The sequence below is a fragment of the Gulosibacter sp. GYB002 genome (assembly GCF_036577665.1).
Classification (GTDB): Bacteria; Actinomycetota; Actinomycetes; order Actinomycetales; family Microbacteriaceae; genus Gulosibacter; species Gulosibacter hominis.
Genome location: NZ_JARBDD010000009.1, coordinates 55,893 through 111,877, shown reverse-complemented (window position 1 = coordinate 111,877; position 55,985 = coordinate 55,893). Strand labels below are relative to the sequence as shown.

55 protein-coding genes, 1 tRNA gene, 1 pseudogene and 1 riboswitch (2 of these 58 cut by a window edge) are annotated in these 55,985 nt (G+C 62.1%); of the genes and pseudogenes, 25 read left to right on the top strand and 32 right to left on the bottom strand.

Annotated elements, in window-relative coordinates; all coding sequences use genetic code 11:
* On the bottom strand, positions 1-672 hold the 5' end (the start) of the coding sequence (locus tag PV375_RS06200; protein WP_332106588.1) for a non-ribosomal peptide synthetase. 3,897 nt of this gene lie to the left of the window's left edge; only the first 672 of its 4,569 coding nucleotides appear in the window; the start codon lies at positions 670-672; its stop codon lies off the left edge, out of view.
* Positions 673-1,160: 488 nt separating this feature from the next.
* Here PV375_RS06200 and PV375_RS06195 point away from each other — a divergent pair, with 488 nt between their 5' ends.
* On the top strand, positions 1,161-3,401 hold the full coding sequence (locus PV375_RS06195) for an AMP-binding protein (protein ID WP_201612931.1): 2,241 nt from the start codon (positions 1,161-1,163) through the stop codon (positions 3,399-3,401).
* A 100-nt stretch (positions 3,402-3,501) separates the two neighbouring features.
* Here the strand turns inward: PV375_RS06195 and PV375_RS06190 are convergent, their stop codons facing one another.
* Positions 3,502-4,056: a GNAT family N-acetyltransferase gene (locus tag PV375_RS06190; protein ID WP_201612929.1), complete on the bottom strand. Its 555-nt coding sequence runs from the start codon at positions 4,054-4,056 to the stop codon at positions 3,502-3,504.
* A gap of 77 nt (positions 4,057-4,133) precedes the next feature.
* Positions 4,134-4,367, bottom strand: coding sequence for a phosphopantetheine-binding protein (locus PV375_RS06185; RefSeq protein ID WP_201612927.1), 234 nt, complete (start codon positions 4,365-4,367; stop codon positions 4,134-4,136).
* Between the two features lie 310 nt (positions 4,368-4,677).
* On the opposite strand from PV375_RS06185, the gene PV375_RS06180 reads away from it, so the two are divergent.
* The gene (locus tag PV375_RS06180; protein WP_201612926.1) at positions 4,678-5,814 is read left to right on the top strand and encodes an enterochelin esterase domain-containing protein; all 1,137 of its coding nucleotides are present in this window, start codon (positions 4,678-4,680) and stop codon (positions 5,812-5,814) included.
* Positions 5,815-5,817: 3 nt separating this feature from the next.
* On the opposite strand, the gene PV375_RS06175 is transcribed toward PV375_RS06180, so the two are convergent.
* The 4 genes from PV375_RS06175 to nrdH form a co-directional block, all read right to left on the bottom strand.
* Positions 5,818-6,609, bottom strand: a complete 792-nt coding sequence (locus PV375_RS06175; RefSeq protein WP_332106587.1) for a siderophore-interacting protein — start codon at positions 6,607-6,609, stop codon at positions 5,818-5,820.
* A 123-nt stretch (positions 6,610-6,732) separates the two neighbouring features.
* Positions 6,733-8,865 (bottom strand): class 1b ribonucleoside-diphosphate reductase subunit alpha, encoded by a 2,133-nt coding sequence (nrdE, locus tag PV375_RS06170; protein WP_332106586.1) that lies wholly within the window; start codon positions 8,863-8,865, stop codon positions 6,733-6,735.
* Entirely contained in the window at positions 8,865-9,278 is a 414-nt protein-coding gene (gene nrdI, locus PV375_RS06165; RefSeq protein WP_201517935.1) for a class Ib ribonucleoside-diphosphate reductase assembly flavoprotein NrdI, read from the bottom strand. The genes nrdE and nrdI overlap by 1 nt, the downstream gene beginning before the upstream one ends.
* 8 nt (positions 9,279-9,286) lie before the next feature.
* Entirely contained in the window at positions 9,287-9,523 is a 237-nt protein-coding gene (gene nrdH / locus PV375_RS06160; protein ID WP_201517934.1) for a glutaredoxin-like protein NrdH, read from the bottom strand.
* A gap of 404 nt (positions 9,524-9,927) precedes the next feature.
* On the opposite strand from nrdH, the gene PV375_RS06155 reads away from it, so the two are divergent.
* The 3 genes from PV375_RS06155 (at position 9,928) to PV375_RS06145 (ending at position 13,697) form a co-directional block, all read left to right on the top strand.
* On the top strand, positions 9,928-11,484 hold the full coding sequence (locus tag PV375_RS06155) for a Mur ligase family protein (protein WP_332106585.1): 1,557 nt from the start codon (positions 9,928-9,930) through the stop codon (positions 11,482-11,484).
* Positions 11,485-11,579: 95 nt separating this feature from the next.
* A complete protein-coding gene (locus PV375_RS06150) occupies positions 11,580-12,800 on the top strand; it encodes an MFS transporter (RefSeq protein ID WP_332106584.1) in 1,221 nt (406 codons plus the stop codon).
* Between the two features lie 72 nt (positions 12,801-12,872).
* Entirely contained in the window at positions 12,873-13,697 is an 825-nt protein-coding gene (locus PV375_RS06145) for an aldo/keto reductase (protein ID WP_332106583.1), read from the top strand.
* 79 nt (positions 13,698-13,776) lie between these two features.
* On the opposite strand, the gene PV375_RS06140 is transcribed toward PV375_RS06145, so the two are convergent.
* From PV375_RS06140 to PV375_RS06125, 4 genes are all read right to left on the bottom strand, one after another.
* Positions 13,777-15,417 (bottom strand): ABC transporter ATP-binding protein, encoded by a 1,641-nt coding sequence (locus PV375_RS06140; RefSeq protein WP_332106582.1) that lies wholly within the window; start codon positions 15,415-15,417, stop codon positions 13,777-13,779.
* Positions 15,414-16,406 carry an ABC transporter permease gene (locus PV375_RS06135; protein WP_332106581.1) on the bottom strand — a complete coding sequence of 331 codons (993 nt, stop codon included), beginning with the start codon at positions 16,404-16,406 and terminating at the stop codon, positions 15,414-15,416. The genes PV375_RS06140 and PV375_RS06135 overlap by 4 nt, the downstream gene beginning before the upstream one ends.
* 2 nt (positions 16,407-16,408) lie before the next feature.
* Positions 16,409-17,500 carry an ABC transporter permease gene (locus PV375_RS06130; RefSeq protein WP_332106580.1) on the bottom strand — a complete coding sequence of 364 codons (1,092 nt, stop codon included), beginning with the start codon at positions 17,498-17,500 and terminating at the stop codon, positions 16,409-16,411.
* Between the two features lie 74 nt (positions 17,501-17,574).
* Entirely contained in the window at positions 17,575-19,221 is a 1,647-nt protein-coding gene (locus PV375_RS06125; RefSeq protein ID WP_332106579.1) for an ABC transporter substrate-binding protein, read from the bottom strand.
* Between the two features lie 228 nt (positions 19,222-19,449).
* Here PV375_RS06125 and PV375_RS06120 point away from each other — a divergent pair, with 228 nt between their 5' ends.
* The 3 genes from PV375_RS06120 to trxA all read left to right on the top strand — a co-directional run bounded on the left by PV375_RS06120 (position 19,450) and on the right by trxA (position 21,985).
* Positions 19,450-20,487, top strand: coding sequence for a DUF4349 domain-containing protein (locus PV375_RS06120; protein WP_332106578.1), 1,038 nt, complete (start codon positions 19,450-19,452; stop codon positions 20,485-20,487).
* Positions 20,488-20,564: 77 nt separating this feature from the next.
* Complete coding sequence (locus PV375_RS06115) at positions 20,565-21,515, top strand: PRC-barrel domain-containing protein (RefSeq protein ID WP_332106577.1); 951 nt, start codon at positions 20,565-20,567, stop codon at positions 21,513-21,515.
* Positions 21,516-21,598: 83 nt separating this feature from the next.
* Positions 21,599-21,985 carry a thioredoxin gene (trxA, locus tag PV375_RS06110; RefSeq protein WP_201517924.1) on the top strand — a complete coding sequence of 129 codons (387 nt, stop codon included), beginning with the start codon at positions 21,599-21,601 and terminating at the stop codon, positions 21,983-21,985.
* 84 nt (positions 21,986-22,069) lie between these two features.
* Here the strand turns inward: trxA and PV375_RS06105 are convergent, their stop codons facing one another.
* The 5 genes from PV375_RS06105 to PV375_RS06085 all read right to left on the bottom strand — a co-directional run bounded on the left by PV375_RS06105 (position 22,070) and on the right by PV375_RS06085 (position 27,970).
* Positions 22,070-22,363 (bottom strand): hypothetical protein, encoded by a 294-nt coding sequence (locus PV375_RS06105; RefSeq protein WP_201517923.1) that lies wholly within the window; start codon positions 22,361-22,363, stop codon positions 22,070-22,072.
* Between the two features lie 75 nt (positions 22,364-22,438).
* Positions 22,439-22,756 (bottom strand): ArsR/SmtB family transcription factor, encoded by a 318-nt coding sequence (locus tag PV375_RS06100; RefSeq protein ID WP_332106576.1) that lies wholly within the window; start codon positions 22,754-22,756, stop codon positions 22,439-22,441.
* Positions 22,757-22,860: 104 nt separating this feature from the next.
* Complete coding sequence (locus tag PV375_RS06095) at positions 22,861-25,731, bottom strand: FAD-binding and (Fe-S)-binding domain-containing protein (RefSeq protein WP_332106600.1); 2,871 nt, start codon at positions 25,729-25,731, stop codon at positions 22,861-22,863.
* 66 nt (positions 25,732-25,797) lie between these two features.
* Positions 25,798-26,610, bottom strand: a complete 813-nt coding sequence (locus PV375_RS06090) for an oxygenase MpaB family protein (RefSeq protein ID WP_332106575.1) — start codon at positions 26,608-26,610, stop codon at positions 25,798-25,800.
* Positions 26,603-27,970, bottom strand: coding sequence for a site-specific DNA-methyltransferase (locus tag PV375_RS06085; RefSeq protein ID WP_332106574.1), 1,368 nt, complete (start codon positions 27,968-27,970; stop codon positions 26,603-26,605). The genes PV375_RS06090 and PV375_RS06085 overlap by 8 nt, the downstream gene beginning before the upstream one ends.
* Before the next feature lie 71 nt (positions 27,971-28,041).
* On the opposite strand from PV375_RS06085, the gene PV375_RS06080 reads away from it, so the two are divergent.
* Both PV375_RS06080 and PV375_RS06075 read left to right on the top strand, forming a co-directional pair.
* On the top strand, positions 28,042-28,551 hold the full coding sequence (locus PV375_RS06080; protein ID WP_332106573.1) for a methylated-DNA--[protein]-cysteine S-methyltransferase: 510 nt from the start codon (positions 28,042-28,044) through the stop codon (positions 28,549-28,551).
* Between the two features lie 272 nt (positions 28,552-28,823).
* A complete protein-coding gene (locus tag PV375_RS06075) occupies positions 28,824-29,207 on the top strand; it encodes a hypothetical protein (RefSeq protein WP_201517918.1) in 384 nt (127 codons plus the stop codon).
* Positions 29,208-29,585: 378 nt separating this feature from the next.
* Here the strand turns inward: PV375_RS06075 and PV375_RS06070 are convergent, their stop codons facing one another.
* The 3 genes from PV375_RS06070 to PV375_RS06060 form a co-directional block, all read right to left on the bottom strand.
* Positions 29,586-30,431, bottom strand: coding sequence for a MetQ/NlpA family ABC transporter substrate-binding protein (locus PV375_RS06070; protein WP_332106572.1), 846 nt, complete (start codon positions 30,429-30,431; stop codon positions 29,586-29,588).
* Between the two features lie 89 nt (positions 30,432-30,520).
* Positions 30,521-31,258 carry a methionine ABC transporter permease gene (locus PV375_RS06065; protein ID WP_332106571.1) on the bottom strand — a complete coding sequence of 246 codons (738 nt, stop codon included), beginning with the start codon at positions 31,256-31,258 and terminating at the stop codon, positions 30,521-30,523.
* Positions 31,255-32,244, bottom strand: a complete 990-nt coding sequence (locus PV375_RS06060) for a methionine ABC transporter ATP-binding protein (protein WP_332106570.1) — start codon at positions 32,242-32,244, stop codon at positions 31,255-31,257. The genes PV375_RS06065 and PV375_RS06060 overlap by 4 nt, the downstream gene beginning before the upstream one ends.
* Before the next feature lie 7 nt (positions 32,245-32,251).
* Positions 32,252-32,338: riboswitch (SAM riboswitch) on the bottom strand.
* A gap of 175 nt (positions 32,339-32,513) precedes the next feature.
* Here PV375_RS06060 and PV375_RS06055 point away from each other — a divergent pair.
* The gene (locus PV375_RS06055) at positions 32,514-33,551 is read left to right on the top strand and encodes a serine hydrolase domain-containing protein (RefSeq protein WP_332106569.1); all 1,038 of its coding nucleotides are present in this window, start codon (positions 32,514-32,516) and stop codon (positions 33,549-33,551) included.
* 110 nt (positions 33,552-33,661) lie between these two features.
* On the top strand, positions 33,662-34,057 hold the full coding sequence (locus PV375_RS06050; protein WP_201518201.1) for a glyoxalase: 396 nt from the start codon (positions 33,662-33,664) through the stop codon (positions 34,055-34,057).
* 31 nt (positions 34,058-34,088) lie between these two features.
* On the opposite strand, the gene PV375_RS06045 is transcribed toward PV375_RS06050, so the two are convergent.
* The 4 genes from PV375_RS06045 to PV375_RS06030 all read right to left on the bottom strand — a co-directional run bounded on the left by PV375_RS06045 (position 34,089) and on the right by PV375_RS06030 (position 37,680).
* Positions 34,089-35,339 (bottom strand): alpha/beta fold hydrolase, encoded by a 1,251-nt coding sequence (locus PV375_RS06045; RefSeq protein WP_332106568.1) that lies wholly within the window; start codon positions 35,337-35,339, stop codon positions 34,089-34,091.
* Between the two features lie 49 nt (positions 35,340-35,388).
* Complete coding sequence (locus PV375_RS06040) at positions 35,389-36,330, bottom strand: cation diffusion facilitator family transporter (RefSeq protein ID WP_201518199.1); 942 nt, start codon at positions 36,328-36,330, stop codon at positions 35,389-35,391.
* 109 nt (positions 36,331-36,439) lie between these two features.
* Positions 36,440-36,970, bottom strand: a complete 531-nt coding sequence (locus PV375_RS06035; protein ID WP_332106567.1) for a GNAT family N-acetyltransferase — start codon at positions 36,968-36,970, stop codon at positions 36,440-36,442.
* A gap of 107 nt (positions 36,971-37,077) precedes the next feature.
* On the bottom strand, positions 37,078-37,680 hold the full coding sequence (locus PV375_RS06030) for a TetR/AcrR family transcriptional regulator (RefSeq protein WP_332106566.1): 603 nt from the start codon (positions 37,678-37,680) through the stop codon (positions 37,078-37,080).
* Positions 37,681-37,790: 110 nt separating this feature from the next.
* Between PV375_RS06030 and PV375_RS06025 the strand changes: the two genes are divergently transcribed.
* The 5 genes from PV375_RS06025 to PV375_RS06005 all read left to right on the top strand — a co-directional run bounded on the left by PV375_RS06025 (position 37,791) and on the right by PV375_RS06005 (position 40,731).
* On the top strand, positions 37,791-38,486 hold the full coding sequence (locus PV375_RS06025) for a GAP family protein (protein WP_332106565.1): 696 nt from the start codon (positions 37,791-37,793) through the stop codon (positions 38,484-38,486).
* Complete coding sequence (locus PV375_RS06020) at positions 38,467-38,685, top strand: hypothetical protein (RefSeq protein WP_332106564.1); 219 nt, start codon at positions 38,467-38,469, stop codon at positions 38,683-38,685. Before PV375_RS06025 ends, PV375_RS06020 begins: the two co-directional genes overlap by 20 nt.
* A gap of 147 nt (positions 38,686-38,832) precedes the next feature.
* Positions 38,833-38,961, top strand: coding sequence for a hypothetical protein (locus tag PV375_RS06015; RefSeq protein WP_332106563.1), 129 nt, complete (start codon positions 38,833-38,835; stop codon positions 38,959-38,961).
* Between the two features lie 150 nt (positions 38,962-39,111).
* Entirely contained in the window at positions 39,112-40,134 is a 1,023-nt protein-coding gene (locus PV375_RS06010) for a nitronate monooxygenase (RefSeq protein WP_332106562.1), read from the top strand.
* A 153-nt stretch (positions 40,135-40,287) separates the two neighbouring features.
* Entirely contained in the window at positions 40,288-40,731 is a 444-nt protein-coding gene (locus tag PV375_RS06005; RefSeq protein WP_332106561.1) for a hypothetical protein, read from the top strand.
* Positions 40,732-41,246: 515 nt separating this feature from the next.
* On the opposite strand, the gene PV375_RS06000 is transcribed toward PV375_RS06005, so the two are convergent.
* Genes PV375_RS06000 through PV375_RS05985 form a run of 4 tightly spaced genes read right to left on the bottom strand, consistent with a single transcriptional unit; the run spans position 41,247 to position 43,916 of the window.
* Positions 41,247-41,651 carry an arsenate reductase ArsC gene (locus tag PV375_RS06000; protein ID WP_332106560.1) on the bottom strand — a complete coding sequence of 135 codons (405 nt, stop codon included), beginning with the start codon at positions 41,649-41,651 and terminating at the stop codon, positions 41,247-41,249.
* 20 nt (positions 41,652-41,671) lie between these two features.
* Complete coding sequence (locus tag PV375_RS05995; protein ID WP_332106559.1) at positions 41,672-42,673, bottom strand: metalloregulator ArsR/SmtB family transcription factor; 1,002 nt, start codon at positions 42,671-42,673, stop codon at positions 41,672-41,674.
* Positions 42,670-43,773: an ACR3 family arsenite efflux transporter gene (arsB, locus tag PV375_RS05990; RefSeq protein WP_332106558.1), complete on the bottom strand. Its 1,104-nt coding sequence runs from the start codon at positions 43,771-43,773 to the stop codon at positions 42,670-42,672. The genes PV375_RS05995 and arsB overlap by 4 nt, the downstream gene beginning before the upstream one ends.
* Positions 43,770-43,916 carry a thioredoxin family protein gene (locus PV375_RS05985; RefSeq protein ID WP_442903937.1) on the bottom strand — a complete coding sequence of 49 codons (147 nt, stop codon included), beginning with the start codon at positions 43,914-43,916 and terminating at the stop codon, positions 43,770-43,772. The genes arsB and PV375_RS05985 overlap by 4 nt, the downstream gene beginning before the upstream one ends.
* A gap of 793 nt (positions 43,917-44,709) precedes the next feature.
* Here PV375_RS05985 and PV375_RS05980 point away from each other — a divergent pair.
* The 5 genes from PV375_RS05980 (at position 44,710) to PV375_RS05960 (ending at position 49,421) form a co-directional block, all read left to right on the top strand.
* Positions 44,710-45,867 carry an ImmA/IrrE family metallo-endopeptidase gene (locus tag PV375_RS05980; RefSeq protein ID WP_332106557.1) on the top strand — a complete coding sequence of 386 codons (1,158 nt, stop codon included), beginning with the start codon at positions 44,710-44,712 and terminating at the stop codon, positions 45,865-45,867.
* Positions 45,867-46,370 (top strand): DUF4411 family protein, encoded by a 504-nt coding sequence (locus PV375_RS05975; RefSeq protein WP_332106556.1) that lies wholly within the window; start codon positions 45,867-45,869, stop codon positions 46,368-46,370. The genes PV375_RS05980 and PV375_RS05975 overlap by 1 nt, the downstream gene beginning before the upstream one ends.
* Positions 46,371-46,422: 52 nt before the next feature.
* A complete protein-coding gene (locus PV375_RS05970; RefSeq protein ID WP_332106555.1) occupies positions 46,423-47,661 on the top strand; it encodes a hypothetical protein in 1,239 nt (412 codons plus the stop codon).
* 456 nt (positions 47,662-48,117) lie between these two features.
* Positions 48,118-48,945 (top strand): 23S ribosomal RNA methyltransferase Erm, encoded by an 828-nt coding sequence (gene erm / locus PV375_RS05965; protein WP_332106554.1) that lies wholly within the window; start codon positions 48,118-48,120, stop codon positions 48,943-48,945.
* The gene (locus PV375_RS05960) at positions 48,855-49,421 is read left to right on the top strand and encodes a helix-turn-helix domain-containing protein (RefSeq protein ID WP_332106553.1); all 567 of its coding nucleotides are present in this window, start codon (positions 48,855-48,857) and stop codon (positions 49,419-49,421) included. The genes erm and PV375_RS05960 overlap by 91 nt, the downstream gene beginning before the upstream one ends.
* On the opposite strand, the gene PV375_RS05955 is transcribed toward PV375_RS05960, so the two are convergent.
* Complete coding sequence (locus PV375_RS05955; protein WP_332106552.1) at positions 49,402-49,998, bottom strand: TetR/AcrR family transcriptional regulator; 597 nt, start codon at positions 49,996-49,998, stop codon at positions 49,402-49,404. The two genes, PV375_RS05960 and PV375_RS05955, sit on opposite strands and share 20 nt — an antisense overlap.
* Positions 49,999-50,057: 59 nt before the next feature.
* Between PV375_RS05955 and PV375_RS05950 the strand changes: the two genes are divergently transcribed.
* From PV375_RS05950 to PV375_RS05945, 3 genes and pseudogenes are all read left to right on the top strand, one after another.
* A complete protein-coding gene (locus PV375_RS05950) occupies positions 50,058-51,137 on the top strand; it encodes a GNAT family N-acetyltransferase (protein WP_332106551.1) in 1,080 nt (359 codons plus the stop codon).
* 496 nt (positions 51,138-51,633) lie between these two features.
* Positions 51,634-52,104 carry a helix-turn-helix domain-containing protein gene (locus PV375_RS10550; protein WP_442903936.1) on the top strand — a complete coding sequence of 157 codons (471 nt, stop codon included), beginning with the start codon at positions 51,634-51,636 and terminating at the stop codon, positions 52,102-52,104.
* Positions 52,105-52,905: 801 nt separating this feature from the next.
* Positions 52,906-53,206, top strand: a pseudogene (locus PV375_RS05945) (DUF2637 domain-containing protein); the annotation flags it as partial.
* Positions 53,207-53,282: 76 nt separating this feature from the next.
* Here PV375_RS05945 and PV375_RS05940 read toward each other — a convergent pair.
* The 4 genes from PV375_RS05940 to PV375_RS05925 form a co-directional block, all read right to left on the bottom strand.
* Positions 53,283-53,355, bottom strand: a tRNA-Ala gene (locus PV375_RS05940).
* Between the two features lie 43 nt (positions 53,356-53,398).
* Complete coding sequence (locus PV375_RS05935) at positions 53,399-54,334, bottom strand: hypothetical protein (protein ID WP_332106550.1); 936 nt, start codon at positions 54,332-54,334, stop codon at positions 53,399-53,401.
* Between the two features lie 136 nt (positions 54,335-54,470).
* The gene (locus tag PV375_RS05930) at positions 54,471-55,793 is read right to left on the bottom strand and encodes a hypothetical protein (RefSeq protein WP_332106549.1); all 1,323 of its coding nucleotides are present in this window, start codon (positions 55,791-55,793) and stop codon (positions 54,471-54,473) included.
* 97 nt (positions 55,794-55,890) lie between these two features.
* A protein-coding gene (locus PV375_RS05925) for a GNAT family N-acetyltransferase (protein WP_332106548.1) crosses the window boundary here: on the bottom strand, positions 55,891-55,985 show its end. Its footprint extends 541 nt past the window's final position; 95 of the gene's 636 nt are visible here — the last part of the coding sequence; the start codon falls outside the window, past its right edge — the gene reads right to left on this strand; the stop codon is at positions 55,891-55,893.

The following is a 55,985-nucleotide window of genomic DNA, read 5'->3' as shown; positions in this document are numbered from 1 at the left end:
CAAAACCCAACGAACCGGAATCTGGTAGGCGGCATGCCCATCGACGCGTGCTGCCAACAGAATGCGTTGTTGTGCTGGGCTCAGTTGATGAGCTGAGTGTCGGTCCTGTGCTTTGGCAGACTCGAGATCTTGAGCATTGTTTTTTGCGGGTTTCTCTCGGATGAGTCGCGCAAGCTCGACGGGAGTTGGAGCAGCGAAGAGGTCACGCAGTGAGAGGACAACGTCGAAGCGTTCGGCTAGGTCGGTCATGAGCTGCAGCGCACTCAGCGAGTGGCCTCCCCGCTCAAAGAAACTCTGGTCTTCGGCAATCGGAGCAGCGAGGATCTTTCGCATGTGGTTGCGGACCAGGCTCACCACTTCGCTGTCTTCGACACCACTGGAGTGACTAGCGTCCTCATCGACAAGCTGCTGAACAGCCAAGTCACGCAAGGCTCGAAAATCGATCTTCCCCACAGGGGTGCGAGGCAACGCCGCGGTGCGGAGGATGAATGAGGGAATGAAGTAGTCAGGCAGTTGCCGCGCAAGGGCAGCAGTGAGTTCAGCGTCGCTCGGTGCGCCGCGAGAAACCGCGGAAACAAGTCGCGACGTATCGCCGACATGCACCGCGAAGGAAGCGGCTTCGGCCACCCCGGGAATGGCTTCCAGGGCCTTGGTGAGTTCAGCGGGTTCCACACGGAAGCCGCGGATCTTTACCTGGTCATCACTCCGACCGCGGTGGGTAAGACGCCCATTTTCCCACGCACACAGGTCACCGGTTCGATACATTCGCGATCCGGGTTGCCCATAAGGATCGGCGACAAATCGCTCCGCAGTCAGCCCTGGCCTGCCGAGATATCCTCGAGCAAGCATGGGACCAGCAAGATAGAGTTCGCCAACTTCTCCTTCGGCGCAGGGCACAAGTTGATCATTCAGGACTCGCACGCTGCTTCCGCGAATTGGTTTCCCGATTGAGCAGTCGATGCTGCTGTTCCGACGCTGCGATGTGGAAACCGGCCGTGCCGTCGCCATAGACACTCTTTCTGCTGATGCTGCTTGGAGACGACTCAACACGCGACTCCAATCTTAGGTAAGGCATACCTAATATAGCGTTGAGTTCTGCGAGATCTTCAACTCCTGGTACCCGGCGCACCAGGACGCCTCACCCCAAACAAGAAAGAGTCATGGACACAGCAATTCGTAAGGCCACGCCCGCTGAACAAGAACTCTGGTTCGCCGCTCTCCTCGCAAGCGACCTGTCGGCGTTCAGTACCGTGCATGCCTTTGATTACGACACGCACCTACCCCGCGAGGCAGTGCGAAATGCGTGGCAACAGCTTTCAAAGCACATCCCCCTGCTCGGAAGCCGCTTTGCGCTCATGACCGATGGACCGCTGGCGGAGCGCTTCCCGGGTGTGTTCAGCTCCGGCCAGGAGCCACCCTTCACCTCGAAATGTGTCGGATCGGCAGTCGAATTTGACCGCGTCGTGCGCGACATCACCGAGACAGGCTTCGCACCAGAAACGGGCCCTTTAGCTTCCGCCACACTGATTTCGCGCACCGACACCGCGAGCGACACCCTGATCCTTGCAGTTTCACATCTTGCGGTCGATGGATATGGCTGGTCACTGCTACTGAATCATCTAGCGCGACTCATCGACTGCGAACTCACGGGTTCCAAACCGCCGCAGCGCCCCGCCGAACCTAGCGAGGCCGTTACGTCGCCGCCAGCTGATGACGACCTGCGCTGGTGGCGCGACAACCTCACTTCCGCACCCCTCCCCCTCACCCCGCAACTCGAGGCACGCCAGGGCCAACCACGCGCAATTCGGCACCTTCGAAACGAGGGCCTCCGCAACCCTGCGTTGGCGTTGGCTGCCGCCGCACTGGCTGCATCCGCGATGCAACAGTCACACGGGCTCGGTGGGGGTCTCCCGACGCCCGAACCACTCCACCGCGTTCACCTCGCCGTGCCGTTCTTGAGCCGTCGTCCGTTCGAACTCCGAACTCCCATGACTGCGATGAACCTTGTACCCGTCGTGGTTGATGTCGCACCTGTTGACACGCTAGTGGAACGGTGCCAAGTGATACTCAACGAGGCAAGGGAGCACCAGTTCCTCAGGGCCGAAACAGCCCGCCGTCAGGTGCTGTCACACAATGATTCACGACACCCACACCTGGTAATCAACATCATTCCGTTCACCTTAGAACTGCGCGTCGGCAACCTCACCGCTGCTGCACGCATCCTCGCAACTGGACCAGCCACCGCACCTGCCATTGCAATCCGCTCAATGCCTGGCGGGGATGTGAGCATCGAGACAGATCACCCCGACACCCCGCTATTCGACGCGGCCGCCCAGAGCAGCGAACTCCTCAACCAGTTTGTGCGCGCGCTGCAAACTCTGACCGATCCCAACTCGCGTGAATCAGTTGTAGCGCAAACCTCTCCGCGGGTCGAGGACCTGATCGCACGGTTTGGTGACGTGGTGAACAGGCACCCCCACCAAGTGGCCTTTGATGAACCCACGAGGACAGTCTCCTACGTTCAACTCTGGAATTCGGCATGCGCTCTTGCCCATGAGTTACACAGCGCTGGAGTGGGGCGCGAACACCGCGTAGGAGTATGCATTGACCGCGGATCACAGGGGGCCGTTAGCATTCTTGCCACCCTTATGGCCGGGGCAGCCTTTGTCCCCATGCCGGCGGGCGAGCAGGAAGCTAGTCAGCGCGCACGCACAGCTGAAGCCGTTTCGCTTGATGCGCTCATTGCGCCCACACATTCCTGCCTAGATGTCAGCGCGGCTGCACGCTTCTCGCCTCCAGAAGTAACAGACATCATCAGCAGCGACAGCCCTGCGACTCCCCCATTCCCCCTTGACGACCCCAAACTCGCCTCGTCGCTCGCTTACGTCATCACAACATCCGGATCAACCGGTAAGCCGAAACCCGTCGGGATCGAGCGCGGATCACTCTCGACCTGGCTCGTCGGTGCGCACGAGTATATGCAAACACGACGCGGCGATCGCGTTGCACAGTTCGCGCCGGTGCATTTTGACACCAGTATTGAAGAATTGTTTTGCTCTCTCACCGAAGGTGCGACGCTTATTCCACGTAGCACGATGGCGCTTGAGAACATCCCCGATTGGCTTCGCGCGTGCGAGGCCGATGGCATCACAGTACTTGACCTTCCTACCGGATACTGGCACGAGCTAGTGCGAGCGATGCGCGCCGGGATTGCCCGACTTCCCAGCACGCTACGCCTGGTCGTCATTGGCGGCGAAGGGGTTTCACCAGCGCGGGTTGCTGAATGGCACGAGTGTGCCCCCAGTTCAGTTGAGCTGATCAATACCTATGGCCCCACAGAAGCCACCGTCGTTGCAAGCTGGGCGCGTCTGAGCCCAGCAGTTGAAGAGCGGCACAGTTGAGCTTGAATCGCGCTATTTGACAGGTGCAGAGAACGTGTACCGTCTGGGAGGAGTTCACTTGCCACCTCCCAGACGGTAGGGCTCGGCTGCAATCAGCTATCTAGTTGATTCGCCCAAAACGGAAGAGCACCGCACGTTTATGCGGCAGCTCGACCTCGCCTAAGTTCTCTCCACCCACACGGTCTGCGACTACCTGGTCGAGGCGGACTGCTACTGGATGCGACGCAGCAGGGTCGGTGATGATCGACTCACACTCGGGCTCCGCGGCAAAGATGGCTGGAATAACGTCCAGCCAGAAAAGAAACGCAAGGTTCTTCCCCACCAACTCCCGAGCACCAATGGCGCCATGTAGCCCGATGTCGTACCTGTCAGCTCGGTAATGGTCAGCCACACAATCTCGTGCAGCGCGATACAACTCGATGTAGGCACCTGGTCGACCATTAACGTCAACGATGTAGGGACGTTCGTAAGTGTGGGCGTACATCTGCTCCAAGTGCCGCTGCCAGCGACTCATCGTCCACGCTTGTTCCCAATAGGGTGCAACGTGATCAGCGTTCATCCACTCGTAGATATTGCGCAGGTCTTCCCCGTATGGTTCTGCACGGCGCATCGTCATCTGTCTCAACGTGAGCTCGGGTAGCGGTGGTTCAGGCACAGCAAGCACCTCCGCTGACACACGCGAGTCGATGTTGCGTGGATGCTTCCCGGCCTGGATTGGCTGGCTACCGAGGATCACTGCAGTCCCTCCACCGCTGCCACAATCGCCTCAACGGTTGGGGTCTCGGCAACGTCAGCAAACTCGACGCCCGGAGCATTGACACGAAGTCGATCGACCAGTGCCATCATGCGCACCGAATCAAGCCCCCAATCAACCAGATTGTCACCAACTGGAATCTTGTCCGCATCACGCTCGAGTAGCTCGCTGAGGTGCATAACAAGCTGCTGCTGAACACTGGTTTCTGGCATGTATCCTCCTGGTTTTCAACTCGGGTGCAACAACCACACCCAGACCTAAGTAAGCTTAGGCTTACCTAAGTTTATGCCCTGTTGTTGGCCGCATCCCTCACCCCGGAACTACCAAATGACTTCACCACCTGCTTCAGCCTCGACAGCTGACCCGAGCAGCGACAGCCCATCACACACCTCGCTAACTCTGCAGCGCGCAACACCACCCCATACGGCCCGACCATGGGCACTGCCCCGGACAACCACTCAGCGTGTTGAGCAAATAGCCGAGTTGCTGGAAGCGACACCGTGTCGGCAGCGCCGGGAAGTCATGGCGGAACAAATTGCTGGCGAACTCACCGCATCGGGCACACCACTCGTCGAAGATTGCGATGAAGGCGATTGCCTCATTACGTTTGTTTGGTACGGCGTGGCACCAAACGGCGTGTGCGTCATGCTCAACAAGGTGAGCGATCCATTCGCGCCCACCGACACGCTGATGGATTCAGTGTCAGAAACGAATTTGCACACGCTGACCTTACGCATGCCTGCAGATTGGATCGGCACCTACCTGTTCGCGCTACTCCCTGAACGCTTGCCCGAACCAACCGCCCCACACCATGCACCGCGAGCCGCACTTCGTGCCCTCATCCAAGCGGCGTTCACCGACCCGACGGCACGGGAACATGCACCAAACAAGCTGTCCCCCACCCCATTCGCCATTGCCGCTGGAACGAATGCTCCGAAGCGCCGCCTCCACACGCATCCACCCGTTGAAACAGCAACGCTGTCGCCGGTACGCAGCCCGGTTAATGATGCTGCTTTGCCTCTGCACCGCTGGTCGCACCCGCACGCGAAGCATGATTCACCCACCCTGCTGTTTTGCGACGGCGAAGTGTGGCGCGAACAGTATCCGATCGTGCCCGATCTCAACACGAAAATTGAGTCCGAGCGCCTCCCACCAGTCCACGCTCTGTTTCTCGAGTCTGGGGGCAGTCAGCAGCGGCAACTCGACTACACCACGACCGGCGACACGCTCGGCGAGCTACTGAAACAGGTTCGCGACGCAGCCTCACTTTCAGCCGACACCCAACTTATCGCCGTCGGACAAAGCCTCGGCGGCCTGTTCACCGCGATGGCAACGACCTATCACCCATGCCTTGTCACTGCGGGGATCGCACAGTCACCGTCACTGTGGTGGCCAAACGAAGGCGGGTTTTGGGAGCGCACTGGCGATTGGTTTTGGACCCGCGCAGTTACACCAATGTCGAGCCCGCTGCTCCTTCACGTTGGAGCAACTGAATGGGATCTCCAGCGTGATGTTCGCCATGCCGCGGCTCTTCTTAAGGCACAGGGCACGCTCATTGATTACACAATGGTTGCCGGCGGACACGATGCCGTGTGGTGGCAGGCGGTGCTTCCCGATGCCATCGAACACACGGTAAAGACCATCAGCCCCGCCGTGTGATGATCAGTGTGTAGCCGGTTGCGGCAGCTCGGCGTGGTGGTCAAACTCAGCGATACCCCGCTGCCAGTACCCGTTGAATGCCCCGAACAGACCGCTACGCACCCGCTGACGTAAGGCAGCACGTAGCTCCGAAACCCCTCGCGCTTCTCCCGCTCCCCACACGAGTACAGCGCCGGTGGGTGGAATGTCATCAAGTACACCGGGAATCACTTCCCGCCACTCCACGTCGTACGGCGTTGCCGTGACCGCCACGTTATTAGGAAGTTCGAGCTCGTCAACTCCCTCACCAATCAGATGCAGTTTGCCCGGAATCCCAAGCTCCGTGAACCGACGCTCAGCCGCTGGCAACGCTGTGAGGTCGACCACGGCAATGAGCTCGTCGAGCGGCTCAACAATGGTCTTCGTGCCCCGCGGGCCGTGAAATGCGCATCGATCACCGACCGATGCGTGCTCGAGCCAGGACCCGATAACTCCTCCACTGTGGCGCACGATATCGATTGCAACGCGTCCACCTTCCACTTTGCGCGGTGTCATGTCGCGCAGCCCGAGTTCGGCTCGATTCGCGGGACGCCCCGTTTCGGGATCAATTCGCGGAGCAACCAGGTTACCGTCACCATTGGGCACCTGTAGTTTCACATGGTCGCCCGAATTCGGTGAGACGAAGTCTTCGAGGTCGCCGCTAAACCAGCAACGTACGAGTTGCGGACCGCGGTGTTCAATTGAATCAAGCGTGACAGACCGGCGCCGCATTTCAAATCGCTGCTTGTCAGTTTTTGGTGTCGGAAGTTGAATCATGGACCTCATCCTAAGTTAGGTTCACCTAACTTGTCCCGAGTGCCGCCGACTGCACACAAAAGGAACGTGGGCGAAGAGAACCCAAGTTGCGATTCTCTCCGCCCACGTATCAGCGCGTCGACGCTAGAGCATGCAGCTCACGCACTGGTCAACTTCGGTTCCCTCCAGCGCCATCTGACGCAGGCGGATGTAGTAGATCGTCTTAATGCCCTTGGTCCAGGCGTAGATCTGCGCGCGGTTAATATCGCGCGTGGTCGCCGTGTCTTTGAAGAACAGCGTCAGCGACAGTCCCTGGTCGACGTGCTGGGTGGCCGCCGCGTAGGTGTCGATGATCTTTTCGTAGCCGATCTCGTATGCATCCTCGAAATACTCGAGGTTGTCGTTGGTGAGGAATGGTGCCGGGTAGTACACGCGCCCGAGCTTGCCTTCCTTACGGATCTCGATCTTCGAGGCGATCGGGTGAATCGACGAGGTCGAGTTGTTGATGTACGAGATCGACCCGGTGGGCGGCACCGCCTGCAGGTTGCGGTTGTACATGCCGTACTGCTGCACATCGGCCTTGAGCTGACGCCAGTCGTCCTGCGTGGGAATATCGTGCCCCTCAAACAGTTCACGCACGCGCTCAGTGGCGGGAGCCCACTCCTGGTCGATGTATTTGTCAAAAAACTCACCGGTGGCGTACTTCGACTCTTCAAACCCGTCGAAGCGCTCGCCGCGCTCACGGGCGATGGTCATCGACGCGCGAATTGCGTGGAACAGCACGGCGTAGAAGTAGATGTTCGTGAAATCGAGACCCTCTTCCGAACCGTAGTGCACGCGCTCACGACCGAGGTAGCCGTGCAGGTTCATCTGGCCGAGGCCGATGGCGTGCGACTTCGCGTTACCGTCACGGATCGACGGCACCGAGTCGATCGAGCTCATGTCACTCACCGCGGTGAGGCCGCGAATCGCCACTTCAACCGTTTCGCCGAGGTTTTTGCTGTCCATTGCCATGGCAATGTTCATCGAGCCAAGGTTGCACGAAATATCGTCACCGATGTGCTCGTAGCTGAGGTCGGCGTTGTAGGTGGAGGGCGAGTTCACCTGCAGAATCTCACTGCAGAGGTTCGACATGTTGATCCGGCCGGCAATCGGGTTGGCCCGGTTGGCGGTGTCTTCGAACAGGATGTAGGGGTAACCCGATTCGAACTGAATCTCGGCAACGGTCTGGAAGAACTGACGGGCATCGATGCGGGTTTTGCGGATGCGGTCGTCATCAACCATGTCGTAGTAGTGCTCGGTGATCGAAATGTCACCGAACGGCTTGCCGTACACGCGCTCGACATCGTAGGGCGAGAACAGGTACATCGGCTCGTTCTTCTTCGCCAGGTGGAAGGTGATGTCGGGGATGACGATGCCGAGTGAGAGGGTCTTGATGCGGATCTTCTCGTCGGCGTTTTCACGCTTGGTGTCGAGGAAGCTGAGGATGTCGGGGTGGTGTGCCGAAAGGTAAACGGCACCGGCACCCTGACGAGCACCGAGCTGGTTCGCATACGAGAACGAGTCTTCGAGCAGCTTCATAACCGGGATGATGCCCGACGACTGGTTTTCGATCTGCTTAATCGGAGCGCCCGCCTCGCGGATATTTGAGAGGTTAAAGGCAACACCGCCGCCACGCTTCGAAAGCTGCAGCGCCGAGTTAATCGAGCGACCGATCGACTCCATGTTGTCTTCGATGCGCAGCAGGAAGCAGCTGACGAACTCGCCGCGCTGCCGCTTACCAACGTTGAGGAAGGTGGGGGTTGCCGGCTGGAAACGTCCCGAGAGCATCTCATCAACGAGCTTGCGAGCAAGTTTTTCATCGCCCCGTGCGAGCCCGAGCGCAACCATCAGCACGCGGTCTTCGAAGCGTTCGAGGTAGCGGCCACCGTCGAAGGTTTTCAGCGCGTACGAGGTGTAGAACTTGAACGCACCCAGGAAGGTGGGGAAACGGAACTTCTGTTTGAAGGCGTGGTCGCGCAGTTCAGCGATAAATTCGCGCGAGTACTGGTCGATAACCTCGGCCTCGTAATACTCGTTGTCGATGAGGTAGCGCAGCCGCTCGTCGAGGTCGTGGAAAAACACGGTGTTCTGGTTAACGTGCTGCAGGAAGTACGCGCGTGCGGCCTCGCGGTCTTTATCGAACTGAATCTGGCCGTTCGCATCGTAAAGGTTGAGCATCGCGTTGAGCGCGTGAAAATCGAGCTCGCTGTGAGTGTTCTGATCGGTACTGGTCATTACGCCACTGCCTCCATTTGTTGCCAAAACTGGTCGAGCCCCCGGTTCACTTTTTCGGCATCTTCCGGGGTGCCAAAGAGTTCGAATCGATAGAGCACCGGCACATTGCACTTGCGGGCGATGATGTCGCCCGCAAGGCAGTAGCCGACGCCGAAGTTAGTGTTGCCGCCAACGATCACCCCGCGCAGGAGTGCCCGATTGTCTGGCACGTTGAGAAACTTGATCACCTGCTTGGGGACGGCGCCCTTGGTGGTGCCGCCACCGTAGGTGGGCACGATGAGCACGAAGGGCTCATCGGCGAGAATCGTGTCGTCGCTCGTGCGCAGCGGGATGCGACGAGCTTCGCGACCAAGTTTCTCTACGAATCGTTGCGTATTTCCAGACACGCTCGAAAAGTAGATCAGCCTGGCCATTGCGACTCCTAGGCCGAGAGCAGGTTTTTGAGCTCGTTGATCTTGTCGGGGCGGAATCCCGACCACGAGTCGTCGCCGGCAACAACCACCGGAGCCTGCAGGTAGCCGAGCTCCTTCACCGTCTGCAGCGCTTTCTCGTCTTCCGACAGGTCGAACACTTCGTACTCGATGCCCTGCTTATCGAGGGCACGGTAGGTGGCAGTGCACTGGACGCAGGAGGGCTTGCTGTACACAGAAATAGTCATTTGAGGGGCCTCGATTTAGTGATTTGATCTGGAAATTACCGGCGGGATGCGGAGCTAATACTGGATCGGCTCGTGCCCGTTAGCGAATGGGTTGCGACCGCCGCTACAACTCTCGTCAGCCACAACATCTTGTGCCTGATGAGGCTAACACCACTAGATGCTGTATTACAAGCGTGTAGTTCTCCACATGAAATTCCACAGCAAATCGGCGTGTCGGCGAGCTTTTCCACCAACTATCAACAAGCAATTCACACCTCCCATCAGTTGCTGTGCACAACTCCATCACCAGCCACCGACATTTCCGCCGCTTCGCCCGCATCCGGCCCGCCGCATCCTCACCCGCCGACGAATGCGAGACAATAAACCGTCACCGCACTGCACCCCTGCCAGATTGAGGACCAACCATGACCGAACCCGCCGAAACCCGCGGCCGCACCTTGCAAGAACTCGTTGAGCTACTGCCCGGTGCCCAACTCGTTTCGGCCGCAAGCGGACAGCTGCGCGTAACCGGAGTCTCAAGCTCAACTAACTCGGTCAGCGCCGGTGATCTTTTTGTTGGCGTTCCCGGAGCCCGTCGCCACGGCGCCGAGTTCTCAGCCGCCGCACAACGCGCCGGCGCTCTCGCCGTGCTCACCGACGCGGCAGGTGTCGAATATGCGCGGCCCACCGGGCTGCCAATCATCGTGGTGGATGCGCCACGCGAACTCCTCGGCAAAACTGCGGCGCTGGTCTACGGCACCGAGGCAGGAAACCCCACGCTGATCGGTGTCACCGGCACCGATGGCAAAACCACCACCTGCTACCTGCTGCTCGCACTGCTTGATGCGCTGCACGTCCGCAGCGGCCTGTCGAGCACCGTAGAGCAGCGCATCGGCGAGCGGATCGTGTCCACCGAACGCAGCGGTGGACTCACCACCCCCGAAAGCGACTACCTGCACGCACTCGTCGCCGAGATGCGTGCCGAGCAGGTTGCAGTGGCCGCTCTTGAGGTGTCTGCCCACGCCCTCACCCGCCACCGCGTCGACGGGTTCGTGTTCGACTCGGCAATTTTCACGAACCTCTCACAGGACCACCTCGACGACTACGCCGATATGCGCGAATATTTCGCCGCTAAGGCCGAACTCTTCACTCCTGAGCGCGCCCACCGCGGCGTGATCTCCATTGATGATGACTGGGGCTGCGAACTCGCCTCGATCGCCTCGGTGCCGGTAGAAACGGTCACCACCCGCACCGAGTGCGATGCCGATTGGTATTTCACCGCCGAACAGGTCTCGCTCACCCGCACCGACTTCACGCTCACCCACCGCGACGGCCACACCCTCAATAGCAGCGTCAGCCAGCCCGGCTGGTTCGTCGCCTTCGATGCCGCGCTCGCAATTGTGGCGCTCACCCAAACCGGCACCCCGCTCGAACAGATCGCCGCGGCACTCGAAGCCACCGGTGGACTGCAAGTCACTCTGCCGGGCCGACTCGACGTGGTCAACCCCGACGGCCCCGGCCCGCGCATCTACACCGACTACGGCCACACCCCCGGCTCGATGCGCACCGTGCTGTCGAGCCTGCGCCAACTCACCCGCGGCAAGCTTTTCGCCGTGTTTGGCGCCGACGGCGACCGCGACACCACCAAGCGCCCCGATATGGCCCGCGCCGCAGCCATCGCCGATGTGGTGGTCATCACCGACTACAACCCTCGATTTGAAGACCCCGCCGCCATTCGCGCGGCCCTGCTCGACACTCTCCACAAAGAGTTCCCCGAACACGAGGTGTACGAGGTTGCCGACCCGGCCGCAGGCATCGCCAAAGCGGTATCAATCGCCACCGAAAACGACGTCATCTTCATCGGCGGTAACGGCCACGAACTCGCCCGCGAAGTGCGCGGCGAACACATCCCCTACTCGGTGAAAGACGCCGCGCGCGCCGCGCTGCGTGAAGCGGGTTGGCAGGTGTCCGACCCCCGCTAGTATTTCCTGACATCGAACTCGCCGGGCACGCATCCAATTGCAGCCCCTGGCGGGTTCAGTCATCCGCAGCCGCATCGACCAATGAGAGGAGCCCCGTGCGCATTTATCTCGAAGCCCTCCGCATCCGTCACGTCGCGCGGCTGCTGTTCTCGCAGCTGCTGGCGCGCTTTCCCGCCGGGATGCTGTCGGTGGCGCTACTCATCCACATCGAGCAGACCTACGGCGACTTCACCGCCGCCGGGTTTACGATCGCCGCATTCGCAATCGGGCAGGGAATCGCCGGACCCCTTGGCGGCCGGCTGCTCTCACGATTCGGGATGCGCACCGTGCTCGTGCCCACCATCGCGCTGAGCTCGCTCACACTCGCCATCCTGGGGCTCACCACTCCCCCGATCCAGCTGCTATTCCCGCTCGTGTTCATCACCGGCCTCACTATCCCGCCAATTCCGCCGGCGGTGCGCACTGTCTACCCCAAGATCACCGATAGCTCGCGCATCAACACCGTGTTCGCTATCGACGCGACACTGCAAGAGATCATCTGGATTCTCGGGCCGCTGCTCACCACCATCATCGCGGCGACGCTCAGTCCGCGCACCGGGATTTTGCTGTGCTCGGCAGTGCTGCTTGTCGGTGGCACCTGGTTCGTGACTTCCAAGCCAATCGGGCAGGTGCGCATCCCCAACTCGCCACGAAAAATGGGGGCCGTGCTGCGCGAGCCGGTCGTGCTGATCATGACCGTCGTCTTCATGTTTGGAATCGGCACCTGGGGCGCACTGGATGCGGCAGCGATCGCCCACTTCGGTCACGAGGACCCGTTCGTGGGGGTCGTGCTCGGTCTTTCGGCGGTGGGATCGCTCATTGGCGGGCTCGGCGCCGGGCTATTGGCGATGCCCCGCTGGTCGCTGGCCGCGCGCGTTGGTCTGGGCGTTATCGGCACCACGCTGGCGCTGTTTTCGCTCGGCAGCCCGTTGATGTTCATCCTCGCGTTTTTCGTTACCGGGATGTCGTCGTCACCGATGATCGCGCTCGCGAACTCGGCCGTCAGCGCCACCGTGCGGTTCAGCGACACTGCCGAAGCGTTCGGGTGGCTTGGCACCGCGCAGCTGGTTGGTGTGGCAATCGCCAGTGCCTTCGCCGGCATTGCCATCGACGCGATGGGTGCGCTGGGTGGCCTGCTTATCGGCGCGGGATTTTCGGTGGCGGCGCTTATCGTGTCGCTCGTGGCAATTCCCTGGTTGCCCGATCTGAGCGACGGCACCGCGCTTCCCCGCGCCGATACCGCCCCGATTGTGCTTCCCGACACCGACCAGGCCTAGTCGTCTCACGATTTCAACAAACCTATCCCCGCGGGATGCGCCAAGTGCCGCCAGCGACTACGGTGGCAGTCTGTGACCAACTCACTCGATATTCGGCTTAACGACGGACACACGATCCCGCAACTCGGGCTCGGCACCTACAAGATGGATCCGGCCGCCACGGCAGAACTTGTGGCGCAGGCGATCGACATCGGCTACCGCCACATCGACACCGCCACGCTCTACAACAACGAAACCGGAGTCGGTGAGGGCCTGCGTCGTTCTGGTATCGACCGCGACGAGGTGTTCATCACCACCAAGGTGTGGCAAGACATGCAGGGCTACGACGCCACGCTGCGCGCCTTCGACGAGTCGCTCGAACGGCTCGGGCTTGAAGAAGTTGACCTCTACCTCATTCACTGGCCGGCCCCCGCACTCGACCGCTATCTCGAAACCTGGGATGCACTCGAGCGGCTTCACGACGAGGGCCGGGCGCGCTCGATCGGTGTCGCCAATTTCAAAACGCACCACCTCGAGCGACTGATCAAAGAGGCTGATGTGGTGCCCGCAGTGAACCAGGTGGAGCTGCACCCGGCATTCCAGCAGCCCGAACTGCGGCACTTTCACATGCAGCACGGTATCGCCACCGAAGCGTGGGCGCCGCTGCGGCGGGGGGATGCGCTTGCCAAGCCGCTCGTACAAGAGCTCGCCGAAAAATACGGCCGCACCCCGGCCCAGATCGTGCTGCGCTGGCACCTCGAAATCGGCAATATCGCGATCCCGAAGTCGTCGCATCCCGAGCGGATGCGCGAAAACCTCGGCGCCGCCGAATTCGCGCTCGACGCTGACGATCTGGCACGGCTCGCCCAGCTCGATACCGACACTCGCACCGGCAAAGACCCGGACGACTTCAACTAGGCAGCTACGCAGCTGGGTCGGGCACCCCTTCAAGGGGTGCCCGACCCACTCACCACGCTGGCGCTAAAGCTGCGAGCTATTAGACGCGAGCTAGCCGACGTTCGGCCTGCTGCTCAGGGTCGGGCACTGGCAGCGATGCGAGCAACCGCTTCGTGTAGTCATGCTGTGGGCGATCAAGCACCGACTCGGTGTCGCCGATCTCGACTATTTCGCCCCGGTAAAGCACCGCCACTCGATGTGAAACGGCACGCACCACCGCGAGGTCGTGCGAAATAAACAGGCAGGCGAACCCGAACTGCTCTTGCAATTCAGCGAATAGTTCCAGCACGCGCGCCTGCACCGACACATCGAGCGCCGACGTGGGTTCGTCGGCAATGAGCAGTTTCGGGCCGAGCGCCAGAGCACGGGCGAGAGATGCGCGCTGACGCTGACCGCCCGACAATTCATGCGGATAGCGACGGACAAAATCTCCCGGGAGTTGCACGGCCTCGAGCAGCTCACGCACCCGCCCCTCGGCGGCCTTCGCTGAACGTGCCTCGCCGTGCACCACGATGGGTTCGGCAATGCACTCCCCGATGGTCAATAGCGGATTAAAACTCGTGGCCGGGTCTTGAAACACGAACCCCAGTTCGCGTCGATTTGCCCGCACATCGAGAATTCCACCGGTGACCTTCACCAGCCCGGCGATAGCCCGGCCAATCGTCGACTTGCCCGACCCCGACTCCCCCACGAGTCCCAACACCTCACCGGGTGCCAGGTCAAAATCAACTCCCTGCACGGCACGGAAGGGTGCTTTGCCGAGTCGTCCCGGGTAGGTGATCTCAAGCCCCTTGGCGCAAACCACGGGTGGCGCAGCTACCGCATTCGGTTGCGGTGGTGCATCCTCGGTATCGATCCGCGGCACCGACTCGAGGAGTTTTTTCGTGTAGTCATGCTGTGGCGACGCGAACAGGTCTCGCACACCAGCCTGCTCAACCACTTCGCCGCGGTACATCACAGCGACACGGTCAGCCAGGTCGGCCACGACCCCCATATTGTGAGTGATCACGATGATGGCGGTTCCGAATTCGTCTTTGATACCGCGCAGTAGGTCAAGAATCTCAGCCTGCACGGTCACATCGAGCGCGGTGGTCGGTTCATCAGCCACCAGGATGCGTGAGCCAAGCGCAAGCGCCATCGCAATTACGATGCGCTGTTTCTGTCCTCCCGAAAACTCGTGCGGATAGGCATCCACCCGGGTTTTGGCATCCGGGATGCCGACGCGATCCAGCATTGCTACCGCCTCGGCACGAGCCTCGGCCCTAGTGAGTTTGCGGTGCGCGCGCAGACCCTCAATGAGCTGCCACCCAACCGTAAACACCGGGTTGAGTGCGGTGGAAGGCTCTTGGAACACCATCGCGATTTCCGAACCGCGCACCTGGCGCAGCGCCTCGCCTCGCAGCTCGGTGATTTCCCTGCTGCCCCATTCGGTGAGCAGCTCGGCTTGACCGGTCACCCGCGCATTCTCGGGAATCAACCCGAGCAGTGTGCGCGCCGTCACGGTCTTCCCCGAACCAGACTCCCCAACAATCGCGAGCACTTCGCCTCGACGCACGTCAAGAGTGACCCCGTTGACCGCACGCACTTCGCCGCCGTCGGTGTCAAATATGACCCGCAAATCGCGCAGCCGTGCTGCAACGTCGCTCGCAGCCCTGCGCGATGTTTCGGTTCTGTTGCTCATTGTTTGTTCCCTTCAGCTGCGACAGTGGTGGCTACCACGAGGGCTTCAGTTTGTTCAGCAGGCTTCCGCCGCCCCGCACCACCGAGTCTCGCGCGGGTGCGCAAACGCGGGTCGGCGAGATCGTTCAAACTCTCGCCAACGAGCGTGAGACCGAGCACCACTATGACGATCGCAACACCGGGGAAGATAGCTGTCCACCACACCCCACTCGAAACATCCGCCACTGCACGGTTGAGGTCGTAACCCCATTCCGCTGCCGAACTCGGCTCGATACCGAACCCGATGAAGCCAAGGCCAGCGAGCGTCAAAATAGCTTCGGCAGCGTTCAGAGTCAGGATCAGCGGCAAGGTGCGCGTGGAGTTGCGCAGCACATGCGTAAGCAGGATGCGCCAGGTTGGCGTACCGATCACGCGAGCCGCTTCAACAAACGCTTCCGACCGAACCCTCGCGGCTTCGGCTCGCACTACGCGGAAATATTGCGGAATGAACACCACAGTGATCGAAGCGGCCGCCGCAAACACCCCACCCACGAGGTCTGATCGCCCACCTGAAATCACGATCGACATCACGATCGCGAGCAGCAGAGTCGGGAATGCATAAATCGCATCGGCAATAACCACCAGGATGCGGTCAATCCACCCGCCGAAATAACCAGAGATCAATCCGAGCAGCACACCGAGGAAGATCGACATGGCCACTGCCACCACGATCACGATGAGCGCGGTTTGTGAACCCCAAATCATGCGTGAGAGCACATCGTAACCACCCACCGTAGTGCCGAACGGGTGCGCTGCCGATGGCGGCTGTGTGGTTCCGAAGGCACCGCTCTCGTCGCGCAGCTGCGAAAAACCGTAGGGCGCCAGTATGGGGGCAAAAGTCGCGGTCACCATAAACAGACCGGTCAAGACCAGGCCGACGATGAGCATCCCGCGCTGCAGCCCAACGCTTTGCCGTAGCTGCGAAATAATCGGTAGTCGTCTCCAGTTCATGCTTAGAACCTCACTCGCGGGTCAATGATCGCCGCGATTGCGTCGACAACGAAGTTCGTGACTGCGACGATTACCGCCAGCATTGCCACAATGCCCTGCACCGCTACAAAGTCGCGGGCCTTAATGAACTCGACCAGTTGGAAGCCAAGCCCGCGCCATTCGAAGGTGGTTTCTGTCAGCACTGCACCGCCAAGCAGCATCGCTACTTGCAGCCCTACGACGGTGATAATCGGCACCAGCGCCGGCCGCCAGGCGTGGATGCGCACCAGCCGCCCCTCCTTCACGCCCCGAGAGCGGGCCGCGGTGATGTAGTCCTGGCTGAGCGTACCGATCATGTTGGTGCGCACCAGCCGCAGAAAGATACCGCCGGTAAGCAGCCCCAGCGCAATAGCGGGCAAAACGGCGTGCGAGAGCACGTCGGCAATCGCCGCGCCGTTCCCCGCACGAATCGCATCGATCAGCAGGATCCCGGTGCCGCCGTCGAGCGTGCGCAGCTGCAACTCAGTCATGGTCGAAGACCGCCCCGAAACGGGAAGCCACCCGAGCCACAAGCCAAAAATGAGTTTGAGCACGAGACCCGCAAAAAACACCGGAGTGGCGTAGGCAAGAATCGCTCCGACACGCAGCGTCGCATCCTGCCACTTGTCTCGACGAGCGGCGGCCATACGGCCCAGCGGGATGCCAACCGCGAACGCAACGATGAGCGCGTACACGGTCAGTTCGAGCGTTGCCGGGCCGTAGCGCGCCAACACCGCGATCACCGGCTCACGCGTGGACGCGGTGGTGCCGAAATCGCCGGTGAACACACCACCGAGATACTCCAGGTACTGCACGATCAGCGGGCGGTCATAACCAGCTTCGTGGATGCGGGCCGCGAGTTGATCGGGCGGCAACCGGTCGCCCAGCGCGGCACTAATCGGGTCGCCGGTGGTGCGCATCAAGATGAACACCAGTGTCACCAGGATAAATACGGTGGGGATGATGAGCAGGGCTCGTACCAGCAAATAGCGACCCAGGGATGCACCGCCGCCCCTGCGCTTTTCACGAGCACCCTGCTCGGTGTTTTCGACCGCAGCAGTTGCGTTGATAGTCATAGATTCCTCAACGAGGGGTTGGGGATTCCGCTACGCCTCGTAGTGAATCCCCAACCTCTCCTATTGCAGATGCGTTAGCCCTGTTTACGTTCGAGCAGAGCGAAACGGAAGGTGTACGACGAGTCGAGCGTTTTATCGATCCCCTCGATGTCGGTCTTCGCCACAGCAATCTGTGAGCCCTGCAGGTATGGCAGCGTCGACAGGTCTTCAGCCGCAATCTTCTGTATGTCACCGAGTAGCTTCTCGCGCTCACCCTCATCGGCGGTGACGGCCTGCTTCAAAATGAGTTCGTCCATCTTCGGGTTTGCGTAGTGGTTGCCGAGGAAGTTTTCGGTGAGGAAGAACGGTGTGAGGTAGCTGTCAGCATCCGAGTAGTCGGGGAACCACCCGAGCTGATACACCGGGTACAGGTCGTCGGTGCGGTCCTTCGAGTACTGGCCCCATTCGGTGGTCTGCAGGTTCACTTTGAACAGCCCAGAAGCTTCGAGCTGATTTTTAATCAGTGCGTATTCGTCAGCCGAGCTGGGCCCATAGTGGTCGTTCGAGTACTGCAGATCGAGCGTCACAGTCTCAGTGATGCCGGCGTCAGAGAGCACCTGCTTCGCCTTATCGAGACTCGATTTACCTTGACCGTCGCCATACATCGACTTGAGTTCTTCAGTGGCGCCGGTCAGCCCAGCAGGAACGTGAGAGTAGAGCGGCGTGTAGGTGCCCTGGTACACCTGCTCTGCGAGCTCATCGCGATCAATCAGATGAGCGATCGCCTGGCGTACAGCCAATGCCTTGTTAGCATCGGCGCCATCGGCTTTGGCTCCGTACGGCATGGTGTTGAAATTAAAGACCAGATAGCGGATCTCACCGCCCGGGCCCTCGTGCACCTTCAATGTGTCCACACCGCGAAGGTCACTGATGTCGGTTGCTGAGAGGCTCCGCCAAGCCACATCGATGCTGCCATTCTGAATCTCGAGCTTGAGGTTCGAAGCGTCAGCGTAGTACTTGGTAATGATGTTCTCGGTCTTTGCGCCACCCTCGATGACACCCTGATAGTCGGGGTTTTTCTTGTACGAGACGAGCGAATTTTTTTCGTAGGTGTCGATTCGGTATGGGCCTGCGAACGCGTCGCCGGCAACGATTTCTTCATCCGATGTGATCGCATCAGGCGAGAACACGTCTTCGTCAACAATTGGACCGACCGGGCTCGACAGGATTTGCGGGAAGATCACGTCGTTTTCCTGCTTGAGGTGGAACTCGACGGTGAGGTCGTCAACTGCCACTACCTCGTCGAGGTTGTAGAGCAGCGATGCCGGACCATTAGGGTCGTTGATCTTTACCTGGCGGTCGAAGCTGAACTTGACGTCTGAGCTTGTCAGCTCATTCCCGTTCGTGAATTTCAGGCCCTCACGAAGTTTGACGGTGTACACGTTCGGTGAGGTGAACTCTGCAGATTCAGCCAGGTCGGGCGACACTTCGGGGCTGCCAGGCTCTGACCGCATCAGTGAACCGTAGACCTGCGTCATAACTGCAAATGAACCGTTGTCATACGATCCGGCAGGGTCGATCGAGACGACCTTGTCGGTGGTGCCGACGGTGATCACACCGCCATTTTCACCACCGCCGCCGGCTGCGCCGCCACCGGCGCAGCCGGCGAGCACAAGGGCCGAAACCGAAAGAGCAGAAAGAGTAAGCATGCGGCGACGCGCATGTGCAGTTTGAGCTGCCATGGAATAACTCCTGTGTCGTAAGGCGTCACCAGAGAGCACTCAGAAATAGCCACGCTGCCAAAACCGAGCTAGTCGCAATCTGGTGGTTCGGTATTTTAGCGGTTATGTGGTGACGTATTGCGACATCGGCGTGGCGCAGCGAGAACGAGGCGATCTCATTCAGGGGGATGACGAGGAGTGTCCGTTCAGCCGACGCGCCCCACACCTGTTCATTGCTAGGCTGTATGCATGGCAAAAAATCGGTGGCTGAAGCGGGCCCTCACAACCGTCACTATTGCGCTCGCAGCGATCGGGCTGCTTTCGGGATGCGCCGCAACTTCGAGCAGCTCGGATAGTGCGGTAAGCGAGCCACACTCGCGAGGCTCGCAAGAATACCCGGAGCAGCAGGAGCCGGACGCTGGTGGCAATGCCAGCGCCGATCAAGACAGCACCGGATCTGACTCGAGTGCAAGCGTGCAGCGCGAACCCGCCATGGTGGTGACCACCACCACCGAAATTGAAGCCGAATCGGTTGCCGAAGCCACGAGCGAACTCGAGAGCCTCGCCCACAAATTCCAGGGCCGCATCGAGCACCGTCACGAACAGCTCGACCGCAAATACCCGAGTGCCGATTTCACGGTGCGCATCCCCGCCGACCAGCACGACGCGTTCATTGGTGAGCTAAAAGCGCTCGGCGACACAAAATATCTCACCACCGAAGCGAGCGATGTTTCGCTGCAAAAAGTGGATCTCGACGCGCGCATCGACAGCCTAAAAAGCTCAATCGAATCGCTGCGCAAAATGCTCGCCGCAGCATCCAATGTGGCCGACATGCTCGAAATTGAACGCGAGCTCGACAGCCGCCAATCAGAGCTGCAGAGCCTCGAAGCCCAGCGCACTGAACTCGGCGACCGCATCAGCATGTCGACAGTAGAGTTGCGCATCACGCAGACGCAGGCCGATGCCGAAGCCGACGATGAGGGCCCGATGTTCTTGGGGCCACTCGGTGAGGGATGGCACGACCTGATGGCAGCGTTCGCCGGGTTCATCAACCTGCTCGGCTACGCGCTACCGGGGCTCATCCTGTGCGCGGTGCTGTTCGCGGCGCTGTGGTTCGGGCTGCTCCGCCCGCGCTACCGCAGGGCGCGCGCCAGCCAGCAAGCAAGCGCCACTGCCGCAGACGAGGCCATGAGTGATCGACTGCCGCCGCTACCCAACCTGATGACCGCGCAGCCTGACGCATCCGCAGGCTCCGACGCATCCGAATCGGCAGGCACTCGCAGCTGAGCCACTCCGTAAGCCTGCGTCAAGGAACGGCCCGATAAACTTCGGGTACTGACCGCGAACAAAGGAACTCGTCTTCGATGGCTGCTGAGCAAGACCGCACTGACTTCGACGAGAATGTCGACCTGCACGATGAGCACCTGGCCGATGACCACAGTGATGACCTCACCGAGACCGCTCTCGACACTGAGCCGGTTGAGGCAGCCGGTGCTGACGCTGCCGACTCGGACGTATCGGAATCGGATACCGCCGAGGATGCCACTGACGACACTACCGAGGCTGACGACACTACCGAGGCTGGCGAAGAAGGCAAGGCAGACAAGGCCGACGAGCCCGCTGCCGAAACACCCGAAGAAGCGGCTCAGCGCGAGGCGGAAGAGCGACTGCTGGAGCTTTTCCAGTCGACCGTCTACGGCACCGACGGGCAAAAACTCGGCCGAGTCGACCAGGTGTACCTCGACGACCAGACTCAGGAACCCAATTGGGTGACCGTCAAAACCGGTTTTTTCGGCATCAAAGAATATTTCGTGCCACTCGACCTCGCTGAGCGCGACGGCAAACGATTGACCGTTCCTTACACCAAAGACCAGGTCACCAGCGCCCCGCGCACCGAAATCGACCAAAACCTTTCGCCAGCCGAAGAAGACGATCTGTACGCGCACTACCAGGTGCCTGGCAAACTTCCCGAGCCCGATCCACTGCTGGTCGAATCAGCCGATGCCGCCGAAGAAGCAGACGCCGTTAGCGTCAACGCCGAGCCGATCGAGGCTGACAACGCAAGCCCTCTCGATGCCGAAGAAACCGCGGCAGACGGGTCACTCGACGATGTGCCGGCTGCTGAGCCCGCAGTGGCCGACGAGGCGTTTGCGCCGGTAGCCGTTGAAAGCGACGAAGATTCAGCTGTCGCCGGAGCCGACGAGGATGCGGTAACCGACGAAGCCGACGAGCCAGTACCATCGGCAGACGACGAGCTCGACGCCACCTCACTCGACCTCGAAACCGATCCCGAGGTCGAAAAACCCGAAGCCTAGGTTTCGCGTCCCAATTCATTGCGGCCGCATCCCACCGCCGAGTTCGCGGCCGACCGGTACACACGATCTGAAAGGACTCTGGTATGGCCACCGTCGACCTCAACAACGAAAATTTTCTCGAAACAGTCACCGGCGAAGGCATCCACTTCGTCGATTTTTGGGCCGGCTGGTGCGGTCCCTGCCAGATGTTTGCCCCTATTTATGAAGAGGCCAGCAACAAGCATGATGACATCACCTTCGCCAAGGTCGACACCGAAGCGAACCAGGAGATCTCGGCCCAGCTGGGCATCCAATCGATCCCGACCCTCATGGCTTTCCGCGACGGAGTGCTGCTCTTCCGCGAGGCTGGCGCACTGCCTGCACAGGCGCTCGAGCAGGTCATCGAGGCGGTCAAAAACGTCGACATTGATGAGGTGCGCAAGCAGATTGAACAGGAGCAGCAGGCCTCCAAGGGCGAAAGCAGTAACTAAAGCTGCGCAATCGCGCGTGCTTCGTCACAAAAATGGCCCCACCTCGGTGGGGCCATTTTGCTGTTCGGGAGCGACCGCTACGACTTAGTGTTCGTCGAAGTGGTCACCGTGCGCTGCGTGCCGGTGGCCGTCGTGAATGTAATCGACGTGGTCACCGTGTTCGACCGCTTCGTGGCCACAGTTTTCACCGTGCTGGTGCTCAGCGGCGGTGTGCTCAGCAACGTGGTGGTGTTCGTCGTAGTGGTCGCCGTGGAGCGTGTGAACGTGACCGTCGTGCAGGTAGTCAACGTGGTCGCCACGATCAATTGCTTCGTGCCCGCAGTTTGCACCGTGCTCATGCTCGGCGACGGTGTGCTCGGCAGTCTTGTGTTCGGTCATAGTTTTTCCTTAGTGCTTGGTCGAAGGTGCCATTGTTGTTGGTAAGGGCTTTTAGTGCCGTTGATGACCAACCTGTCAGTTGGTTATTGCGCCCGAGTCTGGATATTCGAGATGCTCCGCAGAGTGGGTGAGCGCATCCCCCACCACGTGTCGGACGTGCTCATCGGCGATCTCGTAGATCCGGTTGCGGCCACTAACTGTGACGGCCACCAATCCGACATCCCGCAGCGTACGCAAGTGCTGCGAGACCAGCGGTTGGGTTATCTGCAATTGTTCGGCAAGCTCGCTCACGCTTCGGCCGCCGTCGAATAGCGTGACAACGATTTCCAGCCTTCCAGCGTGCCCAAGCACGCGGAAGATGCTGGCTGCGCGATCAATCGCGAGGTTGTTCATGCATCCATCATGACAGTCGTATGCACGTATTGCAATATACGCATACGTTAATGCGATTGACTGCCAGTAGCGGCCACAACCGCGTTCACCAGCCCCCGCGAAAACTATCCGAGCCGCTGCGCGATCAACGTCGCTAGATGCACACCCTCACGCCCCGCGAGCTGATCGGCCTGCGTGCGACACGAAAAACCATCGGCCAAAAACACCGCGTCATCCGAAGCCTTCCGCAGCGCCGGCAACAGCGAATTGCCCGCCACTGCCACCGACATCTCGTAGTGACCGCGCTCGAGACCGAAGTTGCCGGCCAGCCCACAGCATCCCGAAAGCTGCGTCAACTCGGCACCCATCTGCTGCAAGAGCTTCCGGTCGGCATCAAAACCAATGACGGCGTGCTGGTGGCAGTGTGGCTGCACCACAATTTCGGTGCCCGCAAGGCTCGGCAGCGTAAACGTATCGCTCGGTTTCACCGGGGCGCGTCCACCGAGCACCTCCGATAGCGTGAATGTGGCGTCCGCGATCAGCTGCGCGCGAGGATCATCCGCAAACAGCTCCAGCAGGTCGCTGCGCAACACCGCGGTGCAGCTCGGCTCCACACCAATAATCGGAATGCCGTCCTCGACCAGCGGCGTGAACACATCCAGCAGCTGCGCCAACCGTTTGCGAGCACCATCAAGCTGACCGGTTGAAATCCAGGTGAGCCCGCAGCACACCTGCTGCGGCGGCGTCACCACCTCGAATCCGGCAGCTTCCAGCACCCGCACCACATCGTGGTCGATACCCGGTGCGAAACCGTTCGAAAACGAGTCGGCCCACACCATCACCCGGGTGCGCTCCCCCCGTGGCGCCGTCGCCGCAACCGCTTCACCGGAGCGCTCGGCGCGACGCCGGTCGCCATAGAAGGTGCTGGCCGACACCTTCGGAATCGAGCGGCGACGGTCAACACCGGCCAGCGGCAGCATCAGCCGACGCAGCCAACCCACCGAAAACATCCCGTTCACGATCGGCGCCAGCGGCGACATGAGTTTTTGCCAGCGCGGCAGCTGCCCCAGCACATAGTGACTCATAGGACGCAGCCGGCCGCGATATTTGCGATACAGCGTTTCCGACTTCATCGCCGCCATATCCACCCCCGCCGGGCAGTCGGTGGAGCATGCCTTACACGACAGGCACATATCGAGCGAATCGGCCACCTCTTGCGAACGCCAGCCGCCGTCGACGAGCTCGCCATTGATCATTTCTTGCAGCACGCGAGCGCGCCCACGTGTCGAATGTGTTTCGTCTCGGCTGGCCATATAGCTCGGACACATGAACCCGCCTGCCGCGCGGTTGTCGGCCCGGCACTTCGCCATGCCCACACAGCGGTGGGTTGCTTTGGTGAAATCGCCGCCATCATGCGCCCACGCAAAACCGCCGCGCACCTTCGGCATCGGCAGCGCCTGCGGGCGGCGCAAATCCTGATCGAGGGGGGCCGGATGCACGAGCACCTCGGGGTTGAGCAGGTTACGCGGGTCGAACAGCGCCTTGAGTTCACCAAACGCGGCGATCGCCTCGTCGCTATACATGAGCGGCAATAGCTCGCTTCGCGCCCGGCCATCACCGTGTTCACCCGACATTGAGCCACCAAAATCGGCAACCAACCGGCCTGCATCCAGCATGAATCGGCGCATCGCGGCACCGTCACGCTCGAGCGGAATCGACAGTCGAATGTGGATGCATCCGTCACCAAAGTGCCCGTAAGGCATCCCCTCGATACCGTGGCTGGCGGTGAGCTTGTCGAATTCGCGCAGGTAGGCACCAAGCTGCTCGGGCGGCACCGCAGCGTCTTCAAAACCGGGCCAGCACTGTTCACCGTCGAGGGTGCGGCTGGCAAGCCCCACCCCGTCGGCTCGCACCCGCCACAGGCGCGCCGCCGCGGCCGCATCGTCGACGATCGTGTGCGAAATAGCCGCTGAATCGGCAACGAGCGCCTTCGCGCGAGCGAGGGCATCGCCCGCATCGGCACCCGGCATTTCGATGAGCAGCCAGCCACCACCATCGGGGAGCGATTCGATCGCCGCCGGACCGTAGTGACGGCGAACGGCCTCGGTGAGCCTTGCATCCAGACCCTCAATAGCGCCCGGTTTGTGGGCCAGCAGCGCGGGAATATCATCGGCCGCCTCGAACATCGACGGGTAGCCGAGAGCCACTGTCACCGGCGCCGACGGCACCTCCACGAGGCGCACGGTCGCGCCCAACACCGTGGCGAGTGTGCCCTCCGAACCCACCAGCAGCTGCGCCAGCGAATGCCCGCGTTCGGGTAGCAGCGCCTCGAGCGCGTACCCCGACACCTGCCGACCAAAGCGCCCAAACTCGGTGCGGATCGTGGCCAGATGCCGCAGCGTAAATTCATCCAGCCCCGACACCACCGACAGATCATCGGCGGCCGTGTATCGCCGACCGAGACCATCGATGACATCAAGGTCGATGATGTTGTCGGCGGTGCGGCCGAACGCCAGCGAGTGCGAACCGCAGGCGTTGTTGCCGATCATTCCGCCGACCGTGCAGCGAGTCCACGTGGAGGGGTCGGGGCCGAAGCGCAGCCCGTAGGGTTTGGCAGCGTTTTGCAGCTGCGCAACCACCACTCCCGGGTCGATTTTGGCGGTGCGGGCTTCGGGATCGAGGCTGTGGATGCGGTTGAGGTGACGAGAGGTGTCAACCACAATGCCGCGCCCGATCGCGTTACCAGCGATTGATGTGCCCGCGCCGCGCAGATGCAGGGGGGTGCCAGTTTCGCGTGAGACCTCGGTGATGGCGATGAGATCTTCGGTGCTGCGCGGGAAGGTGACCACCTCTGGCACGATTCGGTAGTTCGAGGCGTCGCTCGAATACTCGGCGCGGCGCAGCGTCGAAGTATCCACCTCACCCTCGATACGCTCACGCAGCACCTCGGCGAGATCACGCTGATCCGCGGTGGGTTGGGGCGCACTCGCCTGCATCGTCACGGGGAATCCTTCCGTCAAGACCGTGACTTCGATGGTAGCCCGCCCACGAACCGTCGGCGGCTACCCCGCTGCTGCTGCCGCCCTGCGCACTCTGGCCAGGATGCATCGCGCCGGCAGCGCGCGAGTAGCTTGCGGCAGCAGGTGCCCGGCAATAATCAGTGGAACCCAGGCGAGTGACGCGATGAACCGGCGGATGCGCGTGGCCGGATGCCCGTATGCGGCGGCAATTTTTGGTGGCAGCAGGTCGACTGCCAGCGTGGTGGCGTATGGCATCGCGGCCCGCAGCCACAGCGGCGCTTTGCGGGCGGCGAACAGTTCGCGTTTGGCGAGCATCGCCTCGTCGGTGATGTGGAGCTCGTTGAGTGCGGCAGCGAAGCGGCGGTCAAATTCGGCGGCGGTGGCGGGCCAGGTTTCGGGTGGCAGCCGCAGCCCGGTGCCGAGTCTGCCGAAATCACGCACGATGCGGTCGGCAGTGTGTCGGTTCACCACACGCCGACCGTACACGCGGCGATGCGCCCGAATCGCCGACCAGCACAGCGTCGCCGCCACCCACCACTGCAGATCGACATCATTGGCGTGGTAGGGCTCGCCGGCAAAGGTCGTGCCGGTAACCGCCGCATGCCGCCGGTTCACGCGCTCACGTACAAACCGCCACTCGGTCTCATTCCCGAAAGCGGCGGCGGTGACAAACTCGAGTGTGCCCCACAGCCGCCGCATCGGCGCATCCGCAAAATTAGAATGCTGCGCGACCCCGGCGGCCACCGATGGATGCGCAAGCTGCAGCAAAATCGCTGTGCCACCGCCGGCAAGCACCACCGCTTCGGATGCAAGCGCGTGGAATGGCGATTCCTCACCTTTGGCCCGGTTACTCATCGCAGTGAGCCAGCCTGGGTCGAGTTTCGATGGGCGCGCCCGAATCGAATCGAAACTCCGTCACCCGTCCCACAAGATCAAACACTTCCACCAGCATCGGGTCCGCAACCTCAAGCGTGGTCGCCGGTGCCTGCCGCGACGATCGCCAGCTCGACACATAATTGCCGTCAGCACTCGTCACCGCCCATCCCGCCAACGCAGCCAGCTCGGTCAACGGTCCCGCATCCTGACCAACGAGCAGCTCGTCAAGCCCGTCCGCAGGCGTGTAGTCGCCAAGTGCCAATCGACCATCCCGCTGTTGTAGAACGATCTCTGCCGGCGCATCCTGCACCTCGCGCCACACACGATAACGGCACCCCTGCGCATCCAGCCGTGCTCGGGTAATCACCTCGGCCCGCGCGCTCGAATCAATCGAAACAAACCGCCGTCCAAGCCGCGCCGCCACCGCAGCGGTCGTACCCGAACCGGCAAACGCATCCACAACGAGATCCCCCGCATCGGTACACCAGCGCAGCAATAATTCGAGCAGCCCCTCAGGTTTTTGGGTGGCATAACCAGTGCGCTCGGCCGAAACATTCAGCACCGGGCGCACCGAAACCGGACACACCCGGTCGCCCTCCACCAGATTGATCACACCCTCGAGCACATCGCGCAGGATCGTATCCACGTAATGGTTGCCCGCCGCATCCCGTTTTGAGCCCATAAACGGTTTATCGAGCAGTTGCCGTTCACGCAGCGTGCGGATGCGGAAGTTCGGGGTGCGCCGATACATCAGCAGCTCGTCATGTTTGCGCGGCACCGAACTGGTGCGCGAAGCACCGCCGCTGCGATAGGCCCACACGAGCTGATTCACAAAATTTTCGCGGCCAAACAGTTCATCAAGCACGATGCGCACCAAATGCGAAGCGTGCCAATCAAGATGCACAATGAGCGCGCCATCGTCACACAGCAGCTCGCGGGCAAGCACCAGCCGCGGAATCAGCATCCGCAAATAGCCCGCGGTGCCCTCCAGCCAGCGGTCACGATAGGCAAGCTGCGTGAGCGCGACCGTGTTGCCATCGATGCTGGTTTCGATGCGATTGCGGTAGTCGGTGCCCGAATCATAGGGCGGGTCGAGGTAGACGAGCTTTGCCCGCGCGGCTGGCTCGACCTCAGCCGTCGCCACCAGGGATGCGAGCGCGGCAAGATTGTCGCCACGGTAGACGAGATTGGGTTCGACGCTTCGGTTGGCGGATGCGGCGCTGGCTTCGCGAGTGTCGTTGGTTTCGCGGGCCTCGCGGGCTTTGATCAGCGCGGCGGCGGCCACCGCGCACCCCTGCTCGATGAGCTGCGGTAGCTGGACAAGAAGCGATGCGGTCACTCCCCCAGTGTGCCGCATCCGGTGCCTTCATCATTACACTGCATGTTCGGCTTGTATGGCACTCTCGTGACATGACCGAATTGACCTGGCAGTCGCATCCAACCCCAATAGGTGAGCTCGAAATCGCGGCCACCGGCCGGGGAATTGCACTGGTCGCGTTCGGCCCCATCGAGCTCGAGCGCAAGCTGCGGATGCATCCCGAGCTACGACTGGCAACTGAACCGGATGCGCGAGCGCAGGCGCACGTGCACCTTGCGGCCCGCCAAATCGACGAGTATTTCAGCCGCGAGCGCCGCGAATTCTCGGTGCCGCTCGACCTACTTGGCGCCACCGGATTTCAAGCGCTGGCACAGCAGACACTCGCCCGCATCCCCTATGGCGAGACCGTCAGCTACGGCGAACTTGCCGAGATGACCGGGCATCCGCGGGCCGCTCGCGCGGCCGGCACCGCCTGCGCCACCAATCCGCTGCCGATTCTGCGGCCCTGCCACCGTGTGGTGCGCGCTGACGGCTCACTCGGGCAATACGGCGGCACACCCGAGGTGAAGCGATTCTTGATCGAGCTTGAGGGCGGCGCTTAGCGGGGTCGGCTCCCTTCTCCCCGCTCGCACGCTGGTGCCTCGTTTCGCCACTTCTTGTGTACCTCGCACGCCTCCCTTTCCCGCGCCCACCGGCTCACATCTCGCCTTGTGTGTGTTTTCGCGTCATCTGTATGTGGTCTGCCACACACAAATGACGCGAACCCACACAGATCCCGCGGCGCATCGCAAGCGCGACGTGCGCAGCACAAGCGTGGAGTGCGCGGCGCATCCTCGTTAATTTGCTTCCGAGTGGAATCTGTTAGGCATAGTCCATGAGCTGGATTGATGATGACTTCGTTCCCGACCCGAAACGCACCACGCAGTATCGGGGTGTGGTGTTTAATCCCTGGGTCAATATTTCGGTCTGCGTCCTGCTCACTATCGTCGCCGGTGCGGCCACGATCTGGATGACCGGAATCTTCCTCGACCTGAGTGAAAAACCCGACTACCCAGATCAGGGATTGGACATCATCGGAGCATTAATCGGATTGCTCGCGGCAGCGGCAACCACCGTGTGCATGGTGATTGCGACCATTGTTACGATTCGCTGGTGGCGGCGAAACGCAAAAGAGCACAAAAAGCTACAAGCGCAGTCGCCGAATCGACCGGGCTGGCAGAGCCAACAAGACGGGCCGCACCCGCGGCAAGGACGCTAGCGTCGGGGCACAGGGCGCGGCGCCTCATACCCCCACGCCACTCCACCGCATCGGCCATTCCCCACGCCTTGGGTGTGTTTCCGCGCTCCTTTCCCCGCTTCATGCCCCTCGTGTGTGCCTCCGCGTCATTTGTGTGTGCTCTGCCACGTACAAATGACGCGAACCCACACAACTGGCGTGATAGGAGGCTCGGGGCGAGTGGGAGTCGCCAGGGAAAAGGCGTCGTGACCGCGCGTCGGCGCGCAAGACGTCGCACGGCGAGGCGCTGCGCACTGCGGCGAGCGGGTGCGCCGCGCACCCACCCACAAAAGCGCGCGCACAAATGCGAGCGCCCCACGGTCGGGCACGAAGCCGGCCGTGGGGCGCAGAGCGTAGAAATTAGAACGCGGGGATGATCTCACCGTCTGGGTACTGTTCGCGGATGAAGTCGGCCACCTGCGGGTCGTGCAGCAGCTCTTCGAGCTTCGCAATCGCGTCGGCCTTCTCGGCATCCTTGTTCCAAGCGAGGATGTTCGCGTAGGGGTTGTCCTTACCCGATTCGAGCGCCAGCGCATCCTTTGCCGGGTTGAGTCCGTGCTCGAGCGCGTAGTTACCGTTGATCACGGCAATGTCGACATCCGGCAGCTGCACCGGAATCACGGCAGCCTCAGCCTCGGTGAACTCGAGGTTTTTCGGGTTGTCGGCAATTTCGTAGATGGTGGGGTTTTCGGCGCCGTCGAGGCCGATGATGCCCTCCTGCTCGAGCAGCTTCAGCGCACGGGCCTGGTTCGACGGGTCGTTGTTCACGAGCACCTTGCCGCCCTCAGGGATGTCCTTCAGGTCGGTGAGCTGCTTCGAGTAGATGCCGTAGGGCTCGATCTGCACACCTTCACCGTGCTCGAAGTTGTAGCCTTTCTCGGCCACCTCAGCGTCGAAGTAGGGCACGTGCTGGAAGAAGTTCGCATCCAGTTCGCCCTCCGACAGCGCCACGTTGGGCTGCACATAGTCGGTGTACTCAACGATCTCGAGCTTGAGCCCGGCATCCTCGGCGAGGTTGTCGTTGACGAAGTTGAGGATGTCAGCGTGCGGCACTGGCGATGCGCCGACCTTCAGCGTCACCACTCCGCCTTCAGCGGTGGTCGCGTCGGTAGTGGCGTCGGTGGTGTCACCGGCGGCGCAGCCGGCGAGTGCGAGTGCGGCTACTGCGGTTGCAGCAGCGATCTTGGCGATCTTTGTGATCTTCATGGGATTCCTTCGTTTGGATAGTTCCCGCGAACGGCGGGAATTGAATCGGGATGGGTTGTGCTTGGCCACTAATTGCCGGCCGGTGGCGCCTAGCGGTGATCCACCAGCCGGCTGAGCATGTCGCCCAGCCACTGCACGAGCTGCACGATGATCAGGATGATGACCACGGTGATGACGATGACGTCGAAGTTGTTGCGCTGATATCCCTGGTTGATGGCGAGCGCACCGAGCCCGCCGCCGCCAACCGCAGATGCCATGGCCGAGTAGCCGATGATCGTGATGGTCAGGATGGTGGTCGATTGAATCAGCGACGGTAGGGCTTCACGCACGAGCACACCCGACATGATTGCGCTGCGCGAGGCACCTGCCATCTGCGCCGCCTCGACTTTGCCGTCGTCGACTGCGAGCACGTTCGATTCGACCATGCGCGCCATATACGGCACGGCGCTGACGACCAGCGCGATGGTGAATGCGGGCCAGCCGATTGTTTTGAGCCACGGCAAATTGATGAGGCGGATGAAATACAAGACGATGACGGCAAGGATGATGAACGGGATGGCGCGGCCAATATTGACGATCGCCCCGAGCACCCGGTGCACGATAGGTTGCGCGATGAGCCCACCGCGCCGCGTTTCGGCGAGGATCACGCCGGTTGGCAGGCCGAACAGCACGCTAAAAAATGTGGCTGCGCCGGTCATATAGAGCGTCTCGAGGATTGCGGTGACAAGGCCCTTTTGCACTGCCGGGCGGTTGAACCAGGTTTCTTCCCCGGCGGCGGCAAGCACATCCTGACTTGCCGAGGCGAACTGCTGCAAAATGTCGATCATGCGGCACGCACCTCCGCGTGGATGTTGTGGCTGGCGAACGCTTCGAGAGCACCCGCGACTGCGTCGGGAGCGACGGTTACCACGAGCCGCCCAACCTGAACGTCACCGACGGTTTCGAAAGTGCCCGCGGCAATATCACCCGACACCTGCTGCACCTGCGCCATCACTTTCGACCCCATCGGGTCGCCGGGATGCGAGGTGAAAAATAGGTCGATCGCGCGCTGGGTGCCCACCGCATCCGCACCAAATTCGGGCAGCGGGATGAGTTTGCGGGCGAGTTCAGAATTGGGGTTTGTGACCACATCTCGGATGCGACCCGATTCGCGCACGGTGCCGCGGTCAAGCAGCGTGACCGAGTCGCAAATCTCGCGTACCACCGACATTTCGTGGGTGATGACCACGACGGTCACGCCGGTGCGGTCGCGCACGCTTTTGAGCAGCGCAAGAATCTGTGCGGTGGTGTCGCTATCGAGTGCCGAGGAAGGTTCGTCGGCGAGCAGCACACCGGGGTCGTCGGCGAGGGCGCGGGCGATGCCAACGCGCTGGCGCTGACCGCCCGAAAGCTGCGCCGGATACGAGTCGCCGCGGCCGCTGAGCCCAACGAGGTCGAGCAATTCGTTGACGCGGCTTTCGCGTTCTATGGCCGGCACTTTGGCGATTCGCAGCGGATACGCGATGTTTTCGAATGCGGTGCGCGACTCGAACAGGTTGGCGCCCTGAAACACCATGCCGATGCTACGCCGGGCCGTGCGCAGGTCTTGGTTGCGCAGTGTGGTGAGGTCTTGTCCAGCAACCAGAATTGATCCGGAAGTGGGGCGTTCGAGCGCGGTAAGACAGCGAATGAGAGTGGATTTACCAGCACCGGATTCACCGACGATGCCGTGGATACTGCCAGCTTCTACCGACAGGCTGAGGCCGTCGAGTGCGGTCACGGGGTCAGCGCCCTTGCGCGTATACACCTTGGTTACGTCGCGCAGTTCAATCACGTGCTGGCCTCCATCGTTCCCGGCAGTAGCACCTTGCTTGCCAAGGTTGCTGCAGCGTCACAGAGCCGGGTCTCTCAGCTACTCGAGATGAATGCAGTTAGATTGGCACGAATCAGCGTGCAGTGCAAAACACTGCCGCACTATGTGACGGTTCATTACGCGAACATCGTGTTCGCATCCCGGTTGCTGCGCGTTCACATCCGTGAGCTCCAATATGACTTCATAGCGGATCCGGCGACGGTCTGCTCCAATCAACAGGGAGATTCCGGATGCACAGCACCGATTTTGCCAATCAACTCGACCAGCGTCTCGTAAAGATCCAACACTTCACTCCGCAGGTAGCGGTGCGCTCGCAATCGCTCGGCATTGACTATCGATACGGTGACACCGACCTCCCCTTCCACGCCACAAGCGTCGGCAAACTCATAACGACCGCGCTCGTGATGCAGCAGGTTGAGGCGGGCCGCATTGCCCTTGCCACACCGATTGCTGAGCTGCTGCCCGCATCCGAAATTGACGGCCTGTTCGCGGATGACGCCGCAGCCGAGGTGACCATCGAGCAGCTGCTCACCCACACATCCGGCTGCAACGATTTTTATGAGGGACGCACGAAATCTGGGCCGCGATTTGTTGCCGAACTCAAGCGCGACCTCGATCGCGAGTGGTCGCCGGCCGAACTGATCGCGTTCACGCGCGACCGACAGCAGCCGGTGGCTAGGCCCGGCGAGAGGTTCCGCTATAGCGACACCGGGTTCGTGTTGCTCGGTCGAGCTCTCGAAACAGTGACCGGCGAACTGTTCGGCGAGCTCGTGCATCACCGAGTTTTTGCGCCGCTGGGTATGGGCCGCAGTTTCCTACCATTTCGCACTCAGCCCGCATCCGGCACCGACGAGATTGCGTCGCTATCGATCGCCGGAATTGATATCGGAACCCGCCGCGCAATCACCTGCGACTGGGCGGGTGGCGGTATTGCCGGCACACTGGACGATTTTCTACAGCTGATGGCCGGGATGCGTAATGGCAAGCTCATCAGCGCCGAGTCTTGGGCGATGCTGCAGGAGCCGCGACACCGCTTCCGCCCCGGACTCTGGTACGGTGCCGGCACCATGACGGTGCGGTTCGAGGGGCTCGTCCCGTGGGCACGCAACTGGCCGCGGCTGGTGGGGCACCTCGGCAGCTCGGCCGCGCACCTGTGGCACGACCCGGTGCATGACGCTGAGATCGCCATCAACTTCGGCTCATCGAAGGCCGTTTCACGCAGCTTCCGCACGCTGTTTGAAATGGTCGGACTTTTGCGTCAGCTCTAGTTCTTGAGTTCGCCGCTGCGGTTGTTGGACGCGAGCTTACAGGGCGCTGCCTACGGCGTGCTCGCTCGTTTTAGTGCGGTGCAGCCTCGTTGGCTACCTAGACTGATCGCATGTCTTGCGCGATTCATCACATCGAGCTGTGGACGTCGAACCTGGCGATCAGCGAACTCGAGTTTGACTGGTTGCTGACGTCACTGGGTTGGGCAGCGACACCGGTTGATGGTTGGGATGCCGGGCGGGTGTGGACAGCTCCCTCGGGCGAGTACCTGGTGTTGGAGCAGTCTCGAGCACTTCGTGGCGAGCATGACCGAATGCGAGCGGGTCTCAACCACCTTGCGCTCTGCGTGCGCGACCGCCAGCTCTTGGATCGGTTGCGTAAAGAGGCACTGGCTCAGGGATGGCGGGAACTCTTTGCCGAGCGCTATCCGCACGCCGGTGGCGAGCAGCATGTGGCGCTCTATCTCGAAAACACGGAGGGGTTTGAGGTCGAGTTGGTCGTCGCCTAGTTCGCCGCTGCAAATTTCGCTCGAGGATGAGCTACCGCAGTGCACGCCCGTCCGCGAGCGCAAACAGTCGCTCGACCACGCGTCGGCCGCTCGTGCGCAGGCCGCTGTGCTCGTATTCGCTGGTGATCCACTGCTTGACGCCCGGCAGCAGCGCCCCGGTCTCACGCGAGAATTCGAGTGGCACATACGCGTCGTTCACATACACCGCCGCCGCGCCAGTCGCGCCGCTGGCCTTGAGCGCTTCAGGATCGTAAAGCTTCGGCCACTCATGCTTGGCGAGGATGCGCGTCACCTCAGCCCAAGGTTGGAACGCCGGCACCGTGTCGCACCATTCTTCTCGCACATGCTCACCGGTGAGCAGTGTCACGTCTTCGCGGAAGTCGTCGGGCTCGACGCGCTGTGCCGACCAGTCGGTGACGCAGCCATCGGCATACGACGACTCGTGGAACACGTAGTAGAGCGGGTTGCGGCCACCGTAGGCCATCGCGTTCGCCAGGTCGTGGCGGAATGCGTTCGAATCGGGGTCGAGTTCGAGCAGCCAGTGCAGGCGCGCCCAGCCGTTATCCGAGCCGAGCAGGTGGCCGAGGTTGCGGGCTCGGCTCGCCGAAAGCACTTCACCGTCTGGCAGCACGATTTCGCCACGTTCGGCGAGCTCGACCACGCGGCGCATCCGGTCGCGATCTTCTGGGAACCGGCGGTAGTAGGCCAACGAGAGTTCCCGCATCCGGTCGTAGCACAGCCGATAGACATCGTCGCAGTGGCGGCCCACCGCCGACAGGCCGCCGGTGAAATAGGCGCGCTCTACCGAGTCGGCAAAGTAGCTCAGGTAGTGCAGCAGCGTGAATCCGCCGAATGATTGGCCGAGCACCCGCCAGGTTTTTGCGCCCAGGTGCTCGCGCACCGCTTCGGCATCGCGCACGATCGAGTCGGCGCGCAGATGCGTGAGGTGCTCGGCGACCTCCTCGGCGCTGCGCCCCTCGAGAAAGCCGTCGCCGACCGGGGTCGAACGGCCGGTTCCGCGCTGGTCGAGCAGCACCACCCGGTGATCCTCGAGCGCGGCGTCGATCCAGGCGGCCTGGTCGGGACCGGGTCGCGGATCTTCGCTACCCGGGCCGCCCTGCAAAAACACCAGGTAGGGCAGGTCTTCTCCCCCGCTCCGGGTGACTACGCGAGCGAAAATATCGATCGTGCGATCGTCGGCCTCATCGCCGCCGGCAAGATCGGGCCACACCAGTGGCACGGTTAGTGTGTGTTCGGTCAAAGTAATTGCGCCAAAGCTCATGTGCATGACCCTAGCGACCAATTATTGAGAACGGATGCAGCTTGCCGGCTCAGTCGTGCAACTCGTCACACCGCTCGCTGGCCGCAATTGCCGGCGTTTCAAGTTGGAATGTCGAGTGCACCACCGACACCGGGAAGTGTTCGGCCACGCACTGTTTCGCCGCCTGCAGAATCTCGATGGCGTGCAAATCGGTGAAACAACCGTCGTCGACCACCAGATGCGCCGACAAAATCGGCAGCCCGGTCGCGACCGTGGACGCGTGCAGATCGTGCACATCAATAACGTGGTCGATACCGAGCAGGTGTTCGTGCACATCGTCGAGGTTGAGCCCGTCGGGGCTGAATTCCATAAGCACGCGCACTGTTTCGCGCAGTAGTTTCACCGCGCGAGGCACGATCAGCGCCGCGATGAACAGGCTCGCGATCGCATCCGCTTGATAAAAGCCGGTGGTGGCGATCGTGATTGCGGCAATGATCACCCCGAGGGAACCGAGCGCGTCGTTGAGCACTTCAAGGAAGGCTGCGCGCATATTGAAATTTGCGCTGCGGTTCGACGAGAGCACGATGATGCCGATGAGGTTGGCGATAAGCCCCAGAACACCAAACACCAGCAGTTCGACGCCCTGAATCTCGGGCGGCTCGAATAGGCGGCGAACTCCTTCGACGGCGGCATAGGTGCCGACCACGGTTAGCAGCGTCGCCTGCGCGAGCGCCGCGATCACCTCGATGCGGCGAAACCCCCAGGTGTGGGTTGAGCTGGCGGGTTTGTGCATGAGACTGGCCGCGATCAGCGCCAGCAGCAGCCCGGATGCATCCACCACCGCGTGCACGGTGTCGGTAAACAGCGCCAGCGAGCCGGTGATGATCGAGCCGATGGCCTGGGCGACGACAATCGTCGCGGTGATCGAAAAGATGATCCACAGGCGCTTTCGCATACCTTCGGGAGCCTCTGCATCCAGATTGACATGCGCGTGATCGTGCCCCGCACCCATGTGTACCTCCCTCAGATCTCTCCCCAGCCCGATCCTATAACTTCCGCGGGAGTTTGGCCGCGGGCGAGGCGTTAACTACGGCAAGGGTTCTCGGCTGAGTTCGTTCGCGTCATGTTGTGGGCGATTTGCGGTCATCTTTGAGGCCCCGGCGCAGGACGACCTCATTGTGGTCACCTTCTCGACACACCTCGACATCAACGAAACCCAAACGTCGCGCGAGGTTCAACGACCGCGCATTGTGTTCGTGGATCTCGACCTGGGTTTCAGTGACCTCGTAGTCATCACGCAAATGGTCCAAGAGCCACTGTGTGGCTCGCGAGGCGATCCCCCGGCCCCACATTTTGGGCAACAGCACGTAGGCGATGGATGCACGCTGAGTTTTTTCATCGATGGTCGCCTGAAGTGTGCCAAGCGGCTTACCGCTCTCGGCATTCAGGATGATCCAGTTGAGCCACCTCTCGCCAAGCCCTGGCGGCGCTCCCCCGCAGAGCACCCCGTAGCGCTCTTGTAACCGCTCGAGACTCTCGGGAGGGCGTTGATCGATGAAGGTGTAGATGCGGAGGTCTTGGAGTTCGGCAAACATCGCGCGAGCATCAGACACCTCGAGCGGCCTGATCGTGATTTCGACTTCGCCTGCCATTGGCACCTTCCTAAGGCCAGCTCAAAAGGCTTGCGCCAAGGCTACTCTCGTCGCTCATCGCTTCGCCTGGACCACCGGCGGTCGACCATCTTGCGGCAAGACCGTGTTTATCGATCACCACCAAAAACCAGCCCCAGGCCACGCTCGAGATCGCTACGCACTTGCTTCAGCGTGGCAGCATCGGTTGGGGCGTTGAGATAGTCGAGCGTCAGACCGTTCACCAGCGCGGTTATGAGTCGCGCGCCGTCGTCCTCGCTAATCTCTGCGACCAGCTCCCCCGCATCCCGAGCCGCCCGCAATGCAGCTGCTACGCGCTCTTGAAAAAGATCAAGCTCGCGCGACATCACGCCAGCGAGCCAATCGCGAGTTGACGCGGCCGCATTGAAGGTTACCCACATCACCGCATCCTCTCGCTGTACGCCACCGGTTGGCAGCAGTTCTATAAGGGATGCAGTCAGCCGGTCACGGATGCTGCCGGCGAGACGATGTGTATTCACGCGTTCGTGTTGCCGATATGTGGAGTACATCAGCGCTTTCGCGAGCAGCTCATCGCGCGTGCCCATGTGGTACTGCACGCTTCCCGCGGCAACTTGTGCTTCGGCTGCAACGGTACGCACGCTCACCGCGTCAAGACCGGAGTTCACGATGACACGAATGGCGGCCCGGGCAATCGAAACGGCCTGCGCGGTCCACGCACTTGGGTCTTGCATCCGCGCCTCCGCTCCGAAATTGAACACGTTGATTGCACCACATTGACGGACGTAATACAACTGTATTAACTTTTTATACGTTCGTATTACATCCCGCAGGAGCCTCCCGGATGCTCGACATCATCCCCCTTATCGGCCTCGCTCTCGTCGACAGCCTGAGCGTCGGCACCCTGGTGCTCCCACTCACCCTGTTGCTGCGCTGGGGCCGACTGCGCACGATCCCCTACGCCACATACCTCGGCACTATCAGCGTCGCGTATTTCGCTCTGGGCATCACGCTGATGCTCGGATTTGCCGGCATCGGCCCGATCATCACGGAAGCAACACAGACCGATTGGTTCCCCTGGGTCACACTCGTTCTCGGAGCCGCGCTCGCTGCGTTCGGCATTTTCGCGCCGAATCCGAAGAAGCCCGAGCCGGGCGAGACGAACGTGCCCACCGACACGACCAAGATGCAGAAGGCCACCCGAGCTGGACTGGCAGGCATGGCGTCGCTCGCGCTGGGAGCCGCAGTGATCGAGGCAGCCACGATGCTTCCGTACCTCGCAGCGATTGGCATCATGCAGTCGTTCGAGATCACCCCGCTGCTGCGACTCGCTTTACTGGCGGCGTATTGCATCATCATGGTGCTGCCTGCGATACTCGCGGGCGCCGCCATGGGCCTGGTCGGCGACCGACTGGCCGACCGCCTGCAGCGATGGATTCCGCGACTGAACTACGAGGCGAAAGTGACGCTGCTATGGATTGCCGCGATCGTCGGCATCACCATGGTCTATCGCAGCGCCAATGCGCTCAACCTTTGGTAGGGAGCGACAGAGCTCCCCAAACGACCTCTACGCCCGCATCGCCGTTTGCTTCGTCAAGATCCCCGGCGTCCCAGCCAGCCCGAAGGAATCGATCGAGCACGGCGCAGCGATTCGTGCGGTGGTGCCGGAGCATGTCGCAATCGGCGTTTCCGGTGATGCGTTCGCCGCGACCGGTTTGAACGCCGACTGTGATGCGTGATGCTCGGTGATCGGCGGCACGCTGCCCGCCCCGGCCCTCGCCATCACGCGCGCCGCACAAGCGGGCCGCGGGAGCGAGGCAGTGGCAAAGTCGGAGCGCCTCGCACCCCTATGGGAATTGTTTACCGAATTTGAGGGAAGTCTGCGTGTGACTGCCGCGATCACTGAGCACCTCGGCTTGGCAGCGCACGGGTGCCTGCCGCTGCCAAGCCAGGGCCCCACCGAGGCGCAGCGTGCCCAGGTCGTGCAGGTGGTGGGCAAGCTCGGCCTTGCCTGACCAATCGAACAACGCCGCCGCATCCCGTGGCTCCGGGTCAGTGTTCGCCCGGTATGTGCTGGCCCATCAGGGATCGCCAAGGTTGACGCGGCAAGGTTGGGCGGAGTTGACCTCGTGAAGCGACTCGCTGTTGAAAAAAGGAATCCGCAGATGCGCATACCGCTTCTTGACACCGAACGGCCTATTGTTGCTGCGCCAATGGCGGGTGGCCCCACCACCGTCGCGCTCGCGACCGCTGTGGCAGATGCTGGCGGGTTTCCGTTCTTGGCGGGCGGCTACAAAACCGCCGCCGGGCTGCGGGATGAAATTGTTGCGCTGCGTGCGAGCGGAGCGCCATTCGGGGTGAATCTTTTCGTCCCCGGTGACAATGAGTTTGACCGGGCCGCGTTCGCTGCCTATGCCGCCGAACTTGGGCCCGAAGCATCCCGTTTCGGTGTGTCCGTCGACCCCGAACCGGTGACTGACGACGATAACTGGGACGAAAAAATCGCTTTGCTGGTCGAACAGCCAGTACCGGTGGTGTCATTCACATTTGGGCTCCCTGTGGCTACAGACATTGGCTCGCTGCGCGAGCGCGGCACGCGTGTGCTGGCCACCGTGACGACACCGGAAGAGGCGGCTGAGGCCACCGCCCGCGGTGTTGATGGTCTGGTGGTACAGGGTGCGGATGCTGGTGGGCACAGCGCCACTTTTGATCCGGAGCGCGACCCGGCACCGCTTGCGTTGGCCGAATTGATCGCCGGGGTGCGCAAGAAAAGCGAGCTGCCGTTGGTTGCTGCCGGTGGGATCACTTCCTCGGATGCGGTGCGCGAGGTGCTGACCGCGGGTGCGATTGCCGCCGCCGTTGGCACGCTACTGTTGCGCACTGATGAGGCTGGGACCTCAGCTGTGCACCGCGCGGCGCTTTCCGACCCCGAGTTTGACCGCACCGTGATCACTCGGGCATTCACTGGGCGACCCGCGCGGGCCCTGCACAACGATTTCATTGCCGCGCACGGTGCGAACGCGCCGGTTGCCTACCCTGCCGTGCATCATCTGACCCGCCCCATTCGACAGGCCGCGACCAAAACAGGCGACACGCAGCGGGTGCACCTGTGGGCAGGTACCGGGTACAGTGAGGCACCCACGGGACCGGCAGCAAATGTGATCCGTGCACTATGGCCGAACGAGTGAACAAGGTCATGGGATATCCCATGCCGTCGCTGTGCGAGTTCACCATCTACGACACGACGTCACGACCAACTACATCTAGTACGTCGAGTTCAGCTTCGACACGATCGTGTTGAGGGCACTTTTCCTTCTCTCGTAATTGCTAGGTTGTTCGCTATGCGTTTGGTTCGGATGACCGCAGCGGCCGGGATCGCACTGATGTTGACTTCGTGCGCCGCAACTACCGTCGAAGTAACTCCCACAGAGAGCAGCAGCACGCCAAGCACTCAGCTACCCGACTACCGACAAACTGCGCCGCAACTGCCGCTACTCGATGCAGCAAGCATGTGCGCCACAGAAATTGACAGCGTGGTATTCCTCGATGCCATGCGTGATGGCGTATCAAATCGTGATGGGTTCGACCCGCACTATGACCCTGAACTGTTCAATGTGACAGTGGTCGACGGCGAGTGGCACTTTGAGTTTCTTCCCACTCACGAGAACATCGCGGCGGCCACGTGCCACACCGATGGTGACCAGGTGGTTTCGATGACTCGTGCCGAGTTCGAGGAAGCCATGAAAGGTCGCACCTACGACGGCTACGTCGAGGTCGCCAAGTAGCCGCCTCTTATTTGGATGCGGTTAGCTGTAATTCCTGGTGAGGTTGTGAACACGGCCCGCGGAGACTTGGCGACCGATACCGGCGTGGGGGGCGACGGCGCGGCCGATTGCCCAGCCCTGGTCAACGATCAGCGCTACCAGGCGAGCTCTGATTTCGTAGGAAATGTGGGCACGAGCCGTTTTTAGGAAAGACAGAAACCCCCGACTTCCGCTTGTTTAAGCCGAAGTCGAGGGATTCCTGGGAGTGGACCTAGCTGGAGGCTTGTCGAAACTCGCCCCGCCGCTAATGCAGATGGTGCGAGCACACCAGGCGATCCGCGCTGGCCGGGTTCGAACAGGTCCGCAGCGTCGTCGCCGCGATCGCCGGTGACCGTGCGGCCGCCGGCACAGGGTCGTATTGTGCGCCTGCACCACAGCTCATCCAACTCGCTGCGGCACCGGCGGGTCGCTGAGCCGTTCGGAAGCACGAGAGAAGGAACCGTCTGGCTCCTGCCCTCGTTCGTTCGTTGCTCCGTTCAGTCGAGGAGTTCCGCAAGCAGCGTCTCGATGCGCTGTTTGATGTCGTCGCGGATCGGGCGCACAGCGTCGATGCTCTGGCCGGCGGGGTCGTCGAGCTTCCAGTCCTCGTACCGTTTGCCGGGGAAGAACGGGCACGCGTCCCCACAGCCCATCGTGATCACCACGTCGGAGTCCTGCACGGCCTCGGTCGTGAGGATCTTCGGCTGCTCGGCCGTGATGTCGATGCCTTCCTCTCGCATGGCCTCGACCGCGACCGGGTTGATCTGCTCGGCGGGCATGGAACCGGCCGAGCGCACCTCGACCCGGCCGCCCGCGAGATGGCGGAGGTAGCCCGCGGCCATCTGGGAGCGGCCGGCGTTGTGGACGCAGACGAACAGCACGGAAGGCTTGTGATCGGTCATGTTCGGTTCGCTTCTTTCGTTCAGTCGGTGAGGGTGGTGAGGAGTGCGCGGACGCGGGTTTCGATGTCGTCGCGGATCGCCGCAACCCCTTCCGGGGAGGCGAGGGCAGGGTCGCCCACTGCCCAGTCCTCGTAGCGCACACCCGGGATGATCGGGCACACGTCCCCGCACCCCATCGTGATCACGACGTCGGCGGCGCGGACGGCGTCGTCGGTGAGCGGCTTCGGGAACGCCGACCCCACCTCCGGCTCGCCCTCGATCTCGGTCAGCAGAGAACGCACGTGCGGGTGCACGTCCGACGCCGGGGTCGACCCGGCCGAGCGTGCGATGACGGTGCCGCCTGAGAGCCGGTTGAGAAGGGCGGCGGCGAGCTGGGAGCGGCCGGCGTTCTGCACGCACACGAACAACACCTGCGGTGTTCCCGCCGCGCGGTCCCGGGTGAGATCGGCCAGCCGCTGCCTCGCGAAGCGTTCGGTGAGCGGGATCATGTGCCGGGTCACTTTCGCGGACCGCACCAGGCCCGCGTAGGACTCCCGCACGATCGCGATCACGAGATCCCGATTCAGATCAGTGAGTTCGTCGGCGAGTTCCGCGGCGAGGTGGCTGACGCGGGTGTCCATGTCGCGCAGCGCCTCAGCGTGGGCTTCGGTCTGCTCCGGCTCGCTTGAGACCGCAGCTGGTGCGAACGCGTCCAGGAGCGCGGCGACGGCGCGCTGCCGGGCCGGAGTGATCCGGTACCAGACCCAGGTGCCGCGCCGTTCCGAGGCGAGTATCCCGGTGTCTTTGAGGACTTTCAAGTGGTGGGACACGGTCGGCTGGGACACCTCGGCGAGCTCGGCGAGGTCGCACACGCACGATTCGCCGCGCGGGTCGGTGGCGATTGCGGACAGCATCCGCAACCGGAGCGGGTCGGCGAGCGATTTGAGTGCGCCGGACACGGTCGTGGCGGCATCCGGTCCGATCGCATGCGTCGAGGACGGTGCACACGCCTCGACGTCCGGGAGGACGGTCGTGCCTGTCATGACGCCCTCGATCCGGTCGGCACAGCGGTTGACGTGTAGGGGTCGGTGTGAAACCAAGCCTTCGCTGCCCACAGGGAGACGTAGACGAGGCCGACGAGCACGGGCACCTCGATGAGCGGGCCGACCACACCAGCGAGGGCTTGCCCGGAGGCGGCACCGAAGGTGCCGATGGCGACCGCGATCGCGAGCTCGAAGTTGTTGCCCGCCGCGGTGAACGCCAGCGTCGTGGAGCGGGCGTAGGTCATACCAAGGCCTTTGCCGAGCAGGAGGCCGGCGAACCACATGAGGATGAAGTAGGCCAGCAGCGGCAGCGCGATCCGGGCCACGTCGAGCGGGTTCTGGGTGACCGCCTCGCCCTGCAGCGCGAACAGCAGCACGATGGTGAATAGCAGCCCGTACAGCGCCCACGGCCCGACCCGGGGAAGGAACTGCTCCTCGTACCATTCGCGACCCTTGCGACGTTCGCCAATGAACCGGGATGCGAACCCGGCGATCAACGGGACGCCGAGGAACGCAAGGACGTTCAATGTGATCTGCCACACCGAGATCTCCAGGCCTTGGGTGTCGAGGCCGAGCCAGCCGGGCAGCACGGTGAGGTAGAACCAGCCGAGCACGGAGAACATGACAACCTGGAAGACGGAGTTGATCGCGACGAGCACGGCGGTGGCCTCGCGGTCGCCGCAGGCGAGGTCGTTCCAGATCACGACCATCGCGATACAGCGGGCGAGGCCGACGATGATGAGGCCGGTGCGGTACTCGGGGAGGTCGGGCAGGAAAATCCAGGCGAGGGCGAACATAACCGCGGGTCCGGCGATCCAGTTCAGCAGCAGGGAGGAGAGCAGGAGCTTTTTGTCGCCGGTGACGGCGGCGACCTTGTCGTAGCGGACCTTCGCGAGCACCGGGTACATCATCACCAAAAGGCCCACCCCGATCGGCACCGAGATCCCGCCGACCTCCATCGCGGACAGCCCGTCGGAGAGCGCGGGAACGAAACGTCCCAGGAGGAGGCCCGCGGCCATCGCGAGGCCGATCCACGCCGGCAGCCACTTGTCCAGCGTGGACAGCCGCTTCGGGGCAGTACGGGTCAAACTGTCAGTCATGCGAGCAGCTCCTCGATCTTCTCGGTGATCACGGACTTCGGGTGTGCGCCGATCAGCATGTCCACCCGTTCCCCGGTCCGGTAGAAGCCGAGCGTCGGGATCGACGTCACCCCGGCCGCGGTCACGGCCTCTTGAATCGACATGCTTCTATATTGACGGATGTCGAATCAGTCAGCAACCGGTGCCCCGTCACCGCCGAACGCGTTCACGTCCTGTTCATCCGCTGGAAGGGTCACGACGACGAACCTGCGGCTGCGGGTGGAGCCGACGAGAGGTGGGAGTTGCCAGCCGACAGAACGTTTCCCGGAACGTGCCGCCCTTCCCGTGCAGGCAGCGATTCCCGCCGCACCTGGACCGTGCGGCAGGTGCAGGTCCGCTTAGCGGCCGTTGCCGCGGCCGCCGCTCGCCTTGATGACGGTCTGCGAGTGGTCGGTGTGAAATAAATGTGGCCACGGCGAGGGTGAAGCAAAAAAGTAGCCCCCTACTTCCCAGTGTTTTAGCGGGATGTAGGGGTTTGTGTTTGTGGGCGCCGGTGGACTCAGCCCGAACACGTGGAAGCGGCTGGAACGGCTGAGTTCCGCGTGGGAACGAGAGAAACGAGATGGCGCAAGCGAAGAGCCCCCGGCAGCCGAGCCAGATCCAGGGGTCGTGGCGAACCCAACGAGACGATCCCGAACACCCCTGACGGAGAGGGAAGCGGACGCTATCCGAACGGCAAAGGCAACCGGCGAAAGCACCATGTCAATCGCCAAGCGGTTCGGTATCCATCGGGTGACAGTGTGGGAGCACACGAAGCGGTGACCAGCGCAAGTCACGAGCAACTGCTGTCAGCGAACCATTCCCAGAGCGGCTCGTCGGCGATGCCCTTGTCTGTCCTGCGACGTAGACTGTCACTCAGAGTTGCATCTCGACTGGAGCTTGAATGGAGGTGACGGGATGACTGTTCGCGTTGAGGTCGCCCCCGATCTACTCCAGTGGGCAGTCGAACGAGCGGGGTGGGACGAGGCGACTGTCGAACGTCGTGCTCCCAAACTCGATGGGTGGGTCTCTGGTACCCAGCGTCCAACGCTGAAGCAGTTGGAGAAGTTCGCCAACGACACTCACACCCCTTTCGGGCTGTTGTTCCTCTCTGAACCGCCAGTGGAGGACGTGCCTATCCCAGACATGCGCACGATCGGGAACCTCGCGGTCCCGCGGCCGTCTGCTGACCTGTTGGAGACGATCTACCTGTGCCAGACCCGCCAGGACTGGTACCGGACCTATGCGCAAGAGAACGACGTGGGCGAACCTGAGTTTGTCGGCTCCGCAACGACCGAGACGCCGCCGGTGCTTGTCGCGGACCAGATGCGCGACTTGCTTGGCTTCGATCTGACCGAACGGAGCACCTTCTCCAGCTGGGAGGACGCTTTACGACGTCTGATCGACCGCATCGAGAACATAGGCGTCTTGGTGATGATCAATGGCGTCGTTGGCGCGAACACTCATCGTAAACTCAACCCTGAAGAGTTCCGAGGGTTCGCACTAACCGACCCACTCGTACCGCTGATCTTCGTCAACGGCGCTGACACCAAGGCCGCACAGATCTTCACCATGATCCACGAACTGGCTCACGTATGGCTGGGAGCAAGCGCCCTGTCCGATGCGGCCATGACCGCTAACCACGGGGTGACCGAGGAACTGTGGTGCAACCAAGTCGCCGCCGAAGTGCTAGTCCCGCTGACCACACTGCTCAGCGACTACCGCGGAGAAGCGAACATCGAGGAGTTGGAGCGCCTGGCTAAGAAATACCGAGTCAGCACCCTAGTGGTACTCAAACGCATCTTCGACGCTCGGCTCCTAACCTGGGACGACTATCAAGAGCGCTATGAGAACGAGCGGGACCGCGTGATCAGCATCCTCGCGGCGAGGCGCAGCGAGAACTCCGGTGGCAACTACTACTACACGCAGCCGATTCGACTTAGCCGTCAGTTCGCCCAGGCCGTGATCGCCAGCGCCTTCGAAGGGTCGACCACCTATCGGGACGCCTACCGCTTGCTCGGCACCAAGAAACACGCAACCTTCGAGAACCTGGCTGCCGAGTTGGGGGTCGCCTGATGTATCTGATCGACGCCAACGTGCTCATCGAGGACAAGAACCGTTACTACGCCTTCGACATCGCCCCTGGATTCTGGGCCTGGCTCGATCAGGCCCACCGACAATCCTTGGCCTGCAGCATCGACGCGGTCCGCGACGAGCTCCTTGAGGGTGACGACGAGCTCGCCGCCTGGGCACATGCTAACGCCGCATTCTTCCGAGCCGTCGATCAAGGAACTACACGACACTTCGGTGACCTCACCGCGTGGGCGACCTCACGAAGCTTCACCCCAGCAGCGCTAGCCGAATTCACCGGCACCAATGCCGACTATCTCCTCGTCGCCTACGCTCGCGAGCACCAGCACACGGTGGTCACCCACGAACGCTCTCAGCCCAACGCCCGAGCCAGGGTGTTGATCCCTGACGCCTGCCTGGCTATGGGCGTCGGCACGACCGACACCTTCCAGATGCTCCGCCAGACCGGAGCCCGGCTCGACCTCAGTGCGGGCACATCCACACCGTGAATGATACGTCCGTCCGTCACGGTTGCCTGCGCTCACCGCTAGCGTTATCGACATGACGGACCATCCACCGGCAACCCCCTACGGGTCTGCACGCGATCTCCCCTCAGTCAGGGAATTGGAGCAGCAGATGGCTGCGTTCAGGCTGCGGGGATTCCTGCTGCCACGAGACCAGCGAAAGGAACTCAAGCGCCCCCAAGGAGAGTATCGGCGGATCACCGATACTGTCGACGCATTCTATGCCCTACTGGGTCCTCGCAACTGGGTCTTCACTGGTGACCTAAATCTAGAAGCCATCGCTGAAATCATCTCAGCTCAAGACCCCGAGACTGCTGAGCAGCGGCTCATCGAGTATTACCAAACGCAGGATAGAATTTCATTCCCGCTTCGCCGACTCAACCGATTCGACGAGATGCGGCCGCGCATCCCCTTGCTGCAGAAGGCCCTGGTTGACTATGAATCAGGTCGTTTCTACAGCACCGTTCTCGTTTTACTCTCAGTTATGGATGGGTTCGTCAACGATTTGGACACCGCCCAACGCAAGGGGTTGCATGCACGGTCTCCCGAGGACATGGTTGCTTGGGACAGCGTCGTTGGACACCACCTCGGCCTTAGCCACGCCCACCAGTCATTCATCAAGGGCCACTACAAGACGAGCGTGGATGAAACCACCGAACTAGCCGGCAACGGGATCATGCACGGAACACTGGTGCACTACAACAATGAAGTCGTCGCAACAAAGGCATGGAACAGGCTATTCGCAGCCGCCGACTGGGCCGACTCCCGGAGACACCAAGCAGCCCCGGTTGAGCCCGGCCCAACGTTTCGCGAGGCGCTGGCACATTGGCGTGAGGTACAAGCGGACAAGACCAGACTTGACCAATGGGAACCCCATGAACACGAGAAGGAATCGTTCAGCGATCAGCCCTCGGAACTAGTCGCCGCATGCACGGACTTTCTCGAACGCTGGAGTAGACGCCAATGGGGCCCAATGGGCCAACACTTCATGCAGTTTGGCCCCACGCAGCGACCCGTCGGTCAACTCGCCGAAGAGGCAAAGCTCCTGTATCAAGAGTTGAGACTTGAAGAGTGGGAGATCCTCCGGGTCCGGCACGTGGCGGCAGCAGTCGCGCACACTGACGTCAGACTGATCGTCAATGCCGAGCGACATCAGACAGATCTGCGCTGGGTCCGAATCGACGGGAACGGAACAAGTGCTCCAGAGTGGCAAGCGGGCCGATGGTCGCTGTCACAGTATGGACCGGCGCACTTCCTCAAGTCTGAGCCAGGCTAGTGCCGTGAGCCGGCGCCCAGCTGCCACGCCTCTTGCAGATCAGGGTGTCAGCCGGTCGGCTCCAGCCAGGCGAAAACACTTCCACTGGTGCTCGGTGCTGCGTCGGTGCCATCGCTCGCCCTCATCTGCAAGACGCGTGGCCGATCTTTCGAGGTCTCTCATGAAACGAATCTCGATGATGCCGAGGCTCTGCGGCCGTGGGTTAGCTCGGGATTCGTACTGGCCATCATTGATACGGATCTCCGCGTCTTTGGGCAGAGACGGGATATTGAGTCGCTGACCGGCAGCGGGGTCACCTATGCTGGTGGGCATGTTGTTCTACGGCACTGCTTCGCTGCGACTGCGCAGCCGCTAACAGCGGCGAGCACCCTCCACAGGTTGTTGCTCCCGCCCCGGTGATCACGGCCGGGCGGCTCTTTCAGCGTGCCCGGCTCCGCAACAACCATGGAGCAAACAGTGCCTACCTATCGAGGCGGCCGTCATGAGCACGGCCAGAACTTCCTGACTGACCCATCCACCATTGCCACGATCACACGACTCGTGGCTGCCACCGAGGGCCCGATCATCGAGATCGGCCCCGGTGCCGGAGCACTCACCACCCCGCTGGCCCGGCTTGGGCGACCGGTGACAGCCGTCGAGATCGACACCCGGCTCGCCCGACACCTGACCCAACGACTACCGTCGCACGTGGAGGTCGTCGCCGATGACTTCCTGGCCTACCGGCTTCCCACGTCTGCGCATGTGCTCGTCGGCAACCTACCGTTTCACCAGACCACGGCCATACTGCGCCGCATTCTGCACGCCCCGGCATGGACTGATGCAATCGTGCTCGTGCAATGGGAGGTTGCGCGGCGCAGAGCGGGCGTCGGCGGTGCCACGATGATGACGGCGCAATGGGCGCCTTGGTTCGAGTTCACGCTGCACAGTCGTGTTCCCGCTCGCGCGTTCACCCCGCGTCCGGGAGTCGACGGCGGAATCCTCACCATCCACCGTCGCGAACATCCGCTGCTGTCCCCGACACAGCGACGCCAGTTCCATGCCCTAGTCCACCGCGTCTACACCGGCCCCGGCCGGGGGCTCGCCCAGATCCTCGCGCGCACCACCTCACTCGGGTCACCACAGACCGCACAGGCGTGGCTGACACGCCACGGCATGACCGCTGCAGGGCTCCCGAAGGACATGCCCGTCGAGGCATGGGTGGACTTGTTCAAGACCACCAGTTCTTCACCGCCTGCACACCGTGCGCAGACGCAGCAGGTGAAGTCAAGGAGACGCCGTCGATGACCATCGCAGCGCGGCGCCAGGCCTGCCGCTACACGTCAACAGCTAGGAGTGCCACGGAGCAACGTTCCGGTGAAACATCCACAGAACTGGCAGCGCGGCTGCTCGCAGAAGCACCTCAACGGGATTGGCGGCTCCGTGACCTTGCCGCGCTGGTTCACCTCTCGGTGTCACAGCTGGGCAGAGCGTTCACACAACGATTCGGGATGCCGCCCATGCGGTACCTGGCTCACATTCGGGCCCATCGGCTGGCTGAGCTCCTGGTCGAGACTGATCTTCCAATCGGCGTCGCCATGACAAAAGTCGGGTGGCGCAGCCGTGGGCATGCCGCACGGCAGTTCACCGACGTCGTCGGGATCAGCCCGTCCGAATATCGGCGCACTGCGATTGGGCGCACTCTCACGGAGACCAGCCCGTGGCCATCAGCAACGCAGGGCAGCCCCCAATCAAAAGGCCCCCTCACGACAGGAGTGCTGTGAGGCCGTCGGAGAGAATCTCGCGTGGGCTGATGTGGTGCGTCGCGTGGAGCCGCGCATAGGTAGGAGCTTGGTCAGGGTCAATGGCGACGCGCTTCTCGTCAGACGCCATGGGTGCGGTCAGCGAGGCGCCAATCACCAGGTTGGACAATCGGTAGGCCGTTCCCAGCGGATCCGGGGTACCCGCTTGTTCGAGCAGGACGCACATCCGCTCGGAAAGGGCCAGGTACGCCGGGCCCCTGGGAGCGCGCATACCGATGACCTGACCGGCCCACCGGTGGGTCGTGAGGTGCGCGAAGAAGGCGTGCATCAGGGCAGGCAGGTCGGCGTTGCGGATCGACTCGGACATCACGGGATCGTCTGCAAGCGCTGTGTCGAGGGCGAGGTCGAACAGATCGTCGACGGATTCAACGCGGGAGTACAGGCTGGCTGGAGCGACACCCACCTGTTGCGCCACAGATCGCAGGGTGAGGGCCCTCAACCCGCCTTCGTCCAGCAGCCTCACCGATGCTCTCGCAACCTCCACGATGTCCACTGCGCGGAGGCGTTGCACAGGTTTGCGGTGTTCCCAGTAGCTCACCCCACCAGCCTAACCAAACACGCTTCAGTTAGCTATCCATTCTATGTTAGGTTTAGCGCATGCTGGATGCCACCACCCTCCCGATCACCTTCGAGAACACTCGCCTACGCCCCCTCTCTGAGCTGGACGCAGACGCGTATGCAGCCGGCACCAAGGATGAAGCTGTGCGGCGCTTCGGCCACCTGCCCGAGTCCGACTACACCCCCGAGTCCGTGCGATGGATGATCCGTGACGAGGTTGCTGAGGGTCTGTCGTCCGGCACGCTGGCAGTCCTCGCACTTGCCGACGCCGAGACGGACCGGTTTGTGGGCTCCTTGGTGCTCTTCGACGTCAGCTCCGAGGCTGCCGAGGTCGGGTTCTGGATTCATCCGGATGCGCGGGGAGCAGGGCACGCTCGTCGGGGCCTGGAGTTGGCATCGCGCTTCGCACGCAACAGTGGACTGCGAACCTTGACAGCACGCACGCTCCTGGAGAACAAGGCCCCCCAGCGGTGCTTGACGAACGCAGGGTTCCGTGAGGTCGAGCGAGCCGTCGGGACCACGCCCGCAGGGCAGTGCGAGGAACTATTCCATTACCGGCGCGACCTCAAGCCCACCGCCCAGTGGCCGTTGGCGACGGAGCGGCTTCGGCTCCGTCCACATAACGCCGACGATGCCGAATGGCTTCACGAGCTGTACTCGCGACCCGATGTTGCCCGCTACCTGCTGGACGAGCCATGGACCGCGGAAGTCACCCACGACAAGCTCACAGAACGCCTAGCGAAGACTGACATCGATGGCGAGACTGGCGCGCTTGCGCTGGTCATCGAGCATGACGGCGTCCCGATCGGAGACGTCGCGTTGTGGCTCACCGATCACGAGCACCGTCAAGGCGAGATCGGGTGGGTTCTCGACCCGGCGCACGGTGGGCAAGGTTTCGCCAGCGAAGCCGTCCGAGCAGTGCTCGCCCTCGGGTTTGACCACTACCGGCTCCACCGCATCACCGCGGTGATGGATGCCCGAAACAGCGCCTCGGCAGCACTGGCTCGTCGTGTCGGGCTCCGGCTCGAAGCACATCACGTCCAGGACTGGTTCAGCAAGGGCGAATGGACCGACACCCTCATCTTCGCGCGACTTGCCTCCGAGCACATGCCCCAATGATGGGGAGTCTGACTTCATGCTCCCTTCCTTGCAGGTTCACTGCTTTTCCATGTCGGGCGACGTCGCCTGCTCTGCGCGGGCTGTGTTGTTGCGGGCGGGGGGGTTATGCACTGGCAACCCTGGTTCTGAAGGCGAACTTGTGGATGTTCGCGGTCAGCCTGTTACTCTCGGGCACAGGAATTGGAGTCCTGATCACAATGGCTTCCTCCACGATCATTTCCAACGTGTCTGCTGATGGGGCAGGGATGGCCCCGGCGTCGAGGAAGTGTCATACGAGTTCGGCAGCCTGATCTCCGTCACGTTGCTAGACAGCATCTACGCGACGTTCATGGCCCGTGAACCCTCCTGTGGGACTGAGGGGTACCAGGTTTCGCTGGCGCTCGCAGCGGCTGCATGCCTTGTCGGGTTCATGGGCATCACCCTCCTCTTACGCAGTGATCGAGCCCTGTCGCGCTAAGCACTCGACCTCCACGCGGATGAGCCTTCGGAGGCTCCCATGAGTCGCAACCACATGGAGTCTCTACGTCAAGTGGCGGAACCTGACCCTGCTGAGATTGCCGCATCACTACTCAACGACCGGCCGGAAGTGCAATGGACTCTGGACTCACTGGCAAGAGAGGTGCACATTTCGCCGTCTCAGTTGGGTAGAGTTTTCGCGCGACGGTACGGGATCAGCCCGATGAAGTACCTGACGCGGGTTCGCTGCGTCCAGCTCGCGACACTGCTCGCGCGCAGCCGACGTCCTGTCGGTGAACTGATGCACGAGGTGGGATGGCGCAGCCGAGGCAATGCTGCGCGACAATTTCGACGCATCACTGGCCTCCTTCCTACTGCGTACCGTGACCAGTCTCAGCAACGCGCTCGGCCCGTCACACCACTCACTGATGGGCACGCCAAGTACCCGCGCTGTGGCCAAGAAGTCGAGATCGCTTCAGTGTTGATGATTCCAAACGCCGCTTCCTTGTGACGATTCTGCTCATCTTCGGAAGCAACGCATGGCCTGATCTCAGCGCACCTGCTAGGCCGGGTATGACACGTCGGGTTCGTTGGGTTCCTGACGGTCACTGTAAGGGTTCCTTGTTGTCCGTCTTCTAGTGCTGGTGGTTCCGGCGTACCTGATGGTCACCGGGTCGGTTCTTCGACCCGGTGGATAGGTTCGCGGAAGGAGACCGGCAGGGCAACCTCAGGCAAAGATGCTCGGGCGGCGCGGGAGGCGAAGCTTGATGCGCTGCACGAGCGGCTGACGGGTGCGGTCGAGCAGCTGGTCTCGGGTGAGGATTGGGCCCGGGCGTTGGCGCTCGCGGCCCGGTTCCGAGCACGGTCGTTCGCGAACACGATTCTGATCTTCACCCAGCGCCAAGAGGCCTACGGACTGGGTCTGGTGCCGGACCCGGTTCCCTCGCATGTCGCCGGGTATCGGCAGTGGCAGCAGTTGGGTCGTCGCCAGGTCTCCAAGGGGCAGCCGGGGTATCAGATTCTGGCGCCGGTGACGGGACGGTTCGCCTCAGCAACCCCGCAGGATGCTGAGTCGTGGCGACGCCTTGGGAAGGGTGAGAAGCCGCGTGCGGGTGAGACGGTGCGCACGAAGATGGTCGGTGTCCGCCCCGCCTACGTCGGGGACGCTTCCCAGACCACGGGTGACCCGATTCCTGAGCCGCCGGCGCCGCGGTTGTTGGAGGGACAGGCTCCTGCCGGGTTGCTGGAAGGCCCCGCTACGCAAGTCGCCGAGGCCGGATTCGAGCTTAGACTGGTCGCTGACGCGACAGCGATGTTCGGGGCGAACGGGCTGACCGACTACATCAACCATGTGGTGTCGGTGCGGACGGCTGTCGCCGGGACGGTGTTCATCGCGATCGGGGCGTTCTGGCTGTCCGTCACCGCTCTGGCTGATCTCGCGGCCCGTTCGGGGCATCGGGACGGGTCAGGCGTGGGCGTGGCCGTTGATCGTCGTCGGCACCATCGTGGTGGCCACCGTCGCCATCGTCGCACTTGCCGGCCAGAAGGCCGCTTGGCATCCCTGGGCCCTGTTGAACGACGGTGCCGTCGTCCCGGTCACCGCCAACGCCCTCACCTGGGCCCAAGACAGCAACAAGGCCCGAACCGAAACCGGCGATGATAGCAAGGGTTCGAGCCTTGTGTGTGGAGTGGACCTAACGGGATTCGAACCCGTGACCTTCTCATTGCGAACGAGACGCGCTACCAACTGCGCCATAGGCCCGTGAGTATCCCTACAGCCTAGCACCGCTCACGAGGTGGCCCAGCTAACCACTGCCGCCGCCGATGATGCCGCTGGTACCTCCGCCACTGCTATCACCGGGCTGTGGTGTCTCAGGAGCCGTCTCGTCCGGTTTGTCAGGAGCGTTGTCTTCACTGGGCTGCGGTTCCTTAGGCTCCTTCGTCTCCTTAGGTTCCTCAGTCTTCTTTGGAGTCTCAGTGGGCGTCGGTTCCGGCGATGGCGGCGGCGGAGGCGGCGGCACATACGACTGCGAGTACTCCATATGCTCGTCGCGCACTGCGCCAAGCGCCGCCCCGAGATCACGAACATTCACGCAAAGCTGGTCGATTCGATCGATGCTCAGGTTCCCACGCAGCTTCTGCTCGGCCTCGCGAGCTTCCTCCATCGTCGACCAGTCAGCTTCGTACCACTCGTCAAGCTTCGACTCGACCTGGTCGGCAAGTGCGCGCGCATATTGCTCCACGAAGAATTTCTTCGTTTCGTCAACCTTGCTCTGCGTGAACCCGGCATCGTTCTTATAGACCGACTCGGTGGTTTCATCAAGCAGACCGCGCATCTGCTCACTCGCCTTCTGCGGTGCAAAAGTTGCCGACACCGCATAACAGCCAAAAATCGGATCGATCTGCGCGCGCGCATCCATCACATCGTCGCCCAGCTGAATCACGCCAATGTTCTCGGTCGCCAACGCCTGCGCCCGCGCACGCTGCGCGGTGCCAACCACCGAAAAAACCGTCGGCAGCAGCAAAAGCACCGCAACCAAAATCGCGGCCGCGGTAACCCACTGCAGCTGACGCTGACGAGATGCCGAACGCCAAACCGCTAGCGGCCCGCCCCCACGTGCGCGGGCGCTTGTCGACCCGATGCGCGCGTGGTCATCACCCTCCGCTGAAAACTCGCCTTCGGGAACGTCAATGGCTTCATCGTCGGCACCCGCGAACGGGTCATCGATTTCGTCAGCCACTGCATCCCCCAGACATGGACCCCCGGAACCGAACCGGGATGAAGACATACAATTTTAGAGCACGTCGCGCACTTTTTCCCAATAACCAGCGCCCAGCAAATGCGCCCAGGGAGCAGCGCGCCCGCAACAGCGCTCGCTACCCGGCGCGACGCCGGCGCAGCACCGCATCCAAATCGCTGCAATCACCGGGCTCGGCCGCGAGCTCTTCGAGCTGGTCGAGCCGCTCGCTCAGTTGACCATCGACCGTGATCGCTCGCATCGGCCGCAGCTGCGTGGCAAAGCGATTGCTCTCAACCTGCTGGTGTGCTTCGCGCAGCGCCGCCGTCGACTTTGCGGCTTCCTCATGCAGCAACGCGGCCAGGTCGCGGTCGAACTGCTCGTCGCGCTGCCCGCCGGGCCCGTCCGGGTCGGTCGGGTCAAGCTCGTCGGCCGTTGCCCGCTCAAGGTACAGCGGCTTTGGCAGTTTCACCGGTGTCCACTCGGTACCCTTCGCCGGCGCCGGGGTCGACACGATGGGTTCAATATCGTGAACGATCGGTTCATCGTTTGCGACAGCGACGGCTTCCTGCGGTTCGGCAGCAGGTTCAGCAACCGGAGCGGGCACATTGGCCTCTCGCTGCGCGGCCTGCGCCACACGGTGGATGCGCTGCAACATCCACGCTGCTCCCCCGAGCAGCACCAACCCAAGCACCACTAGCACGGCCCGGGCGACACCGCCGAGCAGCAGCCATCCGGCAATCACCAGGAGCAGCCCGGCAAAGCCCACGCCGCTGGAGGCGAGCCGGCCGCGACGTCGACGGGCCGCCGCCTCGCCACGCGCATCGCCAGTGGGAATTTCACCGGTACGGCGGCGAGCGTCTGCGCGCTGCGCTCCCGAGGCACCGTTGGCCCAGCGATCCTGTGCGGTGGCGCGGTCGGCCTGCAGGGCCGCTTCGCGTTGGAGTTCTGCTTCGGCTGCGGCTCGCGCGCGCGCACTTGCCTGCTGCCGTGCCTGTGCATCCACTATTGCTGCCTCCGCTCGCTCACGCTCGGTTTCAAGTTCTGCTTCGCGCAGTTTCGCCGCGGTGCGCCACGCCTGTTCACGGATGCGTTGCTCGCGCAGCTCCTGCTCAATCTGTTCGGTTTCGAGGCGTTGGCGCTCGCGCTGCAGTTCTACCTCTTGCTCACGCCGCTGCGCTTCGAACCGGGCACGCTCACGCTCGAGTTTAGTTTCGGCCTGGGTTGCGCGTCGCAATTCACGCCGCTGCGCACGCAAATTCCGGGCGCTGGCTTCGATATCCACAAGTTCGGGCCGCTCGCAGGTTTCGGCGAGCGCCCGCATGGTCTGCTGCAGCTGGATCGCGTAGCGCTGTGATTGGCGCGCGTTGTGGTCGCGCACCCAGCCGGGAACAAATACGACGACGACAAGCAGTGCGAGCAACACAATTGCCACACCACTGATCCCCGTCAACATTTCCATGCAATAAAGCTAGGTACGGCTGTGACCAATGTGACGAATTGATATGGGTGTGTCCTAATTACTCACCCAAATGCGTCACAAAACTGCAAAATTCTGTTTAAGTCGGCCAGGTCACGCGCGCCACCGATTCATCCACCCGGCCGGCGCGCCAGCGATTGAGGATGCCCTCGGGCACCTCCCCTGCCAGCAGTG

What these genes read in the sequence shown, in the direction of transcription:
- PV375_RS06195 (WP_201612931.1), top strand. Translation starts at nt 1,161, where the DNA reads ATGGACACAGCAATTCGTAAGGCCACGCCCGCTGAACAAGAACTCTGG.
- PV375_RS06185 (WP_201612927.1), bottom strand. Translation starts at nt 4,367, where the DNA reads ATGCCAGAAACCAGTGTTCAGCAGCAGCTTGTTATGCACCTCAGCGAG.
- PV375_RS06180 (WP_201612926.1), top strand. Translation starts at nt 4,678, where the DNA reads ATGGCGGAACAAATTGCTGGCGAACTCACCGCATCGGGCACACCACTC.
- PV375_RS06175 (WP_332106587.1), bottom strand. Translation starts at nt 6,609, where the DNA reads ATGATTCAACTTCCGACACCAAAAACTGACAAGCAGCGATTTGAAATG.
- nrdE (WP_332106586.1), bottom strand. Translation starts at nt 8,865, where the DNA reads ATGACCAGTACCGATCAGAACACTCACAGCGAGCTCGATTTTCACGCG.
- nrdI (WP_201517935.1), bottom strand. Translation starts at nt 9,278, where the DNA reads ATGGCCAGGCTGATCTACTTTTCGAGCGTGTCTGGAAATACGCAACGA.
- nrdH (WP_201517934.1), bottom strand. Translation starts at nt 9,523, where the DNA reads ATGACTATTTCTGTGTACAGCAAGCCCTCCTGCGTCCAGTGCACTGCC.
- PV375_RS06155 (WP_332106585.1), top strand. Translation starts at nt 9,928, where the DNA reads ATGACCGAACCCGCCGAAACCCGCGGCCGCACCTTGCAAGAACTCGTT.
- PV375_RS06140 (WP_332106582.1), bottom strand. Translation starts at nt 15,417, where the DNA reads ATGAGCAACAGAACCGAAACATCGCGCAGGGCTGCGAGCGACGTTGCA.
- PV375_RS06135 (WP_332106581.1), bottom strand. Translation starts at nt 16,406, where the DNA reads ATGAACTGGAGACGACTACCGATTATTTCGCAGCTACGGCAAAGCGTT.
- PV375_RS06130 (WP_332106580.1), bottom strand. Translation starts at nt 17,500, where the DNA reads ATGACTATCAACGCAACTGCTGCGGTCGAAAACACCGAGCAGGGTGCT.
- PV375_RS06125 (WP_332106579.1), bottom strand. Translation starts at nt 19,221, where the DNA reads ATGGCAGCTCAAACTGCACATGCGCGTCGCCGCATGCTTACTCTTTCT.
- PV375_RS06120 (WP_332106578.1), top strand. Translation starts at nt 19,450, where the DNA reads ATGGCAAAAAATCGGTGGCTGAAGCGGGCCCTCACAACCGTCACTATT.
- PV375_RS06115 (WP_332106577.1), top strand. Translation starts at nt 20,565, where the DNA reads ATGGCTGCTGAGCAAGACCGCACTGACTTCGACGAGAATGTCGACCTG.
- trxA (WP_201517924.1), top strand. Translation starts at nt 21,599, where the DNA reads ATGGCCACCGTCGACCTCAACAACGAAAATTTTCTCGAAACAGTCACC.
- PV375_RS06105 (WP_201517923.1), bottom strand. Translation starts at nt 22,363, where the DNA reads ATGACCGAACACAAGACTGCCGAGCACACCGTCGCCGAGCATGAGCAC.
- PV375_RS06100 (WP_332106576.1), bottom strand. Translation starts at nt 22,756, where the DNA reads ATGAACAACCTCGCGATTGATCGCGCAGCCAGCATCTTCCGCGTGCTT.
- PV375_RS06095 (WP_332106600.1), bottom strand. Translation starts at nt 25,731, where the DNA reads ATGCAGGCGAGTGCGCCCCAACCCACCGCGGATCAGCGTGATCTCGCC.
- PV375_RS06090 (WP_332106575.1), bottom strand. Translation starts at nt 26,610, where the DNA reads ATGAGTAACCGGGCCAAAGGTGAGGAATCGCCATTCCACGCGCTTGCA.
- PV375_RS06080 (WP_332106573.1), top strand. Translation starts at nt 28,042, where the DNA reads ATGACCGAATTGACCTGGCAGTCGCATCCAACCCCAATAGGTGAGCTC.
- PV375_RS06075 (WP_201517918.1), top strand. Translation starts at nt 28,824, where the DNA reads ATGAGCTGGATTGATGATGACTTCGTTCCCGACCCGAAACGCACCACG.
- PV375_RS06070 (WP_332106572.1), bottom strand. Translation starts at nt 30,431, where the DNA reads ATGAAGATCACAAAGATCGCCAAGATCGCTGCTGCAACCGCAGTAGCC.
- PV375_RS06065 (WP_332106571.1), bottom strand. Translation starts at nt 31,258, where the DNA reads ATGATCGACATTTTGCAGCAGTTCGCCTCGGCAAGTCAGGATGTGCTT.
- PV375_RS06055 (WP_332106569.1), top strand. Translation starts at nt 32,514, where the DNA reads ATGCACAGCACCGATTTTGCCAATCAACTCGACCAGCGTCTCGTAAAG.
- PV375_RS06050 (WP_201518201.1), top strand. Translation starts at nt 33,662, where the DNA reads ATGTCTTGCGCGATTCATCACATCGAGCTGTGGACGTCGAACCTGGCG.
- PV375_RS06045 (WP_332106568.1), bottom strand. Translation starts at nt 35,339, where the DNA reads ATGAGCTTTGGCGCAATTACTTTGACCGAACACACACTAACCGTGCCA.
- PV375_RS06040 (WP_201518199.1), bottom strand. Translation starts at nt 36,330, where the DNA reads ATGGGTGCGGGGCACGATCACGCGCATGTCAATCTGGATGCAGAGGCT.
- PV375_RS06035 (WP_332106567.1), bottom strand. Translation starts at nt 36,970, where the DNA reads ATGGCAGGCGAAGTCGAAATCACGATCAGGCCGCTCGAGGTGTCTGAT.
- PV375_RS06030 (WP_332106566.1), bottom strand. Translation starts at nt 37,680, where the DNA reads ATGCAAGACCCAAGTGCGTGGACCGCGCAGGCCGTTTCGATTGCCCGG.
- PV375_RS06025 (WP_332106565.1), top strand. Translation starts at nt 37,791, where the DNA reads ATGCTCGACATCATCCCCCTTATCGGCCTCGCTCTCGTCGACAGCCTG.
- PV375_RS06020 (WP_332106564.1), top strand. Translation starts at nt 38,467, where the DNA reads ATGCGCTCAACCTTTGGTAGGGAGCGACAGAGCTCCCCAAACGACCTC.
- PV375_RS06010 (WP_332106562.1), top strand. Translation starts at nt 39,112, where the DNA reads ATGCGCATACCGCTTCTTGACACCGAACGGCCTATTGTTGCTGCGCCA.
- PV375_RS06005 (WP_332106561.1), top strand. Translation starts at nt 40,288, where the DNA reads ATGCGTTTGGTTCGGATGACCGCAGCGGCCGGGATCGCACTGATGTTG.
- PV375_RS06000 (WP_332106560.1), bottom strand. Translation starts at nt 41,651, where the DNA reads ATGACCGATCACAAGCCTTCCGTGCTGTTCGTCTGCGTCCACAACGCC.
- PV375_RS05995 (WP_332106559.1), bottom strand. Translation starts at nt 42,673, where the DNA reads ATGACAGGCACGACCGTCCTCCCGGACGTCGAGGCGTGTGCACCGTCC.
- arsB (WP_332106558.1), bottom strand. Translation starts at nt 43,773, where the DNA reads ATGACTGACAGTTTGACCCGTACTGCCCCGAAGCGGCTGTCCACGCTG.
- PV375_RS05985 (WP_442903937.1), bottom strand. Translation starts at nt 43,916, where the DNA reads ATGTCGATTCAAGAGGCCGTGACCGCGGCCGGGGTGACGTCGATCCCG.
- PV375_RS05980 (WP_332106557.1), top strand. Translation starts at nt 44,710, where the DNA reads ATGACTGTTCGCGTTGAGGTCGCCCCCGATCTACTCCAGTGGGCAGTC.
- PV375_RS05975 (WP_332106556.1), top strand. Translation starts at nt 45,867, where the DNA reads ATGTATCTGATCGACGCCAACGTGCTCATCGAGGACAAGAACCGTTAC.
- PV375_RS05970 (WP_332106555.1), top strand. Translation starts at nt 46,423, where the DNA reads ATGACGGACCATCCACCGGCAACCCCCTACGGGTCTGCACGCGATCTC.
- PV375_RS05960 (WP_332106553.1), top strand. Translation starts at nt 48,855, where the DNA reads ATGGGTGGACTTGTTCAAGACCACCAGTTCTTCACCGCCTGCACACCG.
- PV375_RS05950 (WP_332106551.1), top strand. Translation starts at nt 50,058, where the DNA reads ATGCTGGATGCCACCACCCTCCCGATCACCTTCGAGAACACTCGCCTA.
- PV375_RS10550 (WP_442903936.1), top strand. Translation starts at nt 51,634, where the DNA reads ATGAGTCGCAACCACATGGAGTCTCTACGTCAAGTGGCGGAACCTGAC.
- PV375_RS05930 (WP_332106549.1), bottom strand. Translation starts at nt 55,793, where the DNA reads ATGGAAATGTTGACGGGGATCAGTGGTGTGGCAATTGTGTTGCTCGCA.